At 68.5% G+C, this 57,080-nt stretch carries 50 protein-coding genes (2 of these 50 cut by a window edge); 17 read left to right on the top strand and 33 right to left on the bottom strand.

Annotated features, from left to right (window positions below; genetic code table 11):
- The 3 genes in view from METUNV1_RS19690 to METUNV1_RS19680 are tightly spaced (at most 29 nt apart) and all read right to left on the bottom strand, a layout consistent with a single transcriptional unit that may run on beyond the window.
- Positions 1–231, bottom strand: the start of a protein-coding gene (locus METUNV1_RS19690; protein ID WP_008064885.1) for a DUF1415 domain-containing protein. The gene continues 330 nt to the left of window position 1, outside the view; 231 of the gene's 561 nt are visible here — the first part of the coding sequence; it begins with the start codon at positions 229–231; the stop codon falls past the left edge of the window.
- The gene (locus METUNV1_RS19685) at positions 228–1,142 is read right to left on the bottom strand and encodes an alpha/beta fold hydrolase (RefSeq protein WP_008064884.1); all 915 of its coding nucleotides are present in this window, start codon (positions 1,140–1,142) and stop codon (positions 228–230) included. Before METUNV1_RS19685 ends, METUNV1_RS19690 begins: the two co-directional genes overlap by 4 nt.
- A 29-nt stretch (positions 1,143–1,171) precedes the next feature.
- Complete coding sequence (locus tag METUNV1_RS19680; protein WP_008064883.1) at positions 1,172–3,541, bottom strand: DNA internalization-related competence protein ComEC/Rec2; 2,370 nt, start codon at positions 3,539–3,541, stop codon at positions 1,172–1,174.
- A 147-nt stretch (positions 3,542–3,688) separates the two neighbouring features.
- Between METUNV1_RS19680 and METUNV1_RS19675 the strand changes: the two genes are divergently transcribed.
- Entirely contained in the window at positions 3,689–4,258 is a 570-nt protein-coding gene (locus METUNV1_RS19675) for a DUF2062 domain-containing protein (RefSeq protein ID WP_008064882.1), read from the top strand.
- On the top strand, positions 4,252–4,506 hold the full coding sequence (locus METUNV1_RS19670; protein ID WP_008064880.1) for a hypothetical protein: 255 nt from the start codon (positions 4,252–4,254) through the stop codon (positions 4,504–4,506). Before METUNV1_RS19675 ends, METUNV1_RS19670 begins: the two co-directional genes overlap by 7 nt.
- Here METUNV1_RS19670 and lolD read toward each other — a convergent pair.
- Positions 4,503–5,207 (bottom strand): lipoprotein-releasing ABC transporter ATP-binding protein LolD, encoded by a 705-nt coding sequence (gene lolD / locus METUNV1_RS19665; protein WP_008064879.1) that lies wholly within the window; start codon positions 5,205–5,207, stop codon positions 4,503–4,505. The two genes, METUNV1_RS19670 and lolD, sit on opposite strands and share 4 nt — an antisense overlap.
- On the bottom strand, positions 5,200–6,444 hold the full coding sequence (locus tag METUNV1_RS19660; protein ID WP_008064877.1) for a lipoprotein-releasing ABC transporter permease subunit: 1,245 nt from the start codon (positions 6,442–6,444) through the stop codon (positions 5,200–5,202). The genes lolD and METUNV1_RS19660 overlap by 8 nt, the downstream gene beginning before the upstream one ends.
- Positions 6,445–6,532: 88 nt before the next feature.
- Here METUNV1_RS19660 and METUNV1_RS19655 point away from each other — a divergent pair, with 88 nt between their 5' ends.
- The 8 genes from METUNV1_RS19655 to METUNV1_RS19620 all read left to right on the top strand — a co-directional run bounded on the left by METUNV1_RS19655 (position 6,533) and on the right by METUNV1_RS19620 (position 17,069).
- Positions 6,533–7,519, top strand: a complete 987-nt coding sequence (locus tag METUNV1_RS19655) for a hypothetical protein (protein ID WP_008064875.1) — start codon at positions 6,533–6,535, stop codon at positions 7,517–7,519.
- 133 nt (positions 7,520–7,652) lie between these two features.
- Positions 7,653–9,344, top strand: coding sequence for a single-stranded-DNA-specific exonuclease RecJ (gene recJ / locus METUNV1_RS19650; protein WP_008064874.1), 1,692 nt, complete (start codon positions 7,653–7,655; stop codon positions 9,342–9,344).
- 94 nt (positions 9,345–9,438) lie between these two features.
- Entirely contained in the window at positions 9,439–10,788 is a 1,350-nt protein-coding gene (locus METUNV1_RS19645; RefSeq protein ID WP_242059678.1) for a M48 family metalloprotease, read from the top strand.
- 168 nt (positions 10,789–10,956) lie between these two features.
- The gene (locus METUNV1_RS19640) at positions 10,957–12,084 is read left to right on the top strand and encodes a TRAP transporter substrate-binding protein (protein WP_008064868.1); all 1,128 of its coding nucleotides are present in this window, start codon (positions 10,957–10,959) and stop codon (positions 12,082–12,084) included.
- 101 nt (positions 12,085–12,185) lie between these two features.
- Positions 12,186–12,791: a TRAP transporter small permease subunit gene (locus METUNV1_RS19635; protein ID WP_008064866.1), complete on the top strand. Its 606-nt coding sequence runs from the start codon at positions 12,186–12,188 to the stop codon at positions 12,789–12,791.
- A complete protein-coding gene (locus METUNV1_RS19630) occupies positions 12,788–14,740 on the top strand; it encodes a TRAP transporter large permease (protein ID WP_008064856.1) in 1,953 nt (650 codons plus the stop codon). Before METUNV1_RS19635 ends, METUNV1_RS19630 begins: the two co-directional genes overlap by 4 nt.
- Before the next feature lie 77 nt (positions 14,741–14,817).
- A complete protein-coding gene (locus METUNV1_RS19625; RefSeq protein ID WP_008064855.1) occupies positions 14,818–16,119 on the top strand; it encodes an MFS transporter in 1,302 nt (433 codons plus the stop codon).
- On the top strand, positions 16,116–17,069 hold the full coding sequence (locus METUNV1_RS19620) for an AEC family transporter (RefSeq protein WP_008064854.1): 954 nt from the start codon (positions 16,116–16,118) through the stop codon (positions 17,067–17,069). The genes METUNV1_RS19625 and METUNV1_RS19620 overlap by 4 nt, the downstream gene beginning before the upstream one ends.
- 51 nt (positions 17,070–17,120) lie before the next feature.
- Here the strand turns inward: METUNV1_RS19620 and METUNV1_RS19615 are convergent, their stop codons facing one another.
- The 13 genes from METUNV1_RS19615 to METUNV1_RS19560 all read right to left on the bottom strand — a co-directional run bounded on the left by METUNV1_RS19615 (position 17,121) and on the right by METUNV1_RS19560 (position 30,325).
- Positions 17,121–17,447 (bottom strand): BON domain-containing protein, encoded by a 327-nt coding sequence (locus tag METUNV1_RS19615; RefSeq protein WP_008064853.1) that lies wholly within the window; start codon positions 17,445–17,447, stop codon positions 17,121–17,123.
- 168 nt (positions 17,448–17,615) lie between these two features.
- Positions 17,616–17,900 carry a phospholipase D-like domain-containing protein gene (locus tag METUNV1_RS20060; RefSeq protein ID WP_008064852.1) on the bottom strand — a complete coding sequence of 95 codons (285 nt, stop codon included), beginning with the start codon at positions 17,898–17,900 and terminating at the stop codon, positions 17,616–17,618.
- Positions 17,849–18,100, bottom strand: coding sequence for a phospholipase D-like domain-containing protein (locus tag METUNV1_RS20055; RefSeq protein WP_008064851.1), 252 nt, complete (start codon positions 18,098–18,100; stop codon positions 17,849–17,851). Before METUNV1_RS20055 ends, METUNV1_RS20060 begins: the two co-directional genes overlap by 52 nt.
- 405 nt (positions 18,101–18,505) lie before the next feature.
- On the bottom strand, positions 18,506–18,706 hold the full coding sequence (locus METUNV1_RS19605) for a heavy-metal-associated domain-containing protein (RefSeq protein WP_043360471.1): 201 nt from the start codon (positions 18,704–18,706) through the stop codon (positions 18,506–18,508).
- A gap of 88 nt (positions 18,707–18,794) precedes the next feature.
- A complete protein-coding gene (locus tag METUNV1_RS19600; RefSeq protein WP_008064842.1) occupies positions 18,795–19,142 on the bottom strand; it encodes a hypothetical protein in 348 nt (115 codons plus the stop codon).
- Between the two features lie 370 nt (positions 19,143–19,512).
- Positions 19,513–20,931, bottom strand: a complete 1,419-nt coding sequence (gene pntB, locus METUNV1_RS19595; protein WP_008064841.1) for a Re/Si-specific NAD(P)(+) transhydrogenase subunit beta — start codon at positions 20,929–20,931, stop codon at positions 19,513–19,515.
- Between the two features lie 66 nt (positions 20,932–20,997).
- Positions 20,998–22,632, bottom strand: coding sequence for a Re/Si-specific NAD(P)(+) transhydrogenase subunit alpha (locus tag METUNV1_RS19590; RefSeq protein ID WP_008064840.1), 1,635 nt, complete (start codon positions 22,630–22,632; stop codon positions 20,998–21,000).
- A gap of 562 nt (positions 22,633–23,194) precedes the next feature.
- Positions 23,195–24,010, bottom strand: coding sequence for a PP2C family protein-serine/threonine phosphatase (locus METUNV1_RS19585; protein ID WP_008064838.1), 816 nt, complete (start codon positions 24,008–24,010; stop codon positions 23,195–23,197).
- A 101-nt stretch (positions 24,011–24,111) separates the two neighbouring features.
- Positions 24,112–24,969 (bottom strand): HDOD domain-containing protein, encoded by an 858-nt coding sequence (locus METUNV1_RS19580; protein WP_008064837.1) that lies wholly within the window; start codon positions 24,967–24,969, stop codon positions 24,112–24,114.
- Positions 24,970–25,050: 81 nt separating this feature from the next.
- Positions 25,051–26,292, bottom strand: a complete 1,242-nt coding sequence (gene glcF / locus METUNV1_RS19575) for a glycolate oxidase subunit GlcF (protein WP_008064836.1) — start codon at positions 26,290–26,292, stop codon at positions 25,051–25,053.
- A 10-nt stretch (positions 26,293–26,302) separates the two neighbouring features.
- Positions 26,303–27,379, bottom strand: a complete 1,077-nt coding sequence (gene glcE / locus METUNV1_RS19570; RefSeq protein ID WP_008064834.1) for a glycolate oxidase subunit GlcE — start codon at positions 27,377–27,379, stop codon at positions 26,303–26,305.
- A 2-nt stretch (positions 27,380–27,381) separates the two neighbouring features.
- Positions 27,382–28,890 carry an FAD-linked oxidase C-terminal domain-containing protein gene (locus METUNV1_RS19565; protein ID WP_008064833.1) on the bottom strand — a complete coding sequence of 503 codons (1,509 nt, stop codon included), beginning with the start codon at positions 28,888–28,890 and terminating at the stop codon, positions 27,382–27,384.
- Positions 28,891–29,035: 145 nt separating this feature from the next.
- Entirely contained in the window at positions 29,036–30,325 is a 1,290-nt protein-coding gene (locus METUNV1_RS19560; RefSeq protein WP_008064830.1) for a glycerate kinase type-2 family protein, read from the bottom strand.
- A gap of 202 nt (positions 30,326–30,527) precedes the next feature.
- Here METUNV1_RS19560 and METUNV1_RS19555 point away from each other — a divergent pair, with 202 nt between their 5' ends.
- Together METUNV1_RS19555 and murI are read left to right on the top strand one after the other, a co-directional pair.
- Positions 30,528–31,094, top strand: a complete 567-nt coding sequence (locus METUNV1_RS19555) for a cob(I)yrinic acid a,c-diamide adenosyltransferase (RefSeq protein WP_008064828.1) — start codon at positions 30,528–30,530, stop codon at positions 31,092–31,094.
- Positions 31,095–31,132: 38 nt separating this feature from the next.
- Complete coding sequence (murI, locus tag METUNV1_RS19550) at positions 31,133–31,933, top strand: glutamate racemase (protein WP_008064827.1); 801 nt, start codon at positions 31,133–31,135, stop codon at positions 31,931–31,933.
- On the opposite strand, the gene METUNV1_RS19545 is transcribed toward murI, so the two are convergent.
- The 8 genes from METUNV1_RS19545 to METUNV1_RS19510 form a co-directional block, all read right to left on the bottom strand.
- Positions 31,934–32,800, bottom strand: coding sequence for a decaprenyl-phosphate phosphoribosyltransferase (locus METUNV1_RS19545; protein WP_008064826.1), 867 nt, complete (start codon positions 32,798–32,800; stop codon positions 31,934–31,936).
- A 7-nt stretch (positions 32,801–32,807) separates the two neighbouring features.
- On the bottom strand, positions 32,808–34,316 hold the full coding sequence (locus METUNV1_RS19540) for an ArnT family glycosyltransferase (protein ID WP_008064825.1): 1,509 nt from the start codon (positions 34,314–34,316) through the stop codon (positions 32,808–32,810).
- A 3-nt stretch (positions 34,317–34,319) separates the two neighbouring features.
- Positions 34,320–35,390, bottom strand: coding sequence for a 3-deoxy-7-phosphoheptulonate synthase AroG (gene aroG / locus METUNV1_RS19535; protein WP_008064824.1), 1,071 nt, complete (start codon positions 35,388–35,390; stop codon positions 34,320–34,322).
- Between the two features lie 124 nt (positions 35,391–35,514).
- A complete protein-coding gene (locus METUNV1_RS19530; RefSeq protein ID WP_008064817.1) occupies positions 35,515–36,039 on the bottom strand; it encodes a DUF2062 domain-containing protein in 525 nt (174 codons plus the stop codon).
- 26 nt (positions 36,040–36,065) lie between these two features.
- Positions 36,066–37,547: a metalloprotease TldD gene (gene tldD / locus METUNV1_RS19525; RefSeq protein WP_008064815.1), complete on the bottom strand. Its 1,482-nt coding sequence runs from the start codon at positions 37,545–37,547 to the stop codon at positions 36,066–36,068.
- 19 nt (positions 37,548–37,566) lie between these two features.
- A complete protein-coding gene (locus tag METUNV1_RS19520; RefSeq protein ID WP_043360373.1) occupies positions 37,567–38,349 on the bottom strand; it encodes an N-acyl amino acid synthase FeeM domain-containing protein in 783 nt (260 codons plus the stop codon).
- Between the two features lie 11 nt (positions 38,350–38,360).
- Positions 38,361–39,179, bottom strand: a complete 819-nt coding sequence (locus METUNV1_RS19515) for a carbon-nitrogen hydrolase family protein (protein WP_008064813.1) — start codon at positions 39,177–39,179, stop codon at positions 38,361–38,363.
- A 16-nt stretch (positions 39,180–39,195) separates the two neighbouring features.
- Entirely contained in the window at positions 39,196–43,119 is a 3,924-nt protein-coding gene (locus METUNV1_RS19510) for a YhdP family protein (protein ID WP_008064812.1), read from the bottom strand.
- Positions 43,120–43,282: 163 nt separating this feature from the next.
- Here METUNV1_RS19510 and glnE point away from each other — a divergent pair, with 163 nt between their 5' ends.
- From glnE to trhO, 4 genes are all read left to right on the top strand, one after another.
- Positions 43,283–46,018 carry a bifunctional [glutamate--ammonia ligase]-adenylyl-L-tyrosine phosphorylase/[glutamate--ammonia-ligase] adenylyltransferase gene (glnE, locus tag METUNV1_RS19505; protein ID WP_008064811.1) on the top strand — a complete coding sequence of 912 codons (2,736 nt, stop codon included), beginning with the start codon at positions 43,283–43,285 and terminating at the stop codon, positions 46,016–46,018.
- 31 nt (positions 46,019–46,049) lie between these two features.
- Positions 46,050–46,439: a hypothetical protein gene (locus tag METUNV1_RS19500; RefSeq protein WP_008064810.1), complete on the top strand. Its 390-nt coding sequence runs from the start codon at positions 46,050–46,052 to the stop codon at positions 46,437–46,439.
- 253 nt (positions 46,440–46,692) lie between these two features.
- Positions 46,693–47,667, top strand: a complete 975-nt coding sequence (locus METUNV1_RS19495; RefSeq protein ID WP_008064809.1) for a sulfite exporter TauE/SafE family protein — start codon at positions 46,693–46,695, stop codon at positions 47,665–47,667.
- Between the two features lie 60 nt (positions 47,668–47,727).
- Positions 47,728–48,444 carry an oxygen-dependent tRNA uridine(34) hydroxylase TrhO gene (trhO, locus tag METUNV1_RS19490; protein WP_008064808.1) on the top strand — a complete coding sequence of 239 codons (717 nt, stop codon included), beginning with the start codon at positions 47,728–47,730 and terminating at the stop codon, positions 48,442–48,444.
- A gap of 61 nt (positions 48,445–48,505) precedes the next feature.
- Here trhO and METUNV1_RS19485 read toward each other — a convergent pair whose 3' ends face one another.
- Entirely contained in the window at positions 48,506–49,423 is a 918-nt protein-coding gene (locus tag METUNV1_RS19485) for a DUF808 domain-containing protein (RefSeq protein WP_008064807.1), read from the bottom strand.
- 76 nt (positions 49,424–49,499) lie between these two features.
- Complete coding sequence (locus tag METUNV1_RS19480) at positions 49,500–49,772, bottom strand: hypothetical protein (RefSeq protein WP_008064806.1); 273 nt, start codon at positions 49,770–49,772, stop codon at positions 49,500–49,502.
- Between the two features lie 91 nt (positions 49,773–49,863).
- Between METUNV1_RS19480 and METUNV1_RS19475 the strand changes: the two genes are divergently transcribed.
- Positions 49,864–50,535: a biliverdin-producing heme oxygenase gene (locus METUNV1_RS19475; RefSeq protein ID WP_043360370.1), complete on the top strand. Its 672-nt coding sequence runs from the start codon at positions 49,864–49,866 to the stop codon at positions 50,533–50,535.
- Here METUNV1_RS19475 and METUNV1_RS19470 read toward each other — a convergent pair.
- From METUNV1_RS19470 to METUNV1_RS19450, 5 genes are all read right to left on the bottom strand, one after another.
- Complete coding sequence (locus METUNV1_RS19470) at positions 50,519–52,684, bottom strand: GAF domain-containing protein (RefSeq protein WP_008064804.1); 2,166 nt, start codon at positions 52,682–52,684, stop codon at positions 50,519–50,521. The two genes, METUNV1_RS19475 and METUNV1_RS19470, sit on opposite strands and share 17 nt — an antisense overlap.
- Before the next feature lie 13 nt (positions 52,685–52,697).
- Complete coding sequence (gene ppsR, locus METUNV1_RS19465) at positions 52,698–53,816, bottom strand: transcriptional regulator PpsR (protein ID WP_008064803.1); 1,119 nt, start codon at positions 53,814–53,816, stop codon at positions 52,698–52,700.
- 318 nt (positions 53,817–54,134) lie between these two features.
- Positions 54,135–54,626 carry a TspO/MBR family protein gene (locus METUNV1_RS19460; protein ID WP_008064802.1) on the bottom strand — a complete coding sequence of 164 codons (492 nt, stop codon included), beginning with the start codon at positions 54,624–54,626 and terminating at the stop codon, positions 54,135–54,137.
- On the bottom strand, positions 54,623–55,792 hold the full coding sequence (locus tag METUNV1_RS19455; RefSeq protein WP_008064801.1) for a geranylgeranyl diphosphate reductase: 1,170 nt from the start codon (positions 55,790–55,792) through the stop codon (positions 54,623–54,625). The genes METUNV1_RS19460 and METUNV1_RS19455 overlap by 4 nt, the downstream gene beginning before the upstream one ends.
- A 2-nt stretch (positions 55,793–55,794) precedes the next feature.
- Positions 55,795–57,080, bottom strand: the 3' portion of a protein-coding gene (locus METUNV1_RS19450) for a BCD family MFS transporter (protein WP_008064800.1). It continues 91 nt past the right edge of the window; the window shows 1,286 of its 1,377 coding nt (coding positions 92–1,377); the start codon falls outside the window, past its right edge; it ends in the stop codon at positions 55,795–55,797.

Genomic DNA, 57,080 nt, shown 5'->3' with positions numbered 1-57,080 from the left:
CGAGGCGTGCATGATGAGCGTGGTATCGACCGCGGCCGGATCGGCCTGCGCCAGGAAATCGATCTCGCGATCGATGTCTTCCAGCAGGCCGTCGAGGTGTTTCGCCTCGCTGACCACGTAGCGCACCTGATCCTTCACATACACCGCCTTCGCGAACGGGCAAAGATTGAGCCCGATGACCGCCTGTTCTAGCCAGTGGCGGGTGATGGCGATGACTTCGTCCTTGTTCATGAAACCGTGTCTTCCAGCAGGAATTGTTCGACCGGCACGGTCTGCGCGATGTCCATGAACATCGGCGCGTGACCGACACCGGGCATTTCGAGCGTGCGCGCCTTCGGGCCGCGCTCCGCCATCTGCGCCAGCGTGTCGCGGGTGATCAGGTCGGATTCGGCGCCGCGCACGCACAGCGTCGGGCAGCGTATCGCGTCATACAGATTCCACAGCTCGATGTCGCCGAGGAACTGCATCGCCGCCAGCGGCTTGCCGATATCCGGGTCGTAGCCCATCTCGAATCCGCCATCCGGTCGCGGCCGGGTGGAGTGTACGGTGAGATGGCGCCACTGTGCGTCGGTCAGCGGCCCGAACGGCGCGCTGACCACGCGGATGTAGCGCTCGGCCTCGTCCAGCGACGCGAATTTCGGGGCCTTGCCGACGTATTCGGCGATGCGGCGCAGGCTGACCGCGGTCACCACCGGGCCGACGTCGTTCAGCACCATGCGGGTGATGGGCGTATCCGGCAGCGCGGCCAGCGCCATGCCGATCAGCCCGCCCATCGAGGTGCCGAACCAGTGCACCCGCTCCACGCCCAGCCGGGCGATCAGCGTGACCATGTCGCCGACGTACTGCGGCACGCCATAGCCGGCCGCGTCCGGCAGCCAGTCGCTGCGGCCGCGCCCCACCACGTCCGGACACACGACGCGGTAGTGCGCCGACAGACGCTGGGCGAGGAAATCGAAATCGCGACCGACCCGCGTCAGTCCATGCACGCACACCAGCACCCGCGGATTGTCCGGGTCGCCCCATTCCGCATAGGCCATGCGGTGCAGCCCTTTCGGGTTCGCGCACTGCACCTGCAGCAGCCGTGGCTGTTCGCTCGCCCGCGCCCGCCCGAACCACCCCGCCACCTTGTCGATCACGCCCATATCGCCCCCTGGTCCCCAGCCCCTGGCCCCTAAAACCCATTGTGCCAGTAGCGCGCATCGCGTTCGCGGCTGCTTTCGACCACGAAGCCGGTGGCGGCGAAGCGGTAGCGCAGCGCGCCGTGGCGGTCGCTGCGCCGCTGTACGCTGCCCGCCGCCTCGTAGCGCGCGACCACCGCCGGATGCGGATGCCTGAAGCGGTTGCGATAGCCCATCGCATGCACCGCCTCGCGCGCGCTCACCGCCTGCACGAAGGGTTCGGTCGACGAGGTCCGGCTGCCGTGGTGCGGCGTCACCAGCAGGTCGGCCGCCAGCGGTGCGCCGGCCGCGACCAGCGCCGCCTCGCCATCGGCCAGCAGGTCGCCGGTCATGAGGGCGCTGCCGTGAGCGGCGTCGATGCGCAGCACGCAGGACAGCGCATTGCTCGAACGCGCGCCCCGCTCTACCGCGCCGGGCAGCGGGTGCAGGATGGCGAAGCGCACGCCGTCGAGCTGCCAGGCCTGGCCAGCGGCGCAGTCTGCGGTGTCCGGCCGGCGCAGCCGCAGTGCGTCGTGCGACGGCACCGAGGACAGCACGCGGTCGACGGTCAGCCCGTCCAGCACTGACGCCGCACCGCCGGAGTGGTCGCTGTCGGCATGACTCACCACCAGGGTGTGCAGCCGCCGTACGCCGGCGGCACGCAGATAGGGCAGCACCAGCCGTTCGCCGGCATCGGCTTCGGCGCCGTAGCGCGGGCCGGTGTCGAACAGCAGATCGTGGCCGGCGGTCTGCACATGCACCGCCAGCCCCTGGCCGACATCGAGCACGGTCACCACCATGTCGCCGTGCAGCGGTCGCTCGGGCTGCACCCACAGCACCGGCAGCATCAGCGGCAGCGCCAGCGCGCGCCCTGTCCAGCCGGGCGGTGCCAGCAGGCAGAGCGCCCCGAGCCCGGCCGCGGCGACCGCCCACACAGGTGGCGCAGCGCTCTGCCACAGCGCCCAGTCGGGCGCGGTCAGCCAGGCGATGCCCGTCATCAGCCACGCGATCAGCGCATGCGCCAGCCACAGCAGCGGATCGAAGGGCAGCACCACCGCCATCAGCACCAGCGGCGTGACCAGCCCGCTCACCACCGGTATGGCGATCAGATTGGCCAACGGCGCGATCAGCGATACCCGGCCGAACAGCGCCAGCGTGAGCGGTGCCAGCCCGACCGTGATGGCCGCCTGGGCGCGCAGCCATCGGCGTACCGGTCCGGCCGCCGTCCCGACATCGCCGGCTGCTGCGTAGAACAGCAGCGCGACCGCGCCGAAGGACAGCCAGAAGCCGGCATCGATCACCGCCAGCGGGTGCGCCAGCAGCACCGCGCACAGCGCCAGGGCCAGCGCGTCCACCGGCGACGCGAAACGGCCGCGCCACAGCGCGAGCGCCCCGATTGCCAGCATGATGAGGGTGCGCTGCGCCGGAATGCCGAAACCGGCCAGCAGGCAGTAGGCGGCCGCCGCGACCAGTGCGGCGGCAACCCCGGCGCGCTGGGCCGGCAAGCGCAAGGCGAGCGCCGGCACCCGCCGCCAGAGCGCAGTGAACAGCCATCCGGCCAGCGCGGCGACCATGGTGATGTGCAGGCCGGAAATCGACACCAGATGGGTGAGACCGGCGCGCTCGAACAGCGCCCACTGGGCAGTCGGGATGGCGCGCTGTTCGCCGATGGCCAGCGCGATCAGCACGCCGGCCCAGGGCGCAGCGTCCACTTCCTCCCGGCCGACGCCAAGCGCGTGTTCGAAGCGGCTGCGCACCGATGCGCGCAGCCGCTGTACCGCCGGCTCGAAACCTGCGGCCTCGGCGGCGAGCATGCGGGGCGGCGGGCTGGCCCGTACCTGGCCGGTGGCGCCGATGCCGCGCGCGAACAGCCAGCCTTCGTAGTCGAAGCCGTGCGGGTTCATGTTGCCGTGCGGCCGCTTCAGCCGGACCCGCAGCTGCCAGCGGCTGCCTGCCGGCAACGGTGTGGCGGCCAGCGGCTCCGCCTCGCCGTGCTCGCCCTGTTCGCTGCGGCGGGCGTCATTCCAGTTCAGCATGAGCCGCGACGGCACACCGGGGGGCGGCGCATCGACCGCGAATTCGAAACGCCTGCCGCGCTCGATGCGCACCGGCAGGCTCACCACCACGCCGCTCAGGTCGATGTCCTGACCTTCCAGCGCCGGCGCCAGACGGTCGGCGAGCTGCAGATGCCCCCAGCCGGCCGCCAGGCAGAAGCCGCCGAACAGCATCGACACGCAGCGCGCAGACGCGGAGCGCCGCCAGTACGCGGCGGGCAGCAGCGCCAGCGCGCCCAGCCCGGCCAGAACGCCGGGCGCCGGCAGCTGCGGCAGTCGTGACGCGAGCAGACAGGCGATGAGCAGGGCGAACGTGAGCGGCGGCAGCATGCCGCATTATTGCGCCGAAAATTCCATACGAATAAACGGGGAAGAAATCCGCCCGGCATCCGGATGGCGTGTGCCGGGCGTATGAACCCCGGCTGGCGCCGCCTGTCCTCAACCGGTACGCTCGACGCGCCTGAACCGGTCTCCCGCATGAGAAAACTGATACGCAGCTACCTTCCCGACAGCGACAGCCTGCGCCGCAACCGCTGGCTGGCCCCGTTCGCCGACAGCCTGGGACATCCGCGGCTGTGGCGGCTGAACCGGCACAGCTGTGCCGGCGGCGTGGCGGTCGGGCTGTTTTCGGGGCTGATACCGGGGCCGCTGCAGATGCTGGGCGCGGCACTGCTGTCGGTGCTGCTGCGGGTGAACCTGCCGCTGGCCATGCTGGTCACCTTCTATACCAATCCGCTCACCATCGTGCCGCTGTATGCGGTGGCCTGGGCCTACGGCCGGGCGGTGATGCCGCTGCTGGGCATGACGCTGCCGGCCGGCGCGCGTTTCAGCGCACCGCAGATTCCGGACGACGCCGGCTTCGCCGACTGGATGGACGCGCTGGTGACCTGGTTCATGGCGCTGGGCGAACCGCTGCTGATCGGCCTGCCGCTGCTCGCGCTCACGCTGGCGGCCCTCGGCTATGTGACGGTGCTCGGGCTGTGGCGCTGGCACCTGGTGCGCGCCTGGCAGCGCCGGGCCGAGTCGCGGAAAACCCGGTCATGCTGACCCGGGACAAGCTGGACATCTACCGCCGTTTCAACGGCGACCTCGACGACCGCACCCGGCGCGCGCCGGACACGCGCGCGCTGATCAGCGACGAGGAATGGGCCATGCTCGACGAGCTGCACATGCAGATAAGGATCGCGCACGCCGGCCAGTGCAGCGCGACCTTCCGCACCGCGCTGGACGCCCGCCTCGCCGCCTGCTGCACGCCGGAGGTGCGGGCCGCGCTGCTGAATGAGGCCAGCGGCTAGCCCAGCCGTCCGTCCACCAGCCGGACCGTGCGGTCGGTGCGCGCAGCCAGCCGCTCGTCGTGGGTGACGATGACGAAGCTGGTGCCACGCGAGCGGCTCAATTCCAGCATCAGGTCGAACACCGCGCCGGCGGTGCGGCTGTCCAGATTGCCGGTCGGTTCGTCGGCCAGCACGCAGGCCGGCTGGGTGACCAGCGCACGGGCGATCGCCACCCGCTGGCGCTCGCCGCCGGACAGTTCGCCCGGCTGGTGTTCCACCCGGTGCGCCAGACCGACTTCGGACAGCATGGCCGCCGCCGCCTCGCGCGCCTGCGCACGGGTCTGGCGGCGGATCATCAGCGGCATCGCTACATTGTCCAGCGCCGAAAACTCCGCCAGCAGGTGGTGGAACTGGTAGACGAAGCCCAGCGCGCGGTTGCGCAGCGCGCCCCGCGCCGCCTCGCCGAGCGAGGAATAGTCCTGCCCCTGCAGCGCCACGCGGCCGGCACTCGGCACGTCCAGCCCGCCGAGCAGATGCAGCAGCGTGCTTTTCCCCGAGCCGCTGGCGCCAACGATGGCCACCCGCTCGCCGCGGGCCACCTGCAGATCGACGCCGGCCAGCACCGGCACCTCCACCTTGCCCTGGTGGAACACCTTGGTCAGGCCGCTGCAGCTCAATACGACGTTGTCGGGCGCGATGTTGTCGAGCGTGATTTCACTCATAGCGCAGCGCCTCCGCCGGCTGCACGCGCGACGCGCGCCAGCTCGGGTAGAGCGTGGCCGCCAGCGTCAGCACGCCACCGATCACTGTTACGGTGATCACGTCGGACCACAGGATTTCCGATGGCAGTTCGGGAATGAAGTACACCTCGGACGACCACAGCGACACGCCGGCGATCTTTTCGATGGCCGGCACCACCACGTCGAGATTGCCGGCCAGCAGCACGCCGCCGGCCACGCCGAGCAGCAGGCCGAAGCCGCCGATGAGGGCACCCTGCACCACGAACACCGCCATCATCGACGCAGGGCTGGCGCCCAGCGTGCGCAGGATGGCGATGTCCGCCTGCTTGTCGGTCACCACCATGATGAGCATGGACACGATGTTGAAGGCGGCCACCGCGACGATGAGCGACAGGATGATGAACATCATGTTCTTCTCGATCGCGATGGCGCGAAAGAAGTTGGCGTGCTGGCGGGTCCAGTCGCCGACCAGCAGTTCCTGCCCGGCGAACTGCTCATGCAGCGCACGCGCCACCCGCGGCGCCTCGAACAGGTCGGCCACCTTGAGCCGCACGCCGGACACGCGGTCCTCCATCCGGTACAGCGCCTGGGCGTCCTGCATGTGGATGAGCGCGAGGCTGGCGTCGTATTCGAAATGCCCGGCCTCGAACACGCCCACCACCGTGAACTGCTTCAGACGGGGCAGCACCGCGGCCGGCGTCACCAGACCCTGCGGCGCGATCAGCGTCACCTTGTCGCCCACCCGCACCTGCAGCGCGCGCGCCAGTTCGATGCCAAGCACGATGTTGAAGCCGCCCGGCTGCAGGTCGGCCAGCCGTCCGGCGCGCATGTGCTGGCTGAAGGCGGCCACGCCGTCCTCGGCCGCCGGCAGCACGCCGCGCACCATGGCACCGCGCACCGTCTGGTCGAAGGACAGCATGGCCTGTTCGCTGATGTAGGGCGCGGCCGCCTTCACGTCCGGATTCTTCAGCGCGGCATCCGCCACCTGCTGCCAGTCGCCCAGTTCGTTGTCGTAGCCGGTCACCTGGATGTGGGACGCAACGCCCAGGATGCGGGTACGCAACTCCTTCTGGAAACCGTTCATCACCGACAGCACGGTGATCAGCGCCGCCACGCCCAGCGCCAGACCGAGCGTGGAAATGAGGGAAATGAAGGAAATGAAGCCGTTGCGCCGTTTCGCCCGCACATAGCGCAGGCCGAGCAGGATTTCGTAGTTCATGGGGTCGGCATGGTACCGGAGCGCCCGCCCGCGCATGCAGGATTGCGCCGACAGCACCGCCGCAACGCAACGCAGGTACACTTCACGCATGTCACTGCATCTGGTCCTGCCCGGGCTGCTCTGGCCCTCCACCTCACCGCTGCCCCCGCCCGCCACGCCTGCGCTGTCGCTGCTGCTCGGGCGCGGCATACGGAGCCGCCGCCCGGCCGCGGCGCCCGAACACCTGCTGGCCGGCCTGTTCGGCCTGAAACCGGACGCGCCGCTGGGCGCGCTGCGCCGTGCCGGCTGCGGCGAACCGGTGGACAGCCGGTGCTGGCTGGCGGCGGACGTGGCCCACCTGCGCTTCGCGCGCGACGCGCTCATGCTGACCGACCGTCCGGACGTACGTCCGGACGCAGACGAGGCGGCCGCGCTCGCCGCTGCCTGGAACGCGCATTTCGCCAATGTCGGCTGGCTGCACCTGCCGGCTGGCGGGCACGGTCATCTGGCGCTGCTGGAACCGCTGTCGGTCGATACCGTGCCGCCGGGCGCCGCCATGGGGCGCAAGATCGACGTGTCCATGCCGGGCGGGCGCGACGGCGCCCGGCTGCGCCAGTGGATGAACGAAACCCAGATGCTGTTCCACGTCCATCCGGTCAACGCCGCGCGCGAAGAAGCCGGCCGGCCGACGCTGAATACGCTGTGGTTCTGGGGCGCCGGTACGCTGCCGGTGCAGGCCGCCCTGCCCTGCATGCAGCTGTGGGCGGACGATGCGCTGGCGCACGGCCTGGCCCACGCGGCCGGCGTGCGCGCCGCGCCGCTGCCGGAGCGCCGCGACATCGCGCTGCAGGAAGGCAATCTGGTGCTGCTGCAGGACGCACTGCCCCCGGCCCTCTACCTGGATGCCGAAGGCTGGCTGCAGGCGGTGCAGGCGCTGGAGCGCGACTGGATCGTGCCGGCGCTGCAGGCGCTGAAGCGCGGCGACGTGCAGTCGGTCACCGTCACGCTGAGCGGTGACGAAGGCGTCCTCGCCTGCACCACCGAAAGGCGCGACCTGTGGAAATTCTGGCGCCGCGCCGTGCCGCTGGCGAGCTGATGCGCATGAGGGTGCGGCGCCCCGCCAAGATTGGGCCATCATCAAGACTGGCGCCCGGTATCGCGGCGGAAACGCCGCCCCCGCAGAACCCGCCGCCCTCGCCCCTTGAATCTTGAGTCTTGAGTCTGCCCCCATGACCCGCATCGTCCACCGCCCGATCCCGCCCCGCAGCTACGCGCTGCTCGAACAGCAGGGCGTGCATCCGCTGCTGGCGCGGCTGTATGCCTCGCGCGGCGTGCAGGAACGCAGCCAGATCGACTATTCGCTGAAGGCACTGCTGCCGCCGGACACGCTGACCGGCGCCAACGACGCGGCGCAGATGCTGGCGGACGCGATCGAGGCCGACGCCCGCTTGCTCATCGTGGCCGACTACGACTGCGACGGCGCCACCGCCTGCGCAATCGGCATCCGCGCGCTGCGCGCGATGGGCGCCAACGTGAGCTATCTGGTGCCGAACCGCTTCGAGTACGGCTACGGCCTGACTCCGGAAATCGTCGATCTCGCAGCGCACGCCGAGCCGGACATCATCATCACCGTGGACAACGGCATCGCCAGCGTCGAGGGCGTGGCGCGCGCCAACGAACTGGGCATATCGGTGCTGGTGACCGACCACCACCTGCCGGGTGACGAACTGCCGCGGGCCGACGTGATCGTCAATCCGAACCAGCCGGGCTGCGGCTTCACCAGCAAGTCCATCGCCGGCTGCGGCGTCATGTTCTACGTGATGCTGACGCTGCGCGCGGAGCTGCGCCGGCGCGGCGCTTTCGCCGGACGCGAGGAACCGAATCTGGGCAGCCTGCTCGACCTGGTGGCGCTCGGCACCGTGGCCGACGTGGTGAAGCTGGACCACAACAACCGGGTGCTGGTCACCCAGGGCATGCAGCGCATCCGCTCCGGCAAGCTCACGCCCGGCCTGCGCGCGCTGTTCGCCGCCGCCGGCCGCGAACCGGCCCGCGCCACCTCCTTCGACCTCGGCTTCGCCATCGGCCCGCGGCTCAATGCCGCCGGCCGGCTGTCCGACATGTCGCTCGGCATCGAATGCCTGATCACCGACGACTTCGCGCGTGCGCTGTCGCTGGCGCAGCAGCTCGACGCGATGAACCGCGAGCGGCGCGAGATCGAACAGGGCATGCAGGAGGAGGCGGAAGCGCAGCTGGCGACGATAGACATCGGTGAATCGAAGTCGCTGGCGCTGTTCCATCCGGACTGGCACCAGGGCGTGATCGGCATCGTGGCCTCGCGCATCAAGGAGCGCGCGCACCGGCCGACCATCGCCTTCGCGCGCGGCAACGAGGGTGAGATCAAGGGCTCCGGCCGCTCGATCCCCGGCCTGCACCTGCGCGACGCGCTCGACCTGGTGTCCAAGCGCGAACCCGGCCTCATCCTCCGCTTCGGTGGCCACGCGATGGCCGCCGGCCTGACCGTACGCGAGCACGATTTCGAACGCTTCCGCGACACCTTCGAACAGGCGGTGGCCGACATGGTGGAACCTTCGGCGCTGACCCGCACCATAGAGACCGACGGTGCGCTGGAAGCGTCGCTGATGAACCTGCACGCCGCGATACTGATCGAGGCGGAAACCTGGGGTCAGGGCTTCCCGCCGCCGGTGTTCGCCGACCGTTTCGAAGTGCGCAACCAGCGCCTGCTGAAGGACAAGCACCTGAAACTGTCGCTCGCGAAGGACGGCAGCGTGTTCGACGCCATCTGGTTCAACCGCGCCGAACCGCTGCCGCCCTGCGTGAACGCCGCCTACCGGCTGGACATCAATGAATACCAGGGTGTCAGGCGCATACAGCTGATGGTGGAACACGCCGAACCGGCCTGACGCAGGCCCGGGCGCCACATACCCGCACCGGACGACGCCCTGTCAGCGGCGACGGTGTGCCCGGCGTTATCGCTGACGATTCCAACGAAGGACGATGACCATGTCACACGACCGCTTCTTCCGCCGCGAAATGACCCGCCGCGACTTTCTGTGGCTGTCCGGCATCGCCGGTGCCGCCGTCACGCTGCCTCAGCTGACCGGCTGCGCCACCGACCCGATCACCGGTCAGCAGGTGCTGGTCGGCATGTCGGAGCAGGACGAGCTCGGCATCGACCGCAAGCACTCGCCCCAGCAGTTCTCGGCCGACTACGGCGCGGTGCAGGACCCGGAGCTGAACCGCTATGTAAACGAGGTCGAGCGTTCGCTGGCGAAGAACACCCACCGGCCGGACGTGCCCTACAACGCGCGCGTCGTGAACGCCAACTACATCAACGCCTACACCTTCCCCGGCGGCAGCATGGCCTGTACCCGGGGCATCCTGCTGGACATGGACAGCGAGGACGAGCTGGCCGCGCTGCTGGGCCACGAAACCGGCCACGTCAATGCGCGTCACAGCGCCAAGCAGGCCGGCCGCGGCATGATTGCCCAGGCCGGCGCGATGGCGGTGAACGTCGCGGTCGCGATGTCGGACTACCGCGGTGCAGCACCGCTCGCCAACATCGCCAGCCAGGTCGGCGCCAGCGCGCTGCTGGCCGGCTATTCGCGCAACGACGAACGGCAGGCCGACGCGCTGGGCCTCGACTACATGACGCGCGCCGGCTACAACCCGGACGGCATGGTGAACCTGATGGACATGCTGCGCAGCCAGCACAAGGAAAAGCCCAGCCTGCTGCAGACCATGTTCTCGTCGCACCCGATGTCGGACGAGCGCTACGACACCGCGCAGCGCGAAGCCACCGATGCCTATGGCAGCTATCGCGGCAAGGCGCTGTCACGCGAGCGTTACATGGACCACACCGCCAGCCTGCGCCGGCTCGCCCCGGCGATCAAGGCGCAGCAGGAAGGCGAATCGCTGATGGCGAAGAAGTCGCTGGACGAGGCCGAAAGCCGCTTCGACAAGGCACTGAAGGTGGCACCGGACGACTACTGCGGCAATGTGCTGATGGGCAAGTGTCTGCTGGCGCAGAAGGAATACGCGAACGCGGACCGGCATTTCTCGCGCGCCAGCGAAATCTATCCGGGCGAAGGGCAGGCGATCTATCAGCGCGGCGTATCGAAACTGGCGCTGGGCCGCGGACCGGAGGCGCTGGCCGCCTTCAACGCCTACGACCAGGTGCTGCCGGGCAACGCCACCACGCTGTTCCTGAAGGGGGTGGCCTACGAAACCATGCAGGACAAGCGGGCCGCCAGCCAGCACTATGCCGCCTACATCCGCAGCGGTCAGAAGGACGCCCAGGCGCAGTTCGCCTTCCAGCGTCTTCAGGCCTGGGGCATGGTGAAGTAAACCGCTGACGTAAAAAGGCCTTCCCTTATCCATCCGTCACGCTGCACTGCGGATTGTGGCGGACTGCGGGCAAGGTTAGCATCGCTATGCTTCGCGCCGTGCCGGATACGGGCAACCGTCCGTACCCGGCTGTGCAAAGCATCCACCACCACGAGGAGGCTTACATCCATGTCTGACCAGAACAATACGCAGTCGGCCCGTCGCAAGTTCCTGGCCAAGGCTGCAGGCACCGCTGCCGGTACCGCGGCCATCGCCTTCCCCAGCATTTCCGTCGCACAGTCTCCGATCACCCTGCGCTTCCAGTCCACCTGGCCGGCGAAGGACATCTTCCACGAGTTCGCGCAGGACTACGCCAAGCTGGTCAATGACATGTCCGGCGGCCGGCTGAAGATCGACGTGCTGCCCGCCGGTTCGGTGGTGAAGGCCTTCGACCTGCTGGACGCGGTCAACAAGGGCACGCTCGACGGCGGCCACGGCGTGATCGCCTACTGGTACGGCAAGAACTCGGCGCTGGCGCTGTGGGGCTCCGGCCCGGCTTTCGGCATGGACGCCAACATGCTGCTGGCCTGGCACGAATTCGGCGGCGGCAAGGCGCTGCTGGAAGAGATCTACAAGAGCCTGAACATGGACGTCGTGTCCTACATGTACGGCCCGATGCCGACCCAGCCGCTGGGCTGGTTCAAGAAGCCGGTCACCAAGGCCGAGGACATGAAGGGCCTGAAGTACCGTACGGTCGGCCTGTCGATCGACGTGTTTACCGAACTGGGCGTATCGGTCAATGCGCTGCCCGGCGGCGAAATCGTGCCGGCCATGGACCGCGGCCTGCTCGACGCGGCCGAATTCAACAATGCTGCCTCCGACCAGGTTCTGGGCTTCCCGGACGTGTCCAAGGTGTGCATGCTGCAGAGCTTCCATCAGGCGTCGGAACAGTTCGAAATCCTGTTCAACAAGAAGCGCCTCGACTCGCTGCCGGCCGACCTGCGCGCCATCATCCGCAACGCGGTGCCGGGCGCCTCGGCCGAAATGTCGTGGAAGGCGATCGATCGCTACTCCACCGCCTACCAGGAAATGCAGGAAAAGCAGGGCGTGAAGTTCTACAAGACGCCGGATGCCATCCTGAAGGCGCAGCTCGCCGCCTGGGACAAGGTGACCGACAAGAAGGCTGCCGAGAACCCGATGTTCAAGAAGGTGCTCGAATCGCAGCGCGCTTTCGCGAAGCGCACCGCGAAGTGGCAGAACGACACCACGGTGAATTACCGCATGGCCTACGAGCACTTCTTCTCGAAGAAGGGCTGAAGCCAGCACTGATGCAAACGAGCCGGCGTCTCCACAAGGGACGCCGGCTTTTTTGACTCCACCAGAACAGGACGGACACCGACAGGTGTCCGCAGACCGCCATGCAAAAACTGCTGCTCGGCGTCGACCGATTCAATACCTGGGTCGGTCACGCATTCGCGTGGACCATCGTCGTGCTCACGCTGATCATCACCTGGGAGGTGTTCTCGCGCTACGCGCTGAACACGCCGCACGCCTGGGTGTTCGACGCCACCTACATGCTGTACGGAACGCTGTTCATGATGGCCGGCGCCTATACGCTGGCCACCGCCGGCCACGTGCGCGGCGACGTGCTGTACGGCTTCTTCGAGCCGCGCACCCAGGCCATTCTCGACCTCATCCTGTATTTCGTGTTCTTCATTCCCGGCGTGCTGGCGCTGTGCTGGGCCGGGTGGGACTTCTTCAATGACTCGCTGGCCATCCGCGAACACTCGTCGGTCACCTCCGACGGGCCGCCGATCTATCCGTTCAAGTTCATCATCCCGCTGTCCGGTGCCGCGCTGATGCTTCAGGGCGTGGTGGAAATCCTGCGCTGCATCGTCTGCATCAAGCAGGGCGAATGGCCGTCCCGCACCCAGGACGTCGAGGAAGTCGATGTCGAAAAGCTGCGCCACATGGTGCACGCCGACCTGCCCAAGGGCGACACAGCCGGGAGCACCCAGAAATGAAGAAGGAACTCCGCTTCGGCTTCGGCCTGATGGCGATCATCATCATCGCCACGGCCATCCTGATGCCGCCGCCGTCCGAATGGACCGGCGGCCATCTCGGCCTGCTCATGCTGGCACTGGTCGTGGTCGCCATCATGCTCGGCTTTCCGACCGCTTTCACGCTGATGGGCATGGGCGTGCTGTTCTCGTGGCTGGCCTACCGGATGCAGAACCCGGACATCGCGACGCAGCAGACGCTGGACCTGATGGTGCAGCGCGCCTTCTCGGTCATGACCAACGACGTGCTGATCTCGATCCCGCTGTTCGTGTTCATGGGCTATCTGGTCGAGCGCGCCAACCTGATCGAGAAGCTGTTCAAGAGCCTGCATCTGGCGATGGCCCGCATCCCGGGTTCGCTGGCGGTGGCCACGCTGGTCACCTGCGCCATCTTCGCCACCGCCACCGGCATCGTCGGTGCGGTAGTGACGCTGATGGGCCTGCTGGCGCTGCCGGCCATGCTGCGTTCGGGCTATGACGTAAGGCTGTCGGCCGGCGTGATCACCGCCGGCGGCTGCCTGGGCATCCTGATCCCGCCTTCGGTCATGCTCATCGTGTATGGCGCCACCGCCGGCGTATCGGTGGTGAAGCTCTACGCGGGCGCCTTCTTCCCGGGTCTGATGCTGGCCGGTCTGTACATGCTCTACGTGGTGCTGGTCGCCAAGCTGAAGCCGGAAATGGCGCCGCCGCTGCCCGAGTCCGAACGCCATGTCGAACTGCCGGCCGCGGCGAAGGAAGTGTCCGGCCGCTACGGCCACAAGGCGGTGCCGGCGCTGCTGGCCGCGCTGAAAGGCCCGCGCGGCAACGCCGGCACCGGCACGCTGCTGGGCCAGCTGGGCATCGCGCTGCTGCCGCTCATCGTCGCCGCCTTCGCGCTCACGTCGATACACGGCGCGCTGACCGCGCCGAAGGCGGTCGAGGAACTGCCGGCCGGCATCGAGTCCTTCGACAGCGGCATGTCCACCAGCGATCTGGCCGAACCGCCGGCGGACGACGGCGGGCTGGCTGAGCCGCCCGCCGAAGGATCGCTGCAGGAACCGCCGAAGGAAGGTGGCGATCTGGCCGAGCCGCCGGGCCCGGCACCGGCGGCAACGGAAGCGACAGCCCCGGCCGCCGAACCGGCCGCTGCAGCCGCACCGGCGGCCGAAGCGGACGCAACACCGGCGCCGAAAGGCTTCTGGATTGCGGTGGGCGTGATCGTGGCGCTGCTGGCGGTGTTCTATGGCCTGCTGAGCTTCGAGCGGCTGGAAATCTTCAAGATGCTGCTGGCGTCCTTCTTCCCGCTGGCCATTCTCATCCTGGCGGTGCTGGGCACCATCGTGTTCGGTCTGGCAACACCGACCGAAGCGGCGGCGATCGGCGCCTTCGGCGGCGCGCTGCTGGCCGCGGCCTACGGCCAGCTCAGCATGAGCGTGATCAAGGAGTCAGTGTTTCTGACTGCCAAGACCTCGGCCATGGTGTGCTGGCTGTTCGTCGGCAGCGCCATCTTCTCGGCGGCGTTCGCGCTGCTGGGCGGACAGGAACTGGTGGAGAAGTTCGTGCTGTCGATGGATCTGACGCCGATCCAGTTCATGATCCTGGCGCAGTTCATCATCTTCGTGCTGGGCTGGCCCCTGGAGTGGACCGAAATCATCGTCATCTTCATGCCGATCTTCATTCCGCTGCTGGCGCACTTCAACATCGATCCGCTGTTCTTCGGCCTGCTGGTGGCGCTGAATCTGCAGACCGCCTTCCTGTCGCCGCCGGTGGCGATGTCGGCCTTCTACCTGAAGGGCGTGGCACCGCCGCACGTGACGCTGAACCAGATCTTCGCCGGCATGATGCCCTTCATGGGCATACAGGTGATCGCGCTGATCCTGCTCTACATGTTCCCGGGCATCGGCATGTGGCTGCCCAACTATCTGTACAACTGAGTCCAGCGGTACAGATGTCCCCGACTGCGGCGCTCCGGCGCCGCAGTTTTTTTGTGCCGCCGCGTAGAATCGTATCGATGCTTTCCCCAGAACAGACCCGACTTCTGATCCGGCTGCGCTGGACCGCCTTCTTCCTGCTCGCGGCCGCGTATGTGCTGGTGTTCTTCCACCGTACCGCCCCTGCCGCCATCGCCACCGAACTGGCGCGTGACTTCAACGTCGGGCCCACCTCGCTGGGCGCGCTGGCGTCGACCTATTTCTGGATCTACATGGTGATGCAGATCCCGACCGGGGTGCTCGCCGACACGCTGGGGCCGCGCCGCATCGTGGCGCTCGGGGGCGTTGTGGCCGGCATCGGCTCCATCGTGTTTGCGCAGGCCGACAGCCTCGGAGTGGCGGTGATCGGCCGTACCCTGGTCGGGCTGGGCGTGTCCTTCCCCTTCATCGCGCTGCTCAAGATCAATGCCGCCTGGTTTCCGGAAAACCGCTTCGCGACGCTGAATGGCGTGACCATGTTCATCGGCAATCTCGGAGCGGCCAGCGCTGCGCTGCCGCTGGCCTGGCTGGTCACGCTGGTGTCCTGGCGCACGGTGTTCGTGGCGCTCGGTCTGCTGTCCATGCTGCTGGCGCTGTTTACCTGGCTGCGGGTGCGCGACCGGCCGGAAGACGCTGGTCTGCCCACCCTGCGCGAACTGGACGGCAAGCCGGCCCATCCGCCGCTGCCGGTCGGCGACTGGCGCAGCGGCCTCAGGCGGGTGGCCGCCAATCCGGCCAGCTGGCCCGGCCTGTTCGTCAATGCCGGCATCGCCGGCAGCCTGTTCTCCTTCGGCGGGCTGTGGGGCGTGCCCTATCTGATGGCAGCCCACGACATGACGCGTTCGGTGGCGGCCCAGCACACCACGCTCATGCTGGTGGTGTTCGCCTGCAGCTGCCTGTTCATCGGCCGGCTGTCCGATCATCTTCGCCGGCGCAAGGCAGTCATGCTGAGCTATGCCGCGGTCTATGTGGCGAGCTGGCTGCCTTTCGTCCTGGCCGAAGCACCGCTGCCTCCAGCGGTCACCTATGGCGTCTGCGCACTGATCGGCCTGTCAGCCGCGGCCTTCTCGCTCACCTGGGCCTGCGCCAAGGAAGTGAATCCGCCGGCGCTGTCCGGCATGGCCACCAGCCTGGTGAACGCCGGCTGCTTCCTCGGCGCGGCGCTGCTGCAGCCGCTGGTGGGCTGGGTGATCGAACGCAATTCGCCGTCGGTCGCTGCAGCCACCGCGGGTGCAGTGACAGACGGTCTGAAGGTGCTGGCCGTGGCCGCGCTGGTCGGCTTCATCGCGGCCTGTTTCGTGCGTGAAACCCGCGCTCGCAACCTGACGGAGCCACACGCATGAACGCGCTGATCGGACTGATGGTGCAGGTGATGCTGCCACTGTCGCTGCTGGTGGCCGCCGGCGGATGGTGGGCGGCCCGAATGGGCGAAGGACCCGACGCGGACCTGCTGCGCGGACAGCTGAACCGGCTGGTGCTGTACGTGTTCTACCCGGCCATCCTGTTCGCGGTGGCGGCCAGCACGCCGATCAGCCTGGACCTGCTCACCGTGCCCTTTCTGGTGGGTGTCGGCACGCTGGCCAATGGCGCCCTGCTCTATCTGCTGCTGTGGAAGACACGGCTCGGCGCCGGTCTGCACGACACGACGCGGGCGGCGCTGATGCTGGGCGGCATGTTCGGCAACACCTTCAACGTCGGTGCGCCGGTGCTGGAGTTCTTCTTCGGCAATGGTGCGATGCGCTATGCCATCTTCAACGACATGTTCATGACCATGCCCTTCGTGTGGACGCTGGGCGTATGGATCGCCACCCGCCTCGGTTCGCACGCCGAAGGCGAACGGCCGGACGTGCTGCGCACCGTGCTGATGATGCCGCCGATCTGGGCCTTCGTACTCGGACTGGCGGCGCAATACACCGGGCTGGCCTACCCGCCGCTGGTGCAGGCGGCGCGCTTCATCGGTCAGGCGGCGATTCCGGTCATCATTTTCGTGCTCGGCATGACCATTCCGTGGCGCCGGCTGGTGCCGCGCACCGAAATACTGGTCGCTTCCGCGGTCAAACTGCTGGTGGCGCCGCTGCTGATCTGGGGACTGGTGCTGGCAGTGTCCGACACGCCGAGCGAGGCGCAGCGTGCCTCGCTGATCGAATGCGCGACGCCTACCTTCATGACCTCGCTGCTGCTTGCCGAGCGCTTCAAGATCGATGGCGCCGCATCGGCTCTGCTGATCGGCTGGAGCACGCTGCTGTTCTGGCTGTCGCTGCCGCTGCTGATGACGCTGGGCCTGTTCCACTGACCCCGGTCAGGCGGGCGGGACAGCCTTCTCCCGCCCGCCCTGCGCGCGCGCTCAGCTCTGCTTCGCGCGGATCTGGATGGCGTTCTTCACCGACTTCGCGCCCTTGACGCCGCGCGCGATGCGCTCCGCTTCGGCCTTCTCGGTGGCGTCCTTGGCGAATCCGGACAGCATCACTTCGCCGTTGAGGGTTTCCACGCTGATCGCGGCGGCATCCACCGCCTTCGATTCGATGAACTTCGCCTTCACCGAGGCGGTGACCGTGGCGTCATCGATGTATTCACCCACCGTGGACTGGTCACGGGTGACTGCGCAGCCGGGCAGTACCGTGAGCGCGGCCAGCGCGGAAAAGGCGGTGGCAAGCATGAGGTTCGAACGCATGACGGGACTCCTTGTTCTGGTTGGGCGGACCTGCGGAAACGGGTCCGCGGGATCGACTGCGTCGCGGGAAGCCATCCGCTCTCCGCTGCATCGATGCCTGCAGTCTAGGAAGGGCGGCCCGCGCCGCCCGTCGGACAAGGACTGACCGTCGTGTAGGACGACGCTGTCCTAGCACCAGCGTTCGAACAGGCGGGAAACCGCCTGCTGAAGCCGTGACCACAGCGGACGCTGCCGCCATTCCGCGGCGGTGATGAGCTGCGACGCCGCCAGATCGCGCTCGAACATGCGCGCCATCTCGCGGCCGAAATCCTCGCCGAACACCACCGCATTGACTTCGTTGTTGGCGGCGAAGCTGCGCCAGTCCATATTGCTGGATCCCACCGTGGACAGCACGCCGTCGATCACCGGGGTTTTCGCGTGCAGCAACGCGTCCTGCAGTTCGTGGATGCGCACGCCGGCATCCAGCAGCTCTGGTAGTCGCTGCGCCCGGCGTGCAGCACCGGCGGGAAATCGCTGGCCGAGGGCAGCACCAGCTGCACATCGACGCCCCGTCGCGCCGCGTCGGCCAGTGCGTCGCCCCTGTCCTGACCCGGCGAGAAATAGGCCGGGTCCAGACGGTCGCGCGGACCGGTGATGTCGACCTGCTCCGCCACGCTGCGTGCGGCCAGCGGCGCGGTCCGGGCGTGCAGCGCCGGCAGCGGCGCCGCGCAGCCGGATCGGCTTCATCGCGCTACACGGTGTCGGCCCAGCCTGCATCAGCCCCGGCCGGCCTCAGTGCGGGGATCAGGAAGGGCAGCGCACATTCGAGACCCCAGCAGGGTTCGCAGTCGGCGCCTGCCCGGGCCGTGAGGACGGCCTCCGGAAGCACCGCAACGACGCGCAGCGGCGGAAAGGGCAATGCGTTCACGGGGCGTCCTCCATCGCGAAGGCCGGGCAGCAGCGCACCGGCACCTGGGTCCACTCTATGGGCACAGGCAGCGATGTCCTGTCGGCGTTCGCGGCACGACGTGTAGGAATCCACCTCCTGCCCGGGCATGCCCCGGACCCGGGTGGCGGGCTCAGACCGCGTCGTAACCGGCCTGTTCGATCGCGTCGAACAGGCGCTCGCGGTCGCAGGCCTGCAGGTGCTCGACATCCACGTCGCCGTGCTCGACATGAATCGCCACCTGGCGCACGCCGGGCAGCGCCTCCAGCGTGGCCTGCAGACCGACCACGCACTTCGGGCAGTTCAGGCCGACGATGCGTATGCGGCTATGCACGACCGTCTCCGCCGTGCCGCCGGACACATCGGCAGGCAAGGGGCCGTTCATGCCGCCCCCTGTCCGCGCCATCCGCGCGTGGCCGCCATCAGATGCTTTCGAGAAATCCCAGATGGAAGGCGGACACGCGATCGAGGCCGATGCGGCACACCACCGATTCATTGGCGGGCACCGGATCCTGACCGGGGGTGAAATACATGGCGTCGCGCAGATGGATGAAGGCGCGCGCGCCGTCGTCGGAAGGCTTGCCCGCCGCCAGCGCGTCCTTGATGCCCTGTTCGATCGAAGACGTCAGGATGTGGTGCTGCATGTACTGCGCACGACTGATCACGAAACCGGAAATCAGGAAGCCATCGACCACCAGCGTGACCGCGGTTTCCAGCTGTGCATCGGATTCGGCGAACTTCACGATGAGTTCGAGTATCGGGTCCTGCATGTCAGCTCCTCGGATGAAACAGCGGCGACCTTGCGCGCTGCATGAAGTGTAGTTGAAGGCGCATGCCTGGCGCTTGACCTTGCGCGACCGGCTGCCGGGCGGACAAGGAAAAACCGCGTGCCGCTGACGCGGACACGCGGTTCTCCGGCCGATAAAGAGCGGTCCGCTCAGCGACTTGATCAGGCCCTGCAGCTTGGCGAAGGCGACCATCCCAGCACCATGGGGCCGGCGATCGTGTCTTACCCTGACCCGAAACTGACGCAGAGTCTCAGGCCGCAGCGGGACGTCACGCGGCGCCAAAAAAACAGGCGGGCAACAGGGCCCGCCTTGGGACGTCGGGCCTGGCCTTCCGGCCCGACACAGTGTCCGATCAACTCTTGAGCGCCACCAGGATCTCGTCGAGCATCTTCTTCGCGTCGCCGAACAGCATGCGGTTGTTGTCCTTGTAGAACAGCGGGTTGTCCACGCCCGCGTAGCCGCTGGCCATGGAGCGCTTCATGACGATGCTGGTGCGGGCCTTCCAGACTTCGAGCACCGGCATGCCGGCGATCGGGCTGGTCGGGTCGTCCTGCGCGGCCGGATTGACGATGTCGTTGGCGCCAATGACCATGGCCACGTCGGTGTCCGGGAAGTCCTCGTTGAGTTCGTCCATTTCGAAGACGATGTCGTAGGGCACCTTGGCTTCGGCCAGCAGCACGTTCATGTGGCCTGGCATGCGGCCGGCCACGGGGTGGATGCCGAAGCGCACGTTCACGCCCTTATCGCGCAGGGTGCGGGTGATCTCGAACACCGTGTGCTGGGCCTGGGCGACAGCCATGCCGTAGCCGGGAACGATGATCACGTTCTTGGCCTCGCGCAGCATCTCGGCGGTCTCGGTGGCGCTGACCGGCGTCACCTCGCCCTGGGGCTCGGCGGCCGCGCCGTCTGCCTTGGCGGCCGGCGTGCCTGCGCCACTGCCGAAGCCACCGGCGATCACGCTGATGAAGTTGCGGTTCATCGCGTTGCACATGATGTAGGACAGGATGGCGCCCGATGAGCCGACCAGCGCACCGGTGACGATCAGCAGGTCGTTGCTGAGCATGAAGCCGGTGGCGGCGGCCGCCCAGCCGGAGTAGCTGTTGAGCATGGACACGACCACCGGCATGTCGGCGCCCCCGATGGCCATCACCATGTGGATGCCGAACAGCAGCGCCAGCACCGTCATGATGATCAGCGGGGTCATGCCGTCGGCGACGCTCTCGGCACGGATGAACTCGCGGCCGTACCAGATCACCACCAGCAGCGCGATCAGGTTGAGCCAGTGGCGCGCCGGCAGCAGCAGCGGCTTGCCGCCGATCTTTCCGTTGAGCTTTCCGAAGGCAATCAGCGAACCGGAGAAGGTGACCGCACCGATTAGGATGCCCACGTAGATCTCGACTTCGTGGATGGCTTTCTCGGCACCTTCGAGTTGAAGCGACGTGTCGACATAGCTGGCGAAGCCGACCAGGCAAGCGGCCAGACCGACCAGGCTGTGCATCAGCGCGACCAGCTCGGGCATCTGGGTCATCTTGACCGCTTTCGCGGCATACAGGCCGATGCTGCCGCCCACCACCAGGGCGCCGACGATCCAGGGAATGCCAGCGGGTGAAACGCGCGGCCCGAAGACCGTGGCGAGCACGGCCAGCGCCATGCCGACCATGCCGTACAGATTGCCGCGGCGCGACGATTCCGGGTTGGACAGGCCGCCCAGACTGAGGATGAACAGGATGGCGGCTCCGAGGTAGGCCACCGTGGCAAGGCTTTGGGACATGAGTGTCTCGTCTCTTTCTTGTCTTGATCGGCCGGGGACGGAGCCGAAGGTCCGTCCCCAGGGTCCTTACTTTTGGAACATCGCCAGCATGCGGCGCGTCACGGCAAAGCCGCCGAACATGTTGATCGCGGTCAGCACGATGCCGGCGAAGGCAAGCCAGAGGATGAGCTGGTCCGGTCGACCGTTCGCACCGGCATCAGGCGGCGCGATCTGGATCAGCGCGCCTATGACGATGATGCTGGAGATCGCGTTGGTCACGCTCATCAGCGGCGTGTGCAGCGCGGGCGTGACGTTCCAGACCACCATGTAGCCGATGAAGCAGGCCAGCACGAACACCGTGAAGTGGCCCAGGAACGCGGCCGGCGCGAACGAACCGATGGCCCAGAACGCCAGCGCCCCCACGGCGAAAATGATGGCCAGCGTCTTGGCGGGCATCGGGCCGCCGGGGCCGTGCCCATGACCGCTCTTCTTTTCAACCGCTGCGGCGGCCGGCTTGGGCGCGGGCTTCGGAGCGGCGGCGATGGGCGGAGCCGGCCAGGTGATCTCGCCGTCCTTGATCACGGTCAGGCCACGGATGGCATCGTCGTCCATGTTGACGTTGATGACACCGTCCTTGGTCTTGCACAGCTCTTCGGTCAGGCGGAACAGGTTGGTGCCGTAAAGCGTGGACGACTGGCGTGCCATGCGTGAGGCCAGGTCGGTGAAGCCGACGATGGTCACGCCATGCTTGACCACGGCCTTGCCCGGTTCGGTGAGTTCGCAGTTGCCGCCCTGTTCGGCCGCCATGTCGACGATCACGCTGCCGGGCTTCATGCTGCGCACCATCTCGGCCGTGATCAGACGGGGTGCAGGCTTGCCCGGTATCAGCGCGGTGGTGATGATGATGTCCACCTCGCGTGCCTGCTGGGCGTACATCTCGCGCTGCGCGGCCTGGAAGCCTTCGCTCATGACTTTGGCGTAGCCGCCGCCGCCCGAGCCCTCTTCCTCGTAGTCGACCTTGACGAACTCGCCACCCAGCGAGACGACCTGGTCGGCCACCTCGGCGCGGGTGTCGTTGGCGCGCACGATGGCGCCCAGGCTGGCCGCCGCGCCAATGGCCGCCAGGCCGGCCACACCGGCACCGGCAATGAACACCTTGGCCGGCGGCACCTTGCCCGCGGCGGTGATCTGGCCATTGAAGAAGCGCCCGAAGGCGTTGGCCGCCTCGACCACCGCGCGGTAGCCGCTGACGCCGGCCATGGAGGTCAGCGCGTCCATCTTCTGCGCGCGGCTGAGCGTACGCGGCAGCGCGTCGATGGCCAGCACGGTGACCTTCTTCGCCGCCAGCTGCTGCATCAACTCAGGGTTCTGCGCCGGCCAGACGAAGCCGATCAGGGTCTGCCCTTCGTGCATCAGCGCCACCTCGTCGGCCGTCGGCGGACGCACCTTGAACACGATGTCGGCGCTGCTCCACAGCTCGGTCGCAGAGGCGGCGATGCTGGCGCCCGCTTCGCGGTAGGCGTCATCGGACAGGTCGGCCAGATCACCCGCGCCGGTCTCCACGATCACGCCAAAACCCAGCTTGGCCAGTTTGGTCACCACGTCTGGCACCGTGGCCACGCGCTTTTCACCCGGGAAGATCTCTCGGGGGACGCCGATGCGCTGCGGCGTGGGGGCTGCCGCGCCGGCCGCGGCGTTGTCGTTCGATGCGCCAGAAGTCATGCGTAGGTCCTCAGTCGATTTGTTGGAATTCGGTCAGTTGCTGCGCGACGGCGTATCAGGGGGCGGAAGCAGTGGCGGAACCGTCAGCCTGCCCCGAACACAGCAGGCGCTGTCCGTCGCGGCCTCGTGCTTTGGCACCCCCAGCGCACGCTGGCGGCGGACACGCCCTTCGGCAGCGGCTCTGTCGATGGCCCGGAGGTGCCGGGGATTACCGGCAAGGCTTCGGGTACCACCAAAGCCATCAGATCCACGAAGGCGCCGTTGCAAGGATCGTACGCTCCCCTGTTCGAAACGGCCCCTGGCCGCACATGACCGATCCGGCGACGGGCGCATTGTTGGTCGCACGGAGCGCTTGCGCCGCGCTCCTCCCCCCGTCTTCCGGATCGCGCAGTCTAGCGTGTCAGGCTTCACGGCGCAGCACTTTGCGCCAAAAAAGATGCACGTTGCGCCGCAGCACAACAACTCACTGCGAGTCATTGACAAAAGAAAAGCCCTGTGTTGCATCGCAACACAGGGCTTTCTGGAGCGCACAGGCCGTCTCCGGCGGTTCCCGCCTCAGGCGTCAGGCAGGGAGCTTTCCGAGCTTGCGGCGCGCCGCATCAAGCCGGACCTGTTCGGCTTTCTGTCGGGCTTCGACATCCACCAGCTTGATGATGATGAGCGACACGTTGTCACCGGTCGGCCGGCCGCGCTCGCGGGCACGCTTGATCAGCACCTCGGCCGCTTCACGCGCCGAATACACCGACAGCACGCCGCCCAGTTCCTCATCCGAGAAATAGGCCCACAGGCCGTCGGAGCACACGACGAAGCTGTCGCCATCGGTCAGCGCATCGGTGCCGCCGAAGTCGATCACCGGCTCCTTCTGCGCACCGAGACAGTGCAGAAGCAGATTGCGCTGCGGGTGGGTCTTGGCGCCTTCCTGGTCGAGACGGCCCTGGCGCATCAGTTCGCCGACCAGCGAGTGGTCCTTGCTGCAGCTGACCAGCCTGTCGTTGCGGAAATGGTAGATGCGGGAATCGCCGCAGTGCGCCCAGTCAGCGCGCCCACCGTTCATCAGCAGCACGCAGGCGGTCGAGTGCGGATCCTGCTCGGACGTAAAGCGGGTGAGCTTGATTACCACGTGTGACTCTTCCACCACACTGCGCAGCAGGTCCTGCGGCTTTTCCACCGACGGTGCGTAGGTTTCGAAGTTTTCGCGCGCCTTCAGCACCACCTGCTCGGCCGCCATGGCGCCGCCGCTGTGCCCGCCCATGCCATCGGCGAGCACGGCCATCAGCATGCCCTTGTGACGGGAATGCGGAAAAACCGCCGCGCGGTCCTGCTGTTCCTTGCGGTCGCCTATGTGCTGCGCAACGCAGCTGTCGAGTTTGAGTGCCATGAAGCTTTCCGGATACCTCGGCCGATTCTAGCGCCCGGACCGGCGGACCTTGTGTAACCGTCCGTTCATGTCTGCAACAGTCGTTCGCATTTCACGATTCTTTACACCGCAAGGCTGACGTGACGGTCGTTGATTTCGTCGATGTACTCGTCCAGCGCGCTGGCATGAATGCCCAGTTCTTCCAGCACCTCGCCGGAGCGCATGGTCCAGATCGGATCCGGCAGACCCTTGTTGTGCAGGTAGATGTGGGTGGCCAGCGCTACGATGCCTATGGTGCTGCGCAGACCGTAGGTGTCGTCTTCCGGCATTTCGTGGTGGTAACGGATGGCCTGCACGATGAGGTCCGGCAGACCCCAGTTGCGGGCGACCCAGTAGCCGACGGTGGCGTGGTCGAGGTTGAAGCGCACGTTCTCCATGCCGGTATCGACCCAGCACGATTCGTCATCCAGGTTCAGCGTCTTCCAGTACTCCTTGAAGCGCTGGGTCAGCAGCGGCACGCCGCAGTCGTGGAACATCGCGGCCAGATAGGCCTGATCCGGGAAAACGTTGCACACCGACACGCGCTCGCCGGCGACCTGCGACGCCAGGCTGGCGATTTCCTCGCAGCGGGCCCAGAAGCGCTCCATCTGCGGGCCGGGGCCCCCGGCGGCCTGACGGATGGATATGCCGCGCACCAGATTGATGGTCTGGGTCAGGCCGATCAGCATGAGCACCTGTTCGGCATTGGCCGGCGCGCGACCACGGCTGTAGGCGGGCGAGCGGCACAGTTTGAACAGCGCGGCCAGCACGCCCGGATCACGGGAAATGCTGCCGGCCAGATGCGACACCTCGAAATCCGGGTTGCGCATCAGGTTTTCGATTTCCTGAAGCAGACGCGGCTTGGGCGGAAGAAGCAGGGCGGACGATTCGAGGACGCTTGCGACGGCTTGGGGATCGGGTGCGGCAGCGGCGTGCGGCATGAAGGACTCACTCTTCGATTGATCTGCGGGCTGCGATCGTTAACGACTGCCCGCCCGAGAACTTGAGTCCTTCAGCACACTTCAGCCACCGCTACGCAAGGCCTCGTCCAGCCACTCGATCCAGTGCCGCACCGGTGTGCCGGTGCCGGTCTGGAGATGGGCGATGCAGCCCACGTTGGCGCTGGCGATGCCGCCCGGCTCGCCGGCCTGCAGCGCACGCAGCTTGCTGTCGCGCAGCGTCGCGGCCAGTTCAGGCTGCAGCAGCGAATAGCTGCCGGCCGAACCGCAGCACAGGTGGCTGTCGCTCACCGGCTGCAGGTCGTAGCCGGCCGCGCGCAGCAGTGCCTCGGCATGGCCGCGCACCTGCTGGCCGTGCTGCAGCGAACAGGGCGGGTGATAGGCCAGCGGCCGCCGGGTCGTGCCCTGCGCCGCGAACAGGCCTTCGATCTGCACCCGCTCGGCGGCGAGGATTTCCGACAGGTCTTTCGTCATCGCGGACACCCGTGCGGCGCGCTCGGCGTAAGCCGGATCGTCGGCCAGCAGATGGCCGTACTCGCGCACCGTGCTGCCACAGCCCGACGCGGTCATCACGATGGCTTCGACGTCGCCGCGCTCGATCGCCGGCCACCAGGCGTCGATCAGCGCCCGCATGTCGTTACGGCCGCCGTCCTGGTCATTCATGTGGAAGCGCAGCGCGCCGCAGCAGCCGGCGCGCGCGATCTCGACCAGCGAAATGCCCAGCAGGTCGAGCACCCGCGCCGCGGCGGCATTCACGTCCGGCATCAGCGCCGGCTGCACGCAGCCGGCCAGCACCAGCATGCGGCGTGCGTGACGCACCGGCGGCCAGTGGCCGGCGGGTCGCGCCGGCGCGACCTTGGCCGCCAGTGCCGCCGGCAGCAGCGGACGCGCAAGCCGGCCGAGCGCCAGCGCGGTATTGAACACACCTGGACGCGCCAGCGCCTCGCGCATCACCCAGCGCTTCGCGCGCTCGGCCAGCGGACGCGAACCGCGGCGCTCCGCCACCGCGCGGCCGATGTCGACCAGCTCGTGATAGCGCACGCCGGACGGACAGGTGGATTCGCAGTTGCGGCAGGTCAGGCAGCGGTCGAGGTGGGGCAGCACGGTGTTCGCCGGCACCTCGCCCTCGAGCAGCTGCTTCATCAGATAGATGCGGCCACGCGGCCCGTCCAGCTCGTCACCGAGGATCTGGTAGGTCGGGCAGGTGGCGTTGCAGAAGCCGCAGTGCACGCATTTGCGCAGCACCTTGTCGGCGGCGTCGCCTTCCGGCGTGTTGCGGATGAAATCGGCCAGTCCGGTCTGCATCAGTCGGCTCTCACAATTCTGCGTACAGGCGTCCGGGGCTGAACACGCCGGACGGGTCGAAGGCCTGCTTCAGGCGGCGATGCACCGCCATCACCTCGGGCGCCAGCGGCTCGAACACGCCGAGCGCACGATCCACCGCACGGCCGCCGCGGAACAGCGTAGCGTGACCGCCGAGCGCGCGTACCGCGTGACGCAGCGCGTCGGCGTCGATGTCGCTGCGCAGCCAGCGCTGCATGCCGTTCCATTCCACCAGCGGCCGGCCTTCCAGCGCCAGCGCGGGCGCCATCGGCGGCAGCGCGACGCGCCACAGCGGCGCGTCGCCGCTAAAGAAGGGATGACGCTGTTCGCGCACCGACTGCCACAGCGCGGCCGCCTCATCCGCTGCCAGCGGTTCGCCGCCGACGATGCGCACCGCGGCCGCAAGCGCCGGTTCGGCGCCGGACAGGCGCACCGCCAGCCGGCCGTCGTGCCACAGGGTGGCTGACAGCGGCAGCGGCTGCGCGCCCCACTCGCGCAGCGCGGACAGCGCGTGCGCCTCGTCCAGCGCCAGCACGCGGGTCTGTTCGGCCGGCGGACGGGGCAGCACCTTCAGCGTCACTTCGAGAATCAGGCCCAGCGTGCCGAAGCTGCCGGCAATCAGGCGCGACACGTCGAAACCGGCCACGTTCTTCATCACCTGGCCGCCGAAGCGCAGCACCCTGCCCTGACCGTCCATCAGCGTCACGCCGAGCACGAAATCGCGCAGGCTGCCGGCGCTGATGCGACGCGGGCCGGACAGACCGGCGGCCAGCGCGCCGCCCAGCGTGGCGTGCGGTCCGAAATGCGGCGGCTCGAACGCCAGCATCTGGTTGTGGGCCGCCAGCAGCGCCTCGACTTCGGCCAACCGGGTGCCGGCGTGGGCGGTGATGAACAGTTCCGACGGCTCGTAGGCGATGACGCCCTGCGCGCCGCGCATGTCCAGCGGCGTACCGCTCAGCGTCTGCGCGAGGAAATCCTTGGAGCCGCTGCCGTGCGGGCGCAGCGTGCGACCGTGGGCGGCCGCCTCCAGCACCTGCTCGCGCAGCACCGAATGAAGATGTGAGCTCATGGTCAGAAACGCGGCAGGTCGGGATGCGGCAGTTCGCCGTGGTGTACGTGCATGCGGCCCATTTCGGCGCAGCGGTGCAGCGTGGGCACCGCCTTGCCCGGATTCATCAGGCCGGCCGGATCGAACGCCGCCTTCACCCGGTGGAACATGTCCAGCTCGTCGGCACCGAACTGGCTGCACATCTGGTTGATCTTTTCCAGACCCACGCCGTGCTCGCCGGTGATGGTGCCGCCCAGCTCGACCGACAGTTCCAGGATATCGACGCCGAAGGCTTCCGCCCGGCGCACTGAATCCGGATCGTTCGAATCGAACAGGATGAGCGGGTGCAGATTGCCGTCGCCGGCGTGGAATACGTTGAGCAGGCCCAGATCGTATTTCTTCGCCATGGTCTCCATGGCTTCCAGCATGTCGGCCAGACGCTGGCGCGGAATGGTGCCGTCCATGCAGTAGTAGTCGGGCGCGATCCGCCCGGCCGCCGGGAAGGCCGCCTTGCGGCCGGCCCAGAAGCGCAGCCGCTCGGCCTCGTCACTGGAAATGCGGATTTCGGTGGCGCCGGCCGCTTCCAGCAGCACGCGCACGCGCGCGATCTCGTCCTGCACCTCTTCTTCGGTGCCGTCGGATTCGCACAGCAGGATGGCTGCGGCGTCGAGCGGATAGCCGGCATGGACGAACTGTTCGACCGCGGCGGTGGTGGCCTGGTCCATCATTTCCAGACCGGCCGGAATGATGCCGGCGGCGATCACGTCGGCCACCGCCTGGCCGGCCTTGCGGATGTCAGCAAAGGCCGCCAGCACGCAGCGCGCGACCCGCGGCTTGGGCACCAGCTTCACCGTCACTTCGGTCACCACGCCGAGCAGGCCTTCCGAACCGATGGTGACCGCCAGCAGGTCGTAGCCCGCGCTGTCCGGCGCGGCGCTGCCAATTTCCATCACCTCGCCGGCCATGTTCACCATGCGCACCCGCAGCACGTTGTGCACGGTCAGGCCGTACTTCAGGCAGTGCACGCCGCCCGAGTTCTCCGCCACATTGCCGCCGATGCTGCAGGCGATCTGCGACGACGGGTCTGGCGCGTAGTAGAGGCCGTAGGGCGCCGCGGCCTCGGACACCGCCAGATTGCGCACGCCGGGCTGCACCACCGCCTGCTGTGCCAGCCGGTCCACCGACACGATGCGGTTCAGGCGGGCGGTCGACAGCACGATGCCCTGCTTGTGCGGCGTGGCGCCGCCGGACAGGCCGGTACCGGCCCCGCGCGGCACCACCGGCACGCCCAGCCGGTGACAGGTGCGCAGCACCGCCACCACCTGCGCTTCGGTGGTCGGCAGCGCGACCGCCAGCGGCATTTCGCGCACCAGCATCAGGCCGTCGCACTCGTAGGCGCGCAGCCGGCCGGGATCGGCGATCAGACAGTCTTCGGGCAGCACGCGCGACAGTTCCGCGATCAGCGCGGCGCGGTCGATGCGAATGTCCGGTGTGGAGCTTGCGGCCTCGTGGGCCTGCGGCAGTGCGCTCATGGCGGCTTCCGGTAACGCGACACAGGGGCAGGATGATAACCGCAGACGTCGGCGCCCGCCTTCTGCGCCGCAGGATGCGCCAGCGCCGGAACGGAAAAAAGAAACGGCGCCCGCAGGCGCCGTTTCCGGGGAGGCCAGAGGTCGTTCAGACCTTCTTTTCGACGTAGATGGCGCGGAAATCGTTGACGTTGGTCAGCGTCGGCCCGGTCACGATGAGGTCACCGGTGCCGGCGAAGAAGCCGTAGGCGTCGTGCACGTCCAGCATGTGACGGGCGTCGATGCCGGCCGCGCGGGCGCGCGCCAGGGTGTCGTCGGTCACCAGCGCGCCGGCGTTGTCCTCGCTGCCGTCGATGCCGTCGGTGTCGCCGGACACCGCGTGGATGCCCTTCATGCCGTCGAGCGCGATGGCCAGCGACAGCAGGAATTCCGAGTTGCGGCCGCCTCTGGGCTTCTGGCCCGGCTTGATCGGGCCCAGCGTGACCGTGGTTTCACCGCCGGACAGCAGCACGCAGGGCGGTTCGACCGGGGTGCCATTGATCGCGCAGGCCTTGGCGATGCCGGCCAGCACCTTGCCGGCGTCGGCCGACTCGCCTTCGATCATGTCGCCCAGCACCAGCGGCGTCACGCCGTGCGCGCGCGCCACCTCTGCCGCCGCCAGCAGCGAGGCCTGGGCGGTGGAAATGACGCGGGTTTCGCAGCGCGCCAGGCGCGGGTCACCGGCTTTGGGCGTTTCCGATTCCGGCTTCGCCAGCCAGGCCATCACGGCCGCCGGCACTTCGATGTTGTTGCGGCGGATGATGGCCAGCGCATCCTCGCGTGTGGTGGTGTCGGGCACGGTCGGGCCGGAGGCCACCACCGCCGGATCGTCGCCCGGCACGTCGGAAATGACCAGCGTGAACACGCGCGCCGGGAAGGCCGCCTGCGCCAGCCGGCCGCCCTTCATCGACGACAGGTGCTTGCGCACGCAATTCATCTCCTGGATGGCCGCACCGCTGGCCAGCAGCGCACGGTTCACCGCCTGCTTGTCTTCCAGCGTCAGGCCTTCGGCCGGCGCCGACAGCAGCGCCGAGCCGCCGCCGGAAATGAGGGCGATCACCAGATCGTCCTCGGTCAGGCCCTGCACCTTTTCCAGGATGCGCTTGGCCGCCTGCTGGCCGGCCGCGTCCGGCACCGGGTGCGAGGCCTCGACCACCTCGATGCGCTGGCAGGGGGCGCCGTGGCCGTAGCGGGTCACCACCAGGCCGGACAGTTCGCCCGACCAGTTCTTCTCGACCGCCAGCGCCATCGAGGCGGCGGCCTTGCCGGCGCCCACTACGATCGTACGGCCCTTGGGCGGCGGCGGCAGGTTGGCCGGCACGCACAGATCGGGATTGGCGGCGTCAAACGCCGCCTGGAAAAGCTTGCGCAGGAATTCTTTCGGTTCGGGGGTACTCACGGCAACTCCGTCTGGTCTGTTCGTTTGCGGGGGATGTGTGGTCTGCGTGTATGTGCATGAACCGCGCAGCGCTGCCGGGTGATGGCCGCCCGCTGTCCGGCTGTCGCGGGGTGGGCGCCAGCGTGGGATGATGTGCAATTCTAGCGTGCGCCGGCCTTATATTTGCGCACACTTATAATCAATAGCTCTTATCGAACTCATCATGGGTCATCGACTTTCCAAGATTGCCACCCGCACCGGCGACGGCGGCGAAACCGGCCTCGGCGACGGCACCCGGGTCTCGAAATCCTGCCCGCGCGTCCATGCGCTGGGCGATGTGGATGAACTGAACAGCGCGATCGGCGTGCTGCTGTGCGAAGACCTGCCGGCCGACCTGTCGGCGCTGCTGACCGACGTACAGCACGACCTGTTCGACCTCGGCGGCGAACTGGCCATTCCGGGCTACCACCTGCTGAAGGCGGAACAGGTGGCCCGGCTGGACGCCGAACTGGAACGGCTGAATGGCTTCCTCACGCCGCTGAAGGAATTCATCCTGCCCGGCGGCACCCGCGCCGCCGCACTGGCTCACCTCGCACGCACCATCTGCCGGCGCGCCGAACGGGCGGTGATCGCCGCGGCGGCGGAAGGCAAGGTGTCGGACGCCAGCCGGCAGTACCTGAACCGGCTGTCCGACCTGCTGTTCGTGCTCGGCCGCACCTTTAACCGGCTGGCCGGCCGTGGCGACGTGCTGTGGCAGCGCGGCCGCGCGCACGACGGCGAAACAGGCTGAAAGGGCGGCCGGGGCACCGCCGCGGCTGAACACGGTTCGTGAGCCAAGCATCAGAAGCGCCGATCGGCGTTTTCGACTCCGGCCTCGGCGGCCTGTCGGTGCTGCGCCATGCGCGCACCGCGATGCCGGCCGAGGATTTCCTGTACGTGGCCGATTCCGGCTTCGCACCCTATGGCGAACGCAGTGCCGACTGGATACGGGCACGCAGTGCGGTGCTCGGCCAGTTCCTGCTCGACCAGGGCGCGAAAGCGCTGCTGATCGCCTGCAATACCGCCACTGCCGCGGCCGCCCAGGCGCTGCGCGAGCGCTGGCCCGGCCTGCCCATCATCGGCATGGAACCGGCGGTGAAACCGGCCGCCGCCGCAACGAAATCCGGCACGGTGGGTGTGCTGGCCACCACCGGCACGCTGGCCAGCAGCCGCTTCGCCGCACTGCTCGACACCTTCGGCCGCGACGTGCATGTGGTGACCCGGCCGGGCAGCGGTCTGGTCGAGGCGGTCGAGCGCGGCGAATTCGACACGCCGGCCACCCGCGCGCTGGTGGCCTCGCACATCGAACCGCTGCTGGCCGAGGGCGCGGACGTGATCGTGCTGGGCTGTACCCATTACCCCTTCCTGCGGCCGCTGATCGAAGCGGCGGCCGGACCGGCGGTGCAGGTGATCGACACCGGCGACGCGGTGGTGCGTCAGCTCAGCCGGGCGCTCGAAGCGCGCGGGCTGCGGTGCAGCGGGCGGACCGGCAGGGAAAGTTTCTGGAGCAGTGCGGCCCACGCCAGCGGGCGCGCAGCGCTGCAGCGGCTGTGGCCGCCGGCCGGCGCGATACAGCCGCTGCCGGTCTGATCAGCGCAGGATGAACACGGTCACCGCGACCCAGCCGGCCATGGCGGCGATCAGGTGACGGTCGCGGAACAGGTCGTGCGACGGATCGCCGCCGCCGCCCTCGCGGTGCATCAGATAGAGATAGCGGAACAGCCCGTACAGCACGAAGGGCAGCGTGTAGATCAGGTCCGAGGTGCCGTGAATGCGCACCGTATCCTGATCCACCGTGTAGAGCGCGTAAGCCACCACCGCACAACCGCCGGTGATGGTGATGAACTGGTCCAGCAGCACGGCCGAATAGTGGTCCAGCACCTTGCGGTGGGCGCCACCGCCCTCTTCCATCAGCATCATTTCGGCGCGCCGTTTGGCGAAGCCGAGGAAGAGCGTAAGCAGCAGGCCGCACATGAGCAGCCAGTTCGACGGCGGAATGCCGAGGCCGGTGGTGCCGGCCAGCAGGCGCAGCATGAAGCCGGCGCTGATCAGGAACACATCCAGCACCACCACCCGCTTCAGGCCGTAGCTGTAGCCGAGATTGATCAGGCCATAGACGCACAGCAGCCATACCAGCGTTTCACCGACCTGCCAGGCCAGCAGCAGCGAAGCCGCGGAACAGGCGCCCATCAGCAGCACCGCGACCGACGGCGACAGCGCGCCTGAGGCCAGCGGACGCAGGCGCTTCACCGGGTGCAGACGGTCCTGCGCGATGTCGCGGAAATCGTTCAGCGCATACACCGCGCTCGACATCAGGCAGAAGGCGGCAAAGGCGAGCAGCGCCGACTGCACCATGGCCGGCGCATGCCAGGCATGGCCGAACAGCAGGCCGAAGAACACGAAGCCGTTCTTCACCCACTGCTTGGGTCGCATGAGCTGCAGCGCGGCGGCGATCATCGCGGCGTCACTTCCCGAAATAGCGTTCTTCGAAATAGCAGCCGCAGTCCGGCAGCCATTTCGGAATGGCGTACCACAGCCGGCGGGCCGGTTCGAGCACGCCCTTGTGGTAGGCGGCGTAGTCGAAGCCGTGGCCGCGGATGCGCCAGAAGGTGGCGCCACGCACCTGCAGCGTGTCTTCGCTCACGTCCCGGAAATAGGGCGTGTAGTCGGCGAGATCCGGCTTTTCCTTGCTCAGGATGAGGATGTCGCGCCCGGCCAGCGTGCGGAAGTCGGTCAGCATGTCGTCGTGGCGGGCATGGCTGGAGGCCGGGCCGAACACCGCCCAGTAGCGGCGATGGTTGTAGCCCAGCGTGACCGAGGGCGAATAGCCGTCAGTCATCGGCACATAGCGCTCCAGGTCGTCACCCAGTGCGGCGATCAGTTCGTCCGCCTTCACCGTCTGCACGATGCCTGCGTAGCGGCGCTCGCCCAGCCGTTTCTCCCAGCTCTCGACCGAGGTGGTGCCGATGGCCAGCAGTGCCACCGCGTGCACCGCCGCGATGACCGCAGTGATGTTCACGGTACGGCGCAGCGTGGCGGCATCGACCGAGCGCGCGTACATCAGGAAGGCCAGCGGCACGAAGGAGAACACCCAGTGCAGGCCGATGGTCTTCAGCAGCGACAGCAGCGCGAACACCGCCAGCGGTACGCACACCAGCCAGGGCAGCGCCGGCTGCCGCAGCCAGCCCGACGGCGCGCGCACCAGCCGCCACGCCACCATCGGGGTCAGCAGCCACACCATCATGACCAGATAGAGCAGCGGCGTCTGCCAGCCCAGATGCGCGTTGCCGTGCCGGTTGAACACGTTGAACATCACGTTGGCCCAGCAGTGCTGGCTGTTCCACCACGCGTTGTACAGCCCGGCCGGCAGTGCGCACAGCACCAGCAGGCCGAGGCCCTTCCACTTCCACGCTGCCGGCCGCCAGACCGCCCAGGCGATGTAGGCCAGACCGAGCAGCACCGAAAAGTACTTGGACAGGAAGGCACCGCCGAGCAGCAGGCCGGCCAGCGCGAACGCCGGCATCGACCGGCTGCGCTGGGCGTGCAGGAAAGCCAGCGCCGACGCCACGCTGAAATACACCAGCGGGATGTCGGTGGTGATGAGCACGTCCAGCAGGCCGGCCGGCGCCAGCAGCATCAGCGTGGCGGTGCCCCAGCGCACCGCCGGCGCGTCGTCGCGCAGGACGGCGAGCATCAGCGACGACAGCAGCGCCGGCTGCAGGATGGACGGCAGGCGCAGCCACCACTCGGCCTCCGACACCGAAATCAGGGCCGCCAGCCACCAGCCCACCATGGGCGGATGGTCGTAGAAGCCGCCGGCGGGAATCTTGCCCCACCAGTAGAAATAGGCTTCGTCGCCGGTGAAGGGCAGCACCGCGCCCAGCCAGCCGCGGAAAACCAGCGTCAGCAGCAGGCTGATGAAATAGAAACGGCGCCAGCTGGAAGCCGGCGCCGCAGCGAACAGCGTATTCACCGATCAGTCGCGGTCGGCCAGCGCACGGCGGCGGGCGCGAACCGCTTCGGCCAGCACGTCGAGCAGTTCGACGCTCTTTTCCCAGCCGAGGCAGGCATCGGTGATGCTCAGGCCGTATTCCGGTTCCTTGCCGGCCACCAGATCCTGACGACCTTCCTTCAGGTGCGACTCGACCATGACGCCGAAGATGCGGTCCTCGCCGCAGGCGAGCTGGGCCGCAACGTCGCGCGCCACGTCCATCTGCAGCGCGCACTGCTTGCGGCTGTTGGCGTGCGAGAAATCGATCATCACCTTGGCCGGCACGCCGGCGGCGGCCAGTTCGCGGCACACCTTCTCGACCGCCTCGGCGTCGTAGTTCGGCTCCTTGCCGCCACGCAGGATGACGTGGCAGTCCTCGTTGCCGGCGGTCGACACGATGGCCGAATGACCGGCCTTGGTGACCGACAGGAACACGTGCGGCGCCTGCGCCGACTTGATCGCGTCGGAGGCGATGCGCACATTGCCGTCGGTGCCGTTCTTGAAACCGACCGGGCAGGACAGGCCCGACGCCAGCTCGCGGTGCACCTGGCTTTCGGTCGTACGCGCGCCGATCGCGCCCCAGGCCACCAGATCGGCGGTGTATTGCGGCGTGATGGTGTCGAGGAATTCGGTGCCTGCGGGCAGGCCCTGCTCGTTCACTTCCAGCAGGATGCGGCGCGCCAGACGCAGGCCGTCATTGATCTTGAAGCTGTTGTCGAGGAAGGGATCGTTGATCAGGCCCTTCCAGCCCACAGTGGTGCGCGGCTTTTCGAAATAGACGCGCATGACGATTTCGAGGTCCGCGGACAGACGCTCGCGCTGCGCCTTCAGCAGCTTCGCGTACTCCATGCCCGCCTTGTAGTCGTGGATCGAGCACGGGCCGATCACCACCAGCAGGCGGTCGTCGGCGCCGCGCAGGATGCGGTGGATGGCCTGGCGGGCGGCAAACGTGGTTTCCGAGGCCACATCGCTCGCCGGCAGTTCGCGCAGCACGTGCGCGGGCGGCAGAAGTTCGCGGATTTCCTTGATGCGGACGTCGTCGGTGATCTTGTGCATGGGGGCGTTCATGGGCTTCGTTATTCGGTACCGCGCCGGCAGTGTGCCGTAGCAAAGTCCGTGATTCTACCCTGCCGGCGAAGTTCCTTCCTTCATGCCGGCGGTGAACCGCCGGCCATCGGTGTCAGCCGCGCCGCTCGCGCCACAGCAGATGCACCGCCATGTAGCCGATGGCGGCCGCCGAACAGGCCATGATGAACAGCCCGGTCAGCAGCGGCAAGCCGGCTGCGCCTATCCACAGCCACAGCCCTTCCAGCCACCCGGTGCCGGCCATCTGGCCGATGCGGTCGGCACTGTGCTCGACCTGACGCAGCTCTTCCGGTGCGGCCGGCCGGGCCAGCACGAAGCGCCCCAGTTCGTAGGCACCCCAGTAGATCGGCGGGAAGGTGAGCGGATTCGACACCAGCGTACAGGCGGCGCTGGTGACCAGATGTCCGCGCAGCCACAGCGCGGTCAGGATGGCGAACAGGAACTGCGCGAATGGAATCATCAGCCCGAAGAACAGGCCGATCGACACGCCACGCGCCACGCTCTGGCGGTCGGCGCGCCACAGCCGCTCGTCCCGCAGGCGCCCGGCAAAGGGCGCGAGCGCGGGATTGGCGAGGATCTGTTCGCGCGTGGGTATCCAGCGCTTGAGCCAGGGCGGCATGGTGCAGCGGCGTCAGCGGAGTCGGATCAGGCGGTGCCCCCGACGGTCAGGCCGTCGATGCGCAGCGTGGGCTGACCGACGCCGACCGGCACGCTCTGACCTTCCTTGCCGCAGGTGCCGACACCGCTGTCCAGCGCCATGTCGTTGCCTATCATCGACACCCGGGTCAGCGCATCCGGACCGTTGCCGATCAGGGTCGCCCCCTTGACCGGATAGGTCACCTTGCCATTCTCGATCATGTAGACCTCGGCGCCCGAGAACACGAACTTGCCGCTGGTGATGTCCACCTGGCCGCCGCCGAAATTGACCGCGTACAGGCCCTTCTTGACCGAGCGGATGATTTCTTCCGGCTCGCGGTCGCCGTTGAGCATGTAGGTATTGGTCATGCGCGGCATCGGCAGATGGGCGAAGCTTTCGCGCCGGCCGTTGCCGGTCGGCGCCACGCCCATCAGGCGGGCGTTCAGGCTGTCCTGCATGTAGCCCACCAGCTTGCCGTCCTCGATCAGCGTGGTGCAGCGGGTCGGGTTGCCTTCGTCGTCCACGGTCAGCGAGCCGCGACGGTTGGGCAGCGTACCGTCGTCCACCACGGTGACGCCCTTGGCCGCCACCTGCTGGCCGATGCGGCCGGCGAAGGCAGAGCTGCCCTTGCGGTTGAAATCGCCTTCCAGGCCGTGGCCGATCGCCTCGTGCAGCAGGATGCCGGGCCAGCCCGGACCGAGCACCACGCTCATCGTGCCGGCCGGTGCCGGACGGGCGTCCAGATTGACGCGCGCCTGATGCACCGCTCTGGCCGCGTAGTCGCGCAGCACCGCGTCGGTGAAGTAGCCGTAGTCGAAGCGGCCGCCGCCGCCGGACGAGCCCTGCTCGCGACGGTCGCCGTCCTGCATGATGACGGTGACCGATACCCGAACCAGCGGGCGCACGTCAGCGGCCATGTGGCCGTCGTTGCGCATCACCAGCACCACTTCGTGCGTGCTGGCGATATGGGCCATCACCTGGCTCACCCGGCCGTCTTCGGCGCGGGCATAGCTTTCCAGCCTTTCCAGCAGCTTCACCTTTTCGGTGTCGCTCAGCGAACCCTGCGGATTGCGCGCGGTGTACAGCGGCGCAGGCACCAGCGCCGGCTGCGCCCGCACGATCTGGCTCTGTCCCTGGGACGCGATGGCGCGGGTGGCTCGGGCGGCCGCTTCCAGCGCCGGCAGGCTGATTTCGTCCGAATAGGCGAAGGCGGTCTTGTCGCCCTGGATGGCGCGTACGCCCACACCCTGTTCGATGTTGAAGCTGCCGGACTTCACGATGCCCTCTTCCAGGCTCCAGGCTTCGCTGCACTGGTGCTGGAAATAGAGGTCGGCATAGTCGATGCGATGCGCGCCCAGCATGCCGAACACCTGGTCAAGGTGGCTGCGCTCCAGATCGAAGGGCGCAAGCAGCGTGGAGCGGGCGGTGCCGATCAGATCGGCGGCGGTGACGGCGGTGGCACCGGCAAGGGTGCTGGCAGGCGTGCTCATGTAGCGGTGTGGGTCCGTTTCAGGTGCGCGCCGGACGCCCGAGGCGTTCGGCGATGGCGTCCTCTTCCACGCGCGGGAAGAAGTACTTGAACATCGATTTTTCTTCCTTCAGATCACGCCAGCGACCGCCCAGTTCATCGACCCGGGCACGATAGGTTTCGCGGGTGAGCCGCAGCAGCACCGCCGGCGCGCCGACGCGCTGGCAGATGCGCTCTTCGGCGGTGGCGAAGAAATCGAGATATTTCTCATAGAAGGAGCGATGGCGCGGATTGACCTCGATCAGCGCGTCGTCGCAGTCCTGGATGCGGAAGGCGTAGATGCACATCAGGTGGAACAGCGTGCCCATCAGGCGCTTGGACTTCACCGACTGCTCGACCGCGAACTTGCCGAACTCGCACACCTTGCGGCCTTCGCCGCGCAGCGCGCTCATCACGTCCGGATAGGTTTCATCCGCCGCCAGACCGGTGTCCGAATCGAGATTCACCGTGATGGTGCCATAGACGTGACCGTCGAATTCGGCCACCAGCGTGATCCGGTTCGGCGCCTCGTCGATCTGCTTCTTGGTGTGGTAGCCCCGCCACGAATACATCTTCTCGATCAGCAGGCTGGCGCCCTCGCGCCGGGTGGAATCGCTGCTCAGCAGGCGCACCCGGAACTTGTCCTTCTGCTGCGCCATCTCGCGCGTGCCCGGAATGTCTTCCTGCTCGATGCACATCGAGCGCAGACGCTCGACGTCCATGACCGTCACCTCCGCCAGCGTGGGCGGATTCAGGGACGGGTTGCGTGCAGGTTGGTCGGACATGCGGACAGGCCTCAGCAAGCGATGCGCCGGTGACCGAGCGCAGGAAGATTCTGCCTTATTTCAAAAAGATAATCCGGATCCATATCACCTACGACCACGCCGGGCCCGCGCGCGAGCCGGTTGATCACATTGCCCCAGGGATCGATCAGCATCGAATCGCCCCAGGTGCGGCGGCCGGACGGATGCACCCCGCCCTGGGCGGACGCCAGCACATAGCACTGGTTCTCGACCGCACGGGCGCGCAGCAGCAGTTCCCAGTGCGCACGGCCGGTGGTTTCGGTGAAAGCCGCGCCCAGCACCAGCAGCTTCATGTCGCCCAGCGCGCGGAAGTACTCCGGAAAGCGCAGGTCGTAGCAGATGGACAGGCCGACCCGGCCGAACGGGGTTTCCAGCGAAACAGGCCGGTGACCGGCTTCGATGGTGCGTGCCTCGTCATAGTTCTCGGCGCCCTTGGTGAAGGCGAACAGGTGCACCTTGTCGTAGCGCGCCACCTGACGGCCTTCCGGATCGTAGGCCAGGCAGGTGTTGCGTACCTTGTCGTCCACATCCGCGTGCAGCGGCACCGAGCCGCCGATCAGCCAGATGCCGTGGCGGCGCGCGCACTCCGACAGGAAGCGCTGTATCGGCCCCTCGCCTTCCGGCTCGCGTATGCCCACCTTGTCCGCCTCGTCGCCGGAAATCAGCGGGAAGTACTCGGGCAGCGCCACCAGGCGCGCACCCTGGCGGGCCGCCTCGGCGATCCAGTGGCCGGCTTCCGCCAGGTTCTCGGCCACCACCGGGCCGGACACCATCTGCACCGCGGCGACGCGGATGCGGGTCGATGCATTCATGATCAGCCTCTCGTCTTCAAGGGGTCGGGCCGGACGCGTCCGCCAGCTTGGCCACCACCGGATCGTCCCAGGAGCCGGTCACCGCGTAGCGGAAGGAGAACATCTGGCCCAGCGGGTCCTTCAGCACCTTCTGCGCCAGATAGGTAGCGACGCCGACCGCCGGATTGGCGATCAGCGCGCCGACCGACACGCTGTCGCTCAGCGCCGGCTGCACGTTCACGGTGAGGTTCTGGGTTTCCGCAGCGATATTGGCGCTGCCGCTCATCTGCACCCGGGCGGCCGGGCCGACCAGTTCGAAATCCGTGGTCTTCATGATGCCACGCTCGACCGCCACGCTGCCTTCGACCCGATCGAAGGCGAAGCCCTCGCTGAACACGTCGCGGAAATCCAGCGTGATGCGGCGCGGCAGCGCCTGCAGGCTCAGGATGCCGAGCAGACGCCCGGCGCCCGGATTGATCTTGCTGAACTGCCCGTTGCCCGCCTTCAGGTCGAAGGCGCCGGACAGCGTCGGATAGTCGATCGACGCCGGCGTGCCCTGCCAGCGCAGCGTGCCCTTCATGGTCGCGGTGCCGCGCCGCAGCGCGCCGGCATGGCCCAGGCGGTCCAGCAGCTTGCCGGCATCGGCGGTGTCTATCGTGAAATCAAGCCGGGTTTCACGGCCGCGCAGTCCACCCAGCGTAGTGCCCCAGGCGCCGCTGGCGACGAAGCTGCCCTCCGGCATCGTGAGCGCCAGCCGGTTGATCAGCCAGGCGCGTCGCTCGTTGCTGGCCTGCAGTTCCAGCCGGCCGAGCGGCCTGCCATCCAGCACGAAGCGCTCGGCCTCGATGTCCAGACCCGGCAGTTCGTCCAGTTCCTGCGGCGGTTCGCTGCTGCTCACCTTGCTGCCTTCGCCATCGCCGGTATCGAGCTTCAGCTGTTCGAAGCGGCCTTTCACGTGGCCCTTGCCCTGCGCGTTCCAGGTCAGCCGGCCGCGCGCCTGGCTGCTGGCCAGATCGATGTCCCACTGGTCGCCGCGGCGCTGGGCGTCGATCTTCGCCGCTTCCATCCAGTGGCCGGTCATTTTCAGATTCTTCGCCTCGATGCGCACCCGCGACACCGGCACCGGTTCGCCTTCGCCCGCGGTGTCTGCGGACGCCGGGGGCGGCGCGAAGGCGCGGCGCAGCGCGTCGAGGTCCAGCGTATCGGTGGTCAGCGCCAGCGCCACGCCCTGATCCGGCAGGGCCGGCGGCTGCGGCAGGCCGACCGCGCCGCGCTCCAGCACCCAGCCGCCGGCCGTGCTGCGGCGGACCAGATCGGCGCTGCCGAAACGGCCGGCGCTCACCCGCAGCAGTTCGCGGTCGGCCGGCAGTACCGGCAGGCCGCGCCGGGCGGCTTCCCGCGCATCCGGCGCAGCGATGCGCTCCACCTTCACCGTCAGCGCCTCGCCTGCCGGTTTGCCGAAAGGCGCCGGCAACGCGGAACTGACCTGCGACAGATCGCTGTCGACCGTCATGTCCAGCCCGTTGCGGCGCACGCCGAGCTTCGCCTGCCAGCCGGCGGTACCGGACAGTGCCGTCATCCAGGGCTGGCCGAACTGGGCGCGCACCGCCTCCATCGAGGCGCGGCCGCGTGCATCCACGGTCACCACGCCACCGCCGCCGGTGCCCACGTCCAGCGTCATCGGGAAACCGAGCACCGTGGCCTGGGCGCCGCGTATCGACAGCGAACTGTCGGTGAAGCCCACCTTGCCGGCAGCGTCCAGCAGTGGCGGCAGCGCGCTGTCGACCACCAGCCGGTTGCCGGCGAACACGAATTCGCCCTCGACCCGGCTGTCCTTCGAATGACGCAGCGGTATGGTCAGCGACAGCGCGAGCCGGCCGTTGCCTTCCGCCCGCATGCCGGAGGTAAAGCCGTCGATGCGCTCGGCCACCGGGCTGGCGTCGATGTAGCGCAGGAATTCGGCGGTCGGACCGGCGGCGGAGCCCTTGACCAGCAGCAGCTCCTCGGCCACTTCCAGATCCGGAATCTCGGCCGTGGTCGGGCCCAGCTTCGTGTTCAGGATGCGGCCGTCGCGCGAGGTGATGAGCATGCGCTTGCCTTCGAACAACACGTCGGCCCGCAGCTGCGTGATCGGCGGCCAGCTCGATCCGAAATCGACGGTCACGTCTTCGGCCTTCACCTTGACCTGGAACACTCCGGGCCGACCCTCGAACGGGAAATCGTCCAGACGGCCGCGCAGTTTCAGCGTGGCCTCGGGCGCCCGTCCGGCGGTGAGCGCGCTGCGCAGCCAGTCCCGCGTGTCCTGTCCGATGCTGAGCGGCAGGTAGCGCCACACCGCACGCGCGTCGCCATTGGCCAGCTTCGCGTCGAGGTCGATCTCGCCCGCGCTGTCGCCGGCGGTGCGGTAGCGGCCGTGCGCGCTGCCCTGCGCGTCGGCGTTCTGGAAACTGAGGGATTCAATCGCCACCTCGGTTTCGCCGTCGCTGCGCGACCAGCCGGCGCGCGCCCTGAACTGGGCAAAGGCGATTTCCGGCTGCGGAAACACCGCCGGCAGATCGAGCACCAGCCCGGGCGCATCGATCTGCACGCTGCCGCGCGCGTCACTGCCCTCGATGCGACCGCTCAGCCCGCGCACGCCGGGCAGGCTGCCACCGGCCCGCAGGCCCAGACCTTCCAGCCGGGCGCTGACACGGAAGGCCTCCGGCGCGGCCAGCGGCCCGGTCCAGCCGCCATCCAGCTCGTGGATCAGCCCTTCGGCGGCATGCCGGCCGAGCCGCTCCCGCACATCGTCCGGCAAGGGCAGGTAGCCGGCCAGCCGGGTGAGCGCGTCGAGATCCAGCGTGCTGGCGGACACCTCGCCGTGCTCGGGCGAACGGTCGGTCGCCGCCTGCCAGTGAATGTCCAGACTGGTCGGCCGCAGCGCCAGTCCGTCGCGGGTGGCCAGCTGCAGCTGGCGGGCGGATGCGACCACCCGTTCGGCGCTCAGCTGTTCCGCGCTGACCCGGCCGGACAGGCTGACCAGGTCGAGCAGCGGCAGTGCCGGCGCCAGCCTGAGCTGCACGTCGGCCAGCGCCAGTTCGCCGGTCACGCCGGTCAGCCGGGCGCCGTCGAAGCGCGACCACAGCCGCGCAGCGCCGCGGCCGCGCGGCAGTTCCATCGGGTAATCCACCCAGGTCTGCCAGACCGCCATGTCGGCGCCTTCCAGCGACACGAACAGCTCTCCGCTCGCAGTGCGCAGGTCGTTGCGGTCGGGCAGCGTCACCTCGCCGCGGATGTCCAGCCGGCTCGCCAGTTCGGCCGGCGGTGTGGCCGACAGGCCGAAGCGGTGGTCGCTGCCGGCATTGTCCAGCCGCATGTCGACATGGGTGAGCTGCAGCGGCGGCGCCGACGGGCGCTGACCGTCGTCCCATTCCAGCCGGGCGTCGCGTATGTTGATCTGTCCCTGCGACAGCAGCCAGCGGGTGAACCCGCCCTGCTCGCCGTCCTGCCGGATCTCCAGCCCGGCCACGAACAGGCGGCCGTCCGCTTCGCGCCGTATCCAGAGGTCGGGGCTGTTGATGTCCAGCCGGTGCAGATGCAGTTCGCCGCGCACCAGAGACGAAAAACCGAGCGCGGCCTCGACCCGCTCCAGCCGCAGCGCCGGCTGACCGGCTTCGTCCAGCAGCGTGAGTCCGCGCAGCGACAGCTGCGGGTGCAGACCGGTCCAGTCGGCGCTCAGGCTGTCGATGCGCACCTTGCGCTGCAGCGCGTCGCCCAGCGCCTGTTCGATGCGCGGGCGGTGCAGATCGACCTCCGGCAGCACCCAGTGGCGGGCCACCAGCACCACCGCGACGGCGATTACCCAGGCCCACAGTGCGGCCTCGAGCGCCCGGCCGGCATAACGCTGCCAGCGCGGACGGGCCGGTGCCGCAGGGCTCGGGGCGACCGCTGCGGCGGGTTCAGCGTGGACAGGCTCGGACAAGATGGATCTTTGCGGGCAGTCAATGCGTGGCTGACTGCGTCTGTGAAACGATGCGGAAGTGTACCTGCAACACGGGCCGTCACGGCGCTTGTCAGCTGCCGCCGACACACGATGCCTTGCGAGTTTTTTGCATAATGACTTTCCAGCCACCGATATCGCCCCCATGGACGCCGCAGCCGCCATCGCCCACGCCCGCCGCCACAGCCGCTATCTCGCCCGCCAGCTCGAGGCGCGGCCGACCCTGGAAGAAGCGCTTTCCACCACGCTGCAGGCCCATATCAGCGCCGCGCTGCTGCTGGAATGGTTCGCCCAGACGCCGTTCGACGCGGGCGACGAGGCGGGGCTGAAATCGGCGCTGCGCCGGCTGCGCATCCGCACGATGGCCCATCTCATCGTGCGCGATCTGGCCGGGCTGGCCGATCTGGACGAAATCACCGAAGGCATGACCCTGCTGGCCGAGCAGACGGTCCGGGTGGCGGTGGACCAGGCGCGCGCCGGCCTGGTCGAGCGCTTCGGCGAGCCGCGCGGCGAGTCCGACAATTCGGTGCAGCCCTTCATCTGCATCGGCATGGGCAAGCTGGGCGGCCGTGAGCTGAACGTCAGCTCCGACGTCGATTTCATCTTCGTCTATCCGGAAGCGGGCGAAACCGACGGCGAAACCCCGACCGGCCCCGGCAAGCGCATCGACAATTTCGACTTCTTCACCCGACTCGGCCGCAAGGTGATCGAGCTGCTGGCCGACGTGACCGGCGACGGCTTCGTGTTCCGGGTGGACATGCGACTGCGGCCGAATGGCGATTCCGGCCCGCTGGCCTGCAGCTTCGACATGCTGGAAAACTACTTCGTCACCCAGGGCCGGGAATGGGAGCGCTACGCCTGGATCAAGGCACGCGCGCTGACCGGCGGCGTCAATGACGAGTTGGAATCGCTGCGCAAGCCCTTCGTGTTCCGCAAATACCTCGATTTCGGCGCGATCAACGCGATGCGCGACCTGCACGCGCAGATCCGGCGCGAGGTGGCGCGCCGCGACATGGCGGACAACATCAAGCTCGGCCCGGGCGGCATCCGCGAAATCGAATTCATCGCCCAGGTGTTCCAGCTGATCCGCGGCGGCCGCGAGAGCGCGCTGCAGATCCGGCCCACCCAGAAGGTGCTCGACCGGCTGGCGCTGCGCGGCGTACTGGGCGAAGAGGCGGTCGAACAGCTGCAGGACGCCTACGTGTTCCTGCGCCGGCTGGAGCACCGGCTGCAGTATGTCGAGGACGCCCAGACCCACAAGCTGCCGGCCACCGCCGAGGATCAGACACTGATCGCCTCGGCCATGGGCTTTGACGACTACGCCGCGCTGCTGGTCGAACTGGACCGCCACCGCGCCCATGTCAGCCGCCATTTCGACGCAGTGTTCGGCGCCCAGGACGCCGAAACATCAACGCCGCGCGCGGTGTGGCAGGACATCGAACAGTGCGAGGCCGGCGCCGGCGAATGCCGCAGCGCGCTGTCCGGCATGGGCTTTTCCGATGCCGACGAACTGGCGCACCGTCTGAGCGCCTTCAAGGGCGGCAGCCGCTACCGCCAGCTGCCGGACACCTCGCGTACCCGGGTGGATGCGCTGGTACCCAAGATGCTCGAAGCCTGCCGCGACACGCCGCAGCCCACCGCCACCGCGCTGCGCGGGCTGGACCTGCTGGAGGCGATCAGCCGGCGCGCCGCCTATCTGGCGCTGCTGGCCGAATTCCCGCAGGCGCTGGGCATGGTGGCGCGGCTGATCGGCGCCTCCAGCTGGGCCGCCACCTATCTGGTGCGCCACCCCATCCTGCTGGACGAACTGCTGGATACCCGGCTGCTCACCGCCGAACCGGACTGGCCGGCCTTCGAAGCCGGCCTGCGCGCCCAGCTCGACGAACTGGGCGACGACACCGAGCGCCAGATGGACATGATGCGCGACGCCCACCACGCCCAGGTGTTCCGGCTGCTGGCGCGCGACCTGGCCGGCGACCTGTCGGTCGAGCGGCTGTCCGACCACCTGTCGGCACTGGCCGACGCGATGCTGCGCATCACGCTGGACATGTGCTGGGGCAAGCTGCCGCGCCGCCACTGCGACAGGCCGCGCTTCGCGGTCATCGCCTACGGCAAGCTGGGCGGCAAGGAACTGGGCTACGCCTCCGACCTGGACGTGATCTTCCTGTTCGACGACACGCACGAGGCGGCGCAGGAAACCTACGCCCGGCTGGCCCAGCGCATGCTCACCTGGCTGTCCAGCCACACCAGCGCCGGCATCCTGTTCGAAACCGACACCCGGCTGCGGCCCAATGGCGAATCCGGCCTGCTGGTCAGTTCGGTCGAGGCCTTCCGCGACTATCAGCAGAAATCCGCCTGGGTGTGGGAGCACCAGGCCCTCACCCGCGCCCGCTACTGCGCCGGCGACGCCGGCGTGGGCGCACAGTTCGAAATCATCCGGCGGGAAGTGCTCACCCAGCCGCGCGACCTCGCGACGCTGCGCAGCGAAGTGCTGGCGATGCGGCAGAAGATGATGGACAACTATGGCAACAAGTCGCCGCTGTTCGACCTGAAGCAGGACCCGGGCGGCCTGATCGACCTGGAATTCGCGGTGCAGTACATGGTGCTGGCCCACTCCGGCGCGCACCCCGAGCTGACCGGCAACCTCGGCAATATCGCGCTGCTGCGCATCGCCGCCAGCGCCGGCCTGCTGCCGGCGGACGACGCGGTGGCCGCCGGCGATGCCTACCGCCGGCTGCGCCATCTGCAGCACGGACTGCGGCTGAACGACGCGCCCAAGGCGCGGCTGCCGGCGGACGACGTGCGGATCGAGCGGGCCGCCATCCGCGCGGTGTGGTCGCATCTGTTCGGCGACGCGGCGAACTCCGCGCCCTCGCCCTGACTCTGAGCAGCTATATGAACAGGAGTCCGGCATGATCTCCCTCACCGTCCGCCGCGGCCTGACCCGGACCGCGCTGCTTGCCAGTCTGGCGCTGCTGCTCGGCGGCTGCGTCACCGCGCCGCCGCGGCCGCCGGCGCCCACCACCGACGAAATCGTGCAGATGGCGAAGGACGGCATCCCGGCGGCCGAAATCATCCAGCGTCTGGAAGAAAGCCGCGCCCTCTACCCGCTCAAGGCCTCGCAGCTCGCCCAGCTCAGGCAGGACGGCGTGCCGGACGAAGTGATCGACTACATGCAGCAGACGCTGATCGAAACCGAACGCATGCGTGAAGCGATGCGCGAACGCGACCGCATGTGGATGTACGGCTATCCCTACTACCCGCCCTATCCCTGGGGCTACTGGCGCCGTCCTTACCGCTAGACCGCCGGCGGCGCCGCGCTCGGGCGCGCGGCGGTCGGTGTGCGCTTTCGGCCGCCGTCGCGGGCACCGGCCGGCCGGCGATGACCGGCCCGCTGTCAGGGCAGGCGGAATACGCGCCGGAAACCGTCGTTTCCGGGGCCGCTGACCCGGGCCACACAATGGCCTTGATCATATCCATAGAACTAAATATCACTTTTTTGAATAAGCATTGCTGAATAGACTGCGCGCTCCCTGAACCCGCGAGCGCGCCGTCGTGAAAATCCGCCACATCGATACCCGCCAGACCGAAGTCGGGCAAGCCCACGAAGCGCTCGGCCTGCCGCCGGTAGAGCAGGTGATCGTCCAGGCGCAGGCCCACCCGCTGGCGACCGTGGCCACCTGGTTCATGCTGTTCGTGCTGGTGGCGCTGCCGCTGTTCCTGCTCGGCCGCGGCCTGCCGCTGAACGACCCGGCTGCCGCGCTGCATGTGGTGATCGAGGTGGTCACCTCGTCCGAATTCCTGAAGGCAGCGGCGGTCGGCTTCATCGCGCAGAGCATCGACGGCGCGCTCGGCATGGCCTATGGCATTTCCGCCACCACCTTCCTGCTCGGCTCCGGCGCCAGCCCGGCAGTGGCCAGCGCCAGCGTGCATATCGCCGAAATCTTCACCACCGGGCTGTCCGGCCTGTCCCATCTCAAGCTGGGCAATGTGGACCGCAAGCTCATGCTCAAGCTGCTGATTCCGGGCGTGATCGGGGGCGTGCTGGGTGCGCTGGTGGTGACGCAGTTCGACGGCAGCCAGCTCAAGCCCTGGATTTCCGGCTATCTGCTGCTGATGGGGCTGTACGTGCTGGCCAAGGCCTGGCGCCATCGCCGCAAGCCGGCGCAGGAGCCGAAGCACGTCGCCAAGCTGGCGCTGTTCGGCGGTTTCGTCGATGCCGCGGGCGGCGGCGGCTGGGGCCCGGTGGTCACCACCAGTCTGGTCGGCGCCGGCAGCGATCCGCGGCGCACCATCGGCTCGGTGAATTTCGCCGAGTTCTTCATCGCGGTGTCCAGTGCCGGCGCCTTCGTGCTGTTCATCGACGCTGCCCCGTGGGCCACCGTGGCCGGTCTGGTCGCGGGTGGCCTGTTCGCCGCGCCGCTGGCTGCCTTCCTGTGCCGCGCCCTGCCGGCCCGTGCGCTGCTGGTGCTGGTCGGCCTGCTGATCAGTGGCCTGAGCCTGTACAACCTGTCGAAAGCGCTGGGCTGATCCGCTCGCCGCTTGATCTGTGTCTTGAGTCCCGGCCCTGCGCGCCGGGATAATCGGCGGATGAACCGTTACGCCAACACCGCCGCCTACCGCTTCGTGAAACTCGACGACCGCGAGGCGCTGCGGCCCCGCATCCAGGAACTGGCGCAGTCACGCGGCCTGCTCGGCACCGTGCTGCTGGCCAGTGAAGGCATCAACCTTTTCCTCGCCGGTCTCGAAGCCGATCTGCGCGGCTTCTTCGACGCGCTGGCCGAAGACCCGCGCTTCGCCGGCATGGACGTGAAGTGGAGCCACTCGGATTCACTGCCGTTCAAGCGCCTGCGGGTACGGCTGAAGAAGGAAATCGTCACCGTCGGCCAGCCGGATTTCGACCTGAACGACACGCCGGCGCCCTATCTGCCGGCGGCCGAACTGAAGCGCTGGTACGACGAAGGCCGCAAGTTCGTCATCATCGACACCCGCAACCGCTGGGAAATCGAAAAGGGCAGCTTCGACAACGCGCTCGATCCGGGGGTGGACAGTTTCGGCCAGTTCCCGGCCGCGCTCGAACAGTACGCCGAGCTGAAGGACACGCCCATCGTCACCTTCTGCACCGGCGGCATCCGCTGCGAAAAGGCGGCGCCCATCATGAAGAAGGCCGGTTTCAATCAGGTGTGGCAGCTGGAAGGCGGCATCCTGCGCTACTTCGAGGAAGTGGGCGGCGCCCACTGGCACGGCGACTGCGTGGTGTTCGACGACCGCGGCGCACTGAAGCCGGACCTGAGCCCGGCGGACTGAATCGGAGTTGTCGTCAGGGCGCAGCAGCCGAATGCGCAATCAAGCCGTCTGACCGCCGCACTCAGGCTGCCGCGGTACCGCGCAGCTTCCTTATGCCCAGCACCACCGCCAGCGTGATCGCGCCGGCGACCACGCCGGTCAGCGCATCCGCGAGAAAGGGCAGCAGCACGCCGGCCACGCCGCCGACCGCTTCGGCCTGGTGCGCGATGGCGTGGTGCAGCGCCGGAATGCCGTGCGTCAGGATGCCGCCGCCGACCAGGAACATCGCCGCGGTGCCGGCCACCGACAGCGCCTTCATCAGCCAGGGCGCCAGCGCCAGAATGCCGCGCCCCAGCGCCCGGGTGGCGCCCGACGCGCTGCGGCTCAGGTAGAGCCCGGCGTCGTCCAGCTTCACGATGCCGGCCACGAGGCCATAGACGCCCACGGTCATGATGGCCGCAATGCCCGACAGCACCGCGACCTGGGTGCCGAAAGGCGCATCGGCCACAGTGCCCAGCGTGATCGCGATGATTTCGGCGGACAGGATGAAATCGGTGCGGATCGCGCCCTTCACCTTGTCTTTTTCGAGCGCCACCAGATCGACCTGTTCGTCGGCCAGTGCCTTCACGTGCTCGGCGTGGGCGGCCGCGTCGTCCTCGGCGCTGTGCAGGAATTTGTGCGCCAGTTTCTCGACGCCTTCGAAACACAGGAACAGCCCGCCCACCATCAGCAGCGGTGTCACCGCGGCCGGCAGGAAGGCGCTGATCGCCAGCGCCGCCGGCACCAGGATGAGCTTGTTGCGCACCGACCCCATGGCCACCGCCCACACCACCGGCAGTTCGCGGTCGGCCTTCACGCCGGCCACCTGCTGTGCATTCAGCGCCAGATCGTCGCCGAGCACGCCGGCGGTCTTCTTGGCGGCGACCTTGGTCAGGACGGACACGTCGTCCAGTACGCTGGCGATGTCGTCGATCAGTGCGAGCAGGCTGGCTCCGGCCATGGCGAAATCCTGTGTGGGTGGCGAAAGTCGATCCGCGGCGCATGCTACCGGAAGACGGTGACATGTCCGCGCCGGATCACGAGGCCGGCGGCCGCCGCAGGTAAATATCGCATGCGTGCGCGACACCGGAGGCGGCCAGCCAGAACAGCACCACGCTGGCACCGCCACCGGTGACCGCCGCGCGCAGCGCCAGCATCAGGCACAGGCCGGCGGCCAGCGTGGGCAGCCAGCGGCCCGGCGCAAGGCCGAGTCCGCGCCGGCGGTGCAGCAGCGCCAGCGCGACCGCTTCGAAAAGAACCCCCAGCATGATGAGGTCGATCAGCAGGCCACTGGCCAGTAGGTCGGACATGTGATTGCTCCACGCGTGCAGTCGCGGCACGATGCCGCATCCTTCGCATAACTTACAGGACTGGCGCGTTCACGCCGCTTACCCCTTCGCAATGCACGCTCCCGGCCCCCACTCACTGTCGCAGCGCCTCAGACAGGTGACCGCAGAACACCACGCGCGGGTCGAGCGCAGCGGCCCGATGCCCGCCCTGCTGCGCGGTGAGCTCGGGCGCACCGCCTACTGCACGCTGCTGCGCAATCTGCACCCGATCTATCGTGAGCTCGAAGCGGCGCTCGAGCGGCATGCGGCGCATCCCGACCTGGCCGCGCTGGAACTCGACCGTCTGGCGCGCCGGGCGGCGCTCGAAGCCGATCTGCAGACGCTGCATGGCGGTCGGGACTGGGCGGACGCACTGCCGCTGGTCGCGCCGGCCGCCGCCTACGCGGCCCACCTGCGTGCACTGTCGGCGAGCTGGCCGGAGCGGCTGCTCGCCCATGTGTATGTGCGCTATCTGGGCGACCTGCAGGGCGGGCAGATACTGCAGCGCATCGTCGCCCGCCGCTTCGCGCTGGACGGCGAGGCCGGCACCCGCTTCTACCGTTTCGGCCCCGATGCGCCGGCCGACCTCAGCGCGCGGCTGCGTGCCGCGCTCGACCGCCCCCATCTGGACGAAGCCACCCGGGCAGCCATCGCGGACGAGGCGTCAGTGGCTTTCCTGCGTCATGTGGACATTTTCGAGGCGCTGCCGGTCAGCGACGCCGAGCCGCTCAGAGCGGACGGCTGAATTCGCGCAGGCGGGCATAGACCGCCGCGGCCCGCGTCGCCGACGCTTCCAGTTCCTCGATCAGCGTGGCGACCGGGATGGACGCCGTGGTGTCGGTCAGCTCCATCGCCGCCACGCTGGCGTTGGCCAGAATGGCGCCCATCACCTCGTCCGGCAGGCCCGGTGCGTCGCGCGTGGTGCGCCGCGCATCGGCCTGGCCGGTCAGGGTGAGCGACTGTTCGAGATGGCGGCGCGCCGCCTCGGTGCGCTTGGCGTCGGTCAGGTCGGTAAACATCAGGATGCATCCGAGCACCGCACCGCCCGGGCCCGGCACGACGTCGGCGCGCACGCCGAGGGCGAGACCGCCCGCGGCGCGCATCCGCCATTCGCCCCGCCAGGACACCCGTCCGTCGCGCAGCGAGCTCAGCACTTCGCGCACCGCGTCCGTATCGTCGAACAGCGTCGCCAGCTCGTCGAAACTGCCCGGCTGCGGGCTGCCAACCGGCAGGATGCCCGCCAGCGCCGGGCTGGGAAACAGGATGCGGCCGTCGCCATCGGCGACCAGCAGCGGCTCCGGCGACTCATCGACCGCGGCCCGGAATCTTTCCAGCTGGTGCTGGGCGATGAGCAGGCGCACCGCCTGCGTCTGCATGATCACGTCGCGCAGCGAGGCGCCGATCGCGCGGGCCAGCGCCAGATCGGCGCGCGACCACGGTGCGGCGGTGCCGCGCACGATTTCCGACCAGGCCTCGAATGACCGTCGCGGCGACAGCGTCAGCGGATCGTTGTCGACCATGGGCTTGGCCGGGTCGCCGGCCCAGGTGAGCTTGGCACGCTGTTCGCGCCGGAACCACATCAGCAGATTGCGGCCGCGTGTCGACAGGTCGATCGCCAGCACGCCGCACACCACCGGCGTCAGGCCGGCCAGCGCCGGGTTGGCGCGCTCGACCGACACGCAGCTGAACAGCATCTGTTTCATTTCGCCGGCCGCCCAGCCGGCCAGCGCGCGTACCGCCCCGGTGGACGGCACCTCGCCCGCGGTCAGCAGTTCGCCGTCGTGCAGCAGCGCGACGCCGCTCGCCTCCATCGGCTGCAGCAGGGTGCGCGCGTTGCGCATCAGCGCCGCCCGCCAGTCGCCTTCGGTCGAGGTGGCCTCGATCAGGCGCAGTTCCATGCGCCGCACCAGCAGGTCGACCTGGGTGCGCACATAGTTCTCGATCGCCGCAATGCGGGTCGACATGACCTCGGCCAGCACATCGACCGCGGCGCGCTGGGCGTAATGGATGCGCCGCGGCGCGTAGTGATGACAGGCGATCAGCCCCCACAGCCGCCCTTCACGGACCAGCGACACCACCAGCGTGGCGGTGACGCCCATATTGCGCAGGTACTGGATGTGCAGTGGCGACATGCTGCGCAGGTGGCACATCGACATGTCCAGCTCTTCACCGGTATGCGGCAGCAAGCGCGGCTCGACCGCGACCGGCAGGTAGCGCGCATCGACCAGCACGCGCACCCGGTTGCGCAGATAGAGATCGCGCGCGCGCTGCGGAATGTCGGTCGCCGGATAGCGGTGACCGAGCAGGGTGTCGAGCCGGTCGTCCCGCGCCTCGGCAACGATTTCGCCGTGGCCGTCGGCATCGAAGCGGTACACCATCACGCGGTCGTAATGCGTCAGTTCGCGTATCGACTGCACCGCGGTATCGGCCAGCGCGTCGATGCTCATCGCCTCGCTGAAGCGCCGCACTGCGGTCGCCAGCAGCGCCTGCGCCGCCGCGTCCTCGGCCGCCGGGCCGGCGGTTTCGAGCTCGACGATGAGCGTGCCCGACTGCCCGCGATGCGCCATGCCTTCGAACTGCCGCAACAGGCCGCCGTGGCCGGTCGTGCAGTGGAAGGGCGCAAGTTCCTCGGGCGTCAGCGCGGCGCGCAGTCCGGCCAGACGGTCGGCCAGATCGCCGCCCAGTGCCGACAGCGGCGCGTCGACTACCGCTGCGTGGGCTACGCCGAGCCACTGTTCGGCGTTGAGGCTGGCCTGCAGCACCCGGAAGTCGTCGTCGCGCACGACCAGCAGCACGCCGTGCGGCTGTATCGAGCCGGCAAGATGGATGAGCTCGCGCTCGCAGTTGGTCAGGTCCGCCTGACCGAAAGGCGGACTGTAGAGAGGATCGTTCACTTTGCGTGACCGCTCAGTGCATGTGACCCCTGTCCCTCGCGCCGGGACCGCGCGGCTGCACGGCGCGGATGATGAGGCCGATGTTGTTCGAGTCTCCGTTATGGATCAGCACGGCCGACAGTTCAACATCGACCGCGTGGCCGCGCTCGTTGCGCAGGCGGGTAGCGAGGCGCAGCGTGCCGCTCTGCCGCACCGCGGCGAGCAGTACGTTCAGCGCCTCACCGCCGTCAGACAGCCAGTCAGCCATCGAACGGCCGCGCAGCGAGGCCGCTTCGTTGCCCTGCACCAATTCAACGAAAGCCGGGTTGGCGCTCAGCAGCAGACCCTGTTCGTCGGTGAAGGCCACCGCGTCGGGCGTCAGGCGCACCAGCTCGGGCAGCATCGGATCGTCGGCGACCGGCGGGATCTGGCCGCCATCAGGCCAGGCGCGCATCAGCAGCAGCGTGCTGCCTTCGTCGCGGAACAGCGATACCCAGGCATGGATGCGACCGCCGGACGCCAGCTCGAACATCGCGTCGCCCGGGCGCTCGGACACGCGCACCGTGCCCAGCAGTTCTTCCAGCGCAGGCAGCGATGCCGGCGCCAGCGCGTAGCCGGCATGCCGGCCGGGCATGTCCTGCAGGGTGCCACCGAAAAGACGGCCGGCGGCCCGGTTCGCATCGACGATGCGCAGCGTGTCGGCATCGACCACCAGCACCGCGTCGGTGGCGATCTGGAACAGCAGCCGATAGCGTGTTTCCGCCTGCCGCATGCGCCAGTAGTCGCGTTCCATCGACTGCTGGGCATCGACCAGACGCTGCTGCATCGCGGACACCGCGCGCAGATCGCGTCCGACCACCAGCAGCGGGCCGCCGTGACCGAGGCGCACCGCGGTATAGGCCACCGGCAGGTCGCTGCCGGCCGGCGACGGGTGGTTGATGTGACGGGTACGCGACACCCCCGACTCGGCGGCCTCGCTCAGCAGGTCCTCGACCTTGCGGCGGGTGTCCGGCGTGACGGTGTCTATCCACTGGCGGCCCAGCCATTCGCCGGCGGCGGCGCTGACCGGCTCGGTGCCGCCCAGCGCGACGCTGCGGATGACGCCCTGGTCGTCGATCACCAGCGCGATGTCGCTGGCGACCGACACGAGCATGTCCGCCAACTCCGGGGCCACATCGGAGAAGGCGCTCAGGTCTCCTGGATCATTCGGTAGCTTGTTCACGGCATGGGCCTGGTAAGCGGGGCGGTATCGACCGACCTGCTGAGAATTTCGGGCCCGGCCTGGACCGGGACATGCGCTGCCGCGTAGAGGGGAAACCCCGGTGCGCTCTATTCAGGGGGGCAGGCCTGCGGAAGACCGGACTGCCAGCGGCGCGTTCGCGACAACGACCTCAATGGTCTGAGTTTAACGCGTCCTGCTGCGGCAAGTCGCGCGCCGGAACACGCAAACGGTATCAAAAGGCAGCGCGGATCAGGCGAAGGGTGCGTTCAGACGGACGATGGCCAGATTGAGCACGGCCGCAAACGCGACCCAGGCCGCATAGGGCAGCAGCAATGCTGCCGCGCGCGCGGACCACGGTCGCAGACGCACCATCAGGAACAGCACCGACAGCCACAGCAGCACGACTTCGGCCAGCGCCCAGTCGGGACGGCGCAGATGGAAGAACAGCGCGCTCCACAGCACGTTCAGGCCGCCGTTGGCGGCGAACATCGCCAGCAGCTGGCGGCGCCCCCGCGCGTCCGGCGCGTACCGCCAGCCGAGCACGCCGGCGGCGGCGGAAAGACCGAAAATCAGGGTCCAGGCCGGCCCGAAGGCCCAGTCCGGCGGCTGCCAGGCGGGCTTTGCGAGCGCGCGGTACCAGTCGCTCAGGTCGGTCATGGCGCCGCCCAGACCGGCCACCGCGAGCGCGGCCAACGCAGCGATGGCCACCGACTTCCAGCGCCCGGCCGGACGCGCGTTCATGGCGACACGATGCCGCAGAGGTGGGCAAGGTCCTTGAAAAAGATGCGCATGTGCGCGAGCGGCCGGGCGCGGACCAGACGCTTGTGCATGTAGGCCTGCCAGGTGAGGTGCTGCACGTCCGGGTCGCGGCAGATGCTGACGAAGCGCTCGCGCCGCCGGTCGCTGGCGTACCAGAAGCGCTGCATGATGCCGAGCACCATGAACACCCGGCCGTGCGCCTTCATGAAGCGCTTGCGCGCCAGGCCCAGCGCGCGCGCGTCGCCGGTGACCAGATAGGTGTCGACCGCCTCGGCCGCCAGCCGGCCGCCGCTGAGCGCGTAATAGATGCCCTCGCCCGAGGCCGGTGCGACAACGCCAGCCGCATCGCCGGCCAGCACGACGTCGCGTCCGTTGTCCCAGCGCCGGAGCGGCCGCATCGGGATCGGCGCGCCTTCGCGGCGCACGGTGCCGGCGCTGCCCAGGCCGGCACTGTCGCGCAGCGCGCTGACGCCACCGCGTATCGAGAAGCCCTTGCGCGCCGAGCCGACGCCCACGCTCACCGTGTCGCCATGCGGAAATACCCAGCCGTAGAAGTCCGGCGACAGCCGGCCCTGGTAATAGACATCGCAGCGGCTGCCGTCAAAGCCGGCCTGCGGCGCCCGCACGATCTCGTGGTAGGCGAACACGCAGGGCACTTCGTCGGCGCCGGGCACGCATTGCCGGCCCACTTCGGACAGCGCGCCATCGGCGCCGATGATGGCGCGGGCGCGCACGCAGCGCTCACCCTGCTCCCCGACCCGGTAATGGATGACCGCCGAGCCGGCACCGTCACGGCTCACCCGCAGGAAACGCCCGGTACGCCGGTGCGCGCCGGCCAGTTCGGCCCGCTCGCGCAGGTATTCGTCGAACTGCTCGCGATCCACCATGCCGACAAAACCGCCATCGATCGGCATGTCGACCTCGCGTCCGCTGGGCGACACCATGCGCGCGGAGCGGGCGCGGGCGACCAGCAGTTCGTCCGGAATGCGGAATTCCTCGATCGCCTTCGGCGGTATCGCGCCGCCGCAGGGCTTGATGCGCCCGCCGCGGTCGAGCAGCAGCACCGCGTATCCGCGGTGCGCCAGATCGGTCGCCGCCGTGGCGCCCGCCGGGCCGCCACCCACCACCACCACGTCGTAGCTTTCCATGGTCACGCCTCGCCTTCCACACGCGTCATCAGCGGCAGCGGCGCGGTCGGCGCGTGCGCCGCCACGGTCACCGGCTGCAGGCCGGAAATCCGCGTCGCCATGCCGGCCGACACGACGAACAGCAGCGCCTCGCCGGCGAACACCAGCGCATAGGCGACGCCCGGTTCGGCGATCAGCGCGCGCGCCAGGTCGACCGCCACCGTGCCGGCGAATCCGCCCAGCGCGAAAGCGATCGCCTGCGCCGCGCCCCACAGCCCCATGCGCACGCCCTCGCGTCCGGCGCCGCCCCGTCCAGCCAGTCGCATCATCGACGCGATCGCCGCCACCGCGAACGCGCCATTGGAAACACCGAGCAGGAACACGGTTTCGCGCAAGGGCCAGCCCTGGCCGCTGAAGCCGGCGGCGGTCAGGCCCGCCAGCGCGCAGGCGGAGGCGATGCAGCCGCCGATGATCCACAGCCGCAGCGAGCCGATCTGCCGGCCGCCGAACACGGTGCCGGTCAGTGCCACCAGCAGCATGCCGGCGAACACGCCGCCGTGCTGCAGCCCGGACAGCTGGGTGGACTGCCCCGGCGAATAGCCGAACACGGTGCCGGCAAAGGGTTCGAGTATCAGATCCTGCGCGCTGTAGGCGAGCATGGACACGAATACGAACAGTGTAAAAAGCCGCGCATGCGACTCGCCCCAGACCTGGGCGAGTGCAGCGCGGAATGGGGTGCTCTGAGGGGTGCCCTTGGGAGGAGAGTGCGGCAGCCCCGTCGACACCGCGTTCGCGGCAGGGGCGCCACCCTCGACGCCGCGTACGGCGACGAGTGCAAGCATGAAGGCGCAGGCCGAGGTAGCGGCGACGACCTGCAGCAGCCGCTCGCCGGAAAACGGATCGAGCAGCCTGCCGGTGATGCCGGCGGTCAGCGCGAAGCCGAGAATCATCATCATCCAGACAATGGTGGCGGCGGCTGCGCGGCGACCGTCCTCCACGCGCTTGGCGAGCAGCACCAGCAGCGAGGTGCCGGCGGCGCCGACACCGACGCCGATCAGCGCGAACGCCAGCACCGCCAGCGCAACACCGGCGGCGAAGTGATCGGCCATCAGTACGGTGGCGACCGCAGCCAGCGTACCGCCGGCGGCCAGCAGCGCCATGCCGCCGATGATCCACGGTGTGCGTCGCCCGCCGAGATCGGAGCCGTGACCGAGCCGCGGCCGCAGCATCTGCACCGCGTAGTGCAGCGCGACCAGGATGCCGGGCAGCATGGCGGGCAGCGCCAGCTCGACCACCATGACGCGGTTCA

Origin of the sequence: Methyloversatilis universalis FAM5 (assembly GCF_000214035.2) — a bacterium.
GTDB classification, from domain to species: domain Bacteria; phylum Pseudomonadota; class Gammaproteobacteria; order Burkholderiales; family Rhodocyclaceae; genus Methyloversatilis; species Methyloversatilis universalis.
The sequence above is the reverse complement of the archived record's forward strand: the minus strand, read 5'-3'. Positions and strand labels throughout refer to the sequence as shown.

Excerpts from the sequence above, each read along its gene's own strand:
- glcE (WP_008064834.1), bottom strand. The coding sequence starts at position 27,379 with ATGAGCTCACATCTTCATTCGGTGCTGCGCGAGCAGGTGCTGGAGGCG.
- pntB (WP_008064841.1), bottom strand. The coding sequence starts at position 20,931 with ATGTCCCAAAGCCTTGCCACGGTGGCCTACCTCGGAGCCGCCATCCTG.
- METUNV1_RS19455 (WP_008064801.1), bottom strand. The coding sequence starts at position 55,792 with ATGGAAAGCTACGACGTGGTGGTGGTGGGTGGCGGCCCGGCGGGCGCC.
- METUNV1_RS19555 (WP_008064828.1), top strand. The coding sequence starts at position 30,528 with ATGGGTCATCGACTTTCCAAGATTGCCACCCGCACCGGCGACGGCGGC.
- METUNV1_RS19615 (WP_008064853.1), bottom strand. The coding sequence starts at position 17,447 with ATGCGTTCGAACCTCATGCTTGCCACCGCCTTTTCCGCGCTGGCCGCG.
- METUNV1_RS19460 (WP_008064802.1), bottom strand. The coding sequence starts at position 54,626 with ATGAACGCGCGTCCGGCCGGGCGCTGGAAGTCGGTGGCCATCGCTGCG.
- METUNV1_RS19545 (WP_008064826.1), bottom strand. The coding sequence starts at position 32,800 with ATGATCGCCGCCGCGCTGCAGCTCATGCGACCCAAGCAGTGGGTGAAG.
- METUNV1_RS19485 (WP_008064807.1), bottom strand. The coding sequence starts at position 49,423 with ATGGCCGGAGCCAGCCTGCTCGCACTGATCGACGACATCGCCAGCGTA.
- METUNV1_RS19600 (WP_008064842.1), bottom strand. The coding sequence starts at position 19,142 with ATGCAGGACCCGATACTCGAACTCATCGTGAAGTTCGCCGAATCCGAT.
- METUNV1_RS19585 (WP_008064838.1), bottom strand. The coding sequence starts at position 24,010 with ATGGCACTCAAACTCGACAGCTGCGTTGCGCAGCACATAGGCGACCGC.
- METUNV1_RS19655 (WP_008064875.1), top strand. The coding sequence starts at position 6,533 with ATGTCACTGCATCTGGTCCTGCCCGGGCTGCTCTGGCCCTCCACCTCA.
- METUNV1_RS19630 (WP_008064856.1), top strand. The coding sequence starts at position 12,788 with ATGAAGAAGGAACTCCGCTTCGGCTTCGGCCTGATGGCGATCATCATC.
- glcF (WP_008064836.1), bottom strand. The coding sequence starts at position 26,292 with ATGCAGACCGGACTGGCCGATTTCATCCGCAACACGCCGGAAGGCGAC.
- METUNV1_RS19645 (WP_242059678.1), top strand. The coding sequence starts at position 9,439 with ATGACCATGTCACACGACCGCTTCTTCCGCCGCGAAATGACCCGCCGC.
- METUNV1_RS19675 (WP_008064882.1), top strand. The coding sequence starts at position 3,689 with ATGAGAAAACTGATACGCAGCTACCTTCCCGACAGCGACAGCCTGCGC.
- METUNV1_RS19640 (WP_008064868.1), top strand. The coding sequence starts at position 10,957 with ATGTCTGACCAGAACAATACGCAGTCGGCCCGTCGCAAGTTCCTGGCC.
- METUNV1_RS19680 (WP_008064883.1), bottom strand. The coding sequence starts at position 3,541 with ATGCTGCCGCCGCTCACGTTCGCCCTGCTCATCGCCTGTCTGCTCGCG.
- METUNV1_RS19530 (WP_008064817.1), bottom strand. The coding sequence starts at position 36,039 with ATGCCGCCCTGGCTCAAGCGCTGGATACCCACGCGCGAACAGATCCTC.
- tldD (WP_008064815.1), bottom strand. The coding sequence starts at position 37,547 with ATGAGCACGCCTGCCAGCACCCTTGCCGGTGCCACCGCCGTCACCGCC.
- lolD (WP_008064879.1), bottom strand. The coding sequence starts at position 5,207 with ATGAGTGAAATCACGCTCGACAACATCGCGCCCGACAACGTCGTATTG.
- METUNV1_RS19515 (WP_008064813.1), bottom strand. The coding sequence starts at position 39,179 with ATGAATGCATCGACCCGCATCCGCGTCGCCGCGGTGCAGATGGTGTCC.
- METUNV1_RS19670 (WP_008064880.1), top strand. The coding sequence starts at position 4,252 with ATGCTGACCCGGGACAAGCTGGACATCTACCGCCGTTTCAACGGCGAC.
- METUNV1_RS19685 (WP_008064884.1), bottom strand. The coding sequence starts at position 1,142 with ATGGGCGTGATCGACAAGGTGGCGGGGTGGTTCGGGCGGGCGCGGGCG.
- recJ (WP_008064874.1), top strand. The coding sequence starts at position 7,653 with ATGACCCGCATCGTCCACCGCCCGATCCCGCCCCGCAGCTACGCGCTG.
- METUNV1_RS19565 (WP_008064833.1), bottom strand. The coding sequence starts at position 28,890 with ATGAGCGCACTGCCGCAGGCCCACGAGGCCGCAAGCTCCACACCGGAC.
- METUNV1_RS19580 (WP_008064837.1), bottom strand. The coding sequence starts at position 24,969 with ATGCCGCACGCCGCTGCCGCACCCGATCCCCAAGCCGTCGCAAGCGTC.
- METUNV1_RS19480 (WP_008064806.1), bottom strand. The coding sequence starts at position 49,772 with ATGTCCGACCTACTGGCCAGTGGCCTGCTGATCGACCTCATCATGCTG.
- trhO (WP_008064808.1), top strand. The coding sequence starts at position 47,728 with ATGAACCGTTACGCCAACACCGCCGCCTACCGCTTCGTGAAACTCGAC.
- METUNV1_RS19520 (WP_043360373.1), bottom strand. The coding sequence starts at position 38,349 with ATGTCCGACCAACCTGCACGCAACCCGTCCCTGAATCCGCCCACGCTG.
- METUNV1_RS19620 (WP_008064854.1), top strand. The coding sequence starts at position 16,116 with ATGAACGCGCTGATCGGACTGATGGTGCAGGTGATGCTGCCACTGTCG.
- glnE (WP_008064811.1), top strand. The coding sequence starts at position 43,283 with ATGGACGCCGCAGCCGCCATCGCCCACGCCCGCCGCCACAGCCGCTAT.
- METUNV1_RS19590 (WP_008064840.1), bottom strand. The coding sequence starts at position 22,632 with ATGACTTCTGGCGCATCGAACGACAACGCCGCGGCCGGCGCGGCAGCC.
- METUNV1_RS19635 (WP_008064866.1), top strand. The coding sequence starts at position 12,186 with ATGCAAAAACTGCTGCTCGGCGTCGACCGATTCAATACCTGGGTCGGT.
- METUNV1_RS19500 (WP_008064810.1), top strand. The coding sequence starts at position 46,050 with ATGATCTCCCTCACCGTCCGCCGCGGCCTGACCCGGACCGCGCTGCTT.
- aroG (WP_008064824.1), bottom strand. The coding sequence starts at position 35,390 with ATGCACAAGATCACCGACGACGTCCGCATCAAGGAAATCCGCGAACTT.
- METUNV1_RS19625 (WP_008064855.1), top strand. The coding sequence starts at position 14,818 with ATGCTTTCCCCAGAACAGACCCGACTTCTGATCCGGCTGCGCTGGACC.
- METUNV1_RS19475 (WP_043360370.1), top strand. The coding sequence starts at position 49,864 with ATGCACGCTCCCGGCCCCCACTCACTGTCGCAGCGCCTCAGACAGGTG.
- METUNV1_RS19660 (WP_008064877.1), bottom strand. The coding sequence starts at position 6,444 with ATGAACTACGAAATCCTGCTCGGCCTGCGCTATGTGCGGGCGAAACGG.
- ppsR (WP_008064803.1), bottom strand. The coding sequence starts at position 53,816 with ATGCTCGTGTCGGTCGCCAGCGACATCGCGCTGGTGATCGACGACCAG.